Here is a 57,288-nt window from a genome sequence, read left to right on the forward strand (position 1 = left end):
CGCGGTGCGTGGCGGCCAGCCCGCCGGGGATTTCGTGCTGGGGACCATGTACAGCACCGCCGCGACCCATTTGCCGGCGCTGCTGGCGCGTTATCACCAGGCTTACCCTGCTGTGAACCTGCAGGTGCGCGCCGCGCCGAGTGGCGAATTGCTCGAAGGCCTGCTCAACCACAGCCTGGATGCCGCACTGGTGGACGGCCCGCTGAACCTTGCCGGGCTGGATGGCGTGCCACTGTGCGATGAGCAACTGGTGCTGATCACCAGCCCTGAACACCCGACGGTGCACAGCGCGAAGGACGTGGTCGGCAAGGCGGTGTTCACCTTCCGCCAGGGCTGCTCGTACCGCATGCGCCTGGAGGCCTGGTATGCCCATGCACATACGCCTATGGGCCGGGTGATGGAGATCGAGTCGTACCAGAGCATGTTGGTCTGTGTGATTGCCGGCGCAGGGGTGGCGATGATGGCCCAGTCGATGCTCGACAGCCTGCCCGGGCGCGACCGGGTAAGGGTGCATCCGCTGCAGGCGCCGTTCGATCAGGCAGTTACCTGGCTGATGTGGCGCCAAGGGATGCGCGGGGCAAATTTGCAGGCCTGGATCGACTTGCAACAAAGCGAAACGATTGACCAGTCGTCGGAATGCGCCGCCACGGCTTGATCCGGGTCAAAATGGCCCATATCTGTAAGAGCAGAGGCATGCGTAATACAGGACATCAGGCTATGATCTGTATGAAACATCGCAGGATTGATTTGCCGTGAGGCTGACCCGTCAAGGGGGCATTATGAATAAACCACTGTCCAACTGGCTCCACGACCTGGCGGTCGCCTTGGGGCTGATTCCACCACCCTTGCAGCCGGTGCCGATCCCGACTGATGAAGAGCAGCGCAAGCGCCAACCGCGTCGTCGCTAATCCTACTGAAGAGCAAAACGAAGGCCGCAGCACCTGGGTGGGGGCTGCGGCCTTTTTGTGTCTGCCTATTATGTGTTGCCTGTGCGGGCCTCTTCGCGGGTGAACCCGCTCCTACAACGGCATGTGTTCCGTTGTAGGAGCGGGTTTACCCGCGAAGAGGCCAGCACAAGCAACCACGATCTATCAGGCCAGCTTCACCGCCACCACCGATTTACGCGACACCAGGCTCACCACCACAAAGCTCACCAAACCAACCGCCAGGCTGTAGTAGATTGGCGTATTGGCTTCCAGCCCGTCCTTGAACATGAACAGCAGCGCGGTGGCAAAGCCCAGCGACATGCTGGCAATGGCCCCGGCGGTGGTCGCACGCTTCCAGAAGATGGCGCCAATCAGCGGGATCAGCATGCCACCGACCAACAGGTTGTAGGCCAGGGTCAGGGCATTGATCACGTCGTTGACCAGCAGTGCGATACCCAGTACTACCAGGCCGGTCAGCAAAGTGAACAGGCGGCTGGTACCCAGGCTCGACTGCTTGCCGCCACGCAACTTGGGCAGCAGGTCTTCGGTGATGGTGGTCGAGGCCGCCAGCAGGCCAGCGCTGGCGGTGGACATCATCGCCGCCAGGGCAGCCGCCATCAGCAAGCCACGGATGCCATCGGGCAGGGTGCTCTTGATCATCTCGGCGAAGGCATTATTCGGGTTGGCAAGGTCTGGCATCAGCACATGTGCCGCCATGCCGATTGCCGCGCAAGCCAGGCCGTACACCACGCAATACACACCCGCAACCGTACCGGCACGCTGGCAGACCTTTTCGTCACGGGCGGTGAACACCCGCTGCCAGATGTCCTGGCCAATCAGGATGCCGAAGAAGTAGATCAGGAAGTAGGTGATGATAGTGTCCCAGCCAATGGTGGTCAGCTGGAAGCTGGCCGCTGGCAACTTGGCCACCAGGGTGTCCCAACCACCGGCCTTGTACAGGCACACCGGCAGCAGGATGAACATCAGGCCGACGGTCTTGATCACGAACTGGACGATGTCGGTCAGGGTCAGCGACCACATGCCGCCAATGGTCGAGTACAGCACTACCACGCCGCCACCGAGTAGCAGCGATGCCCAGAACGGCAGGTCCAGCAGCACCTGCAGGACGGTGGCCATGGCCAGGGTCGAGGTCACGCCGATCATTAGCGCGTACGCCAGCATGATCACGGCGCTGGCCTGGCGTGCAGTGGGGTTGTAACGCTGCTCCAGCACCTGGGTCACGGTGAAGATGCGCAGGCGCAGCAGCGGCTTGGCCAGGAACAGGTTGATGGCGATGATGCCCAGGCCCAGGGCTGCGCACAGCCAGAAGCCGGAGATGCCGTGGACGTAGCCCAGGCGCACGGTACCGACGGTGGAAGCGCCACCGAGTACGGTGGTGGCCATGGTGCCCATGTATAGCACCGGGCCGAGGTTGCGCCCGGCTACCAGGTAATCTTCATGGGTTTTCGCGCGTCGCATGCCATACCAGCCAAGCCCGAGCATGCCGGCGGTGTAGATCATTACAACAATGATGTCCAAGGCCATTGGGGGTCTCCCGATTATCTTTATTATGGCGAGATCGACCACGCGGGCGTTTACACGGCGCCCGGCGGTCTTGTCTTGTGTTGGCGGGCCTCAGTGGCCCTCCCATATGGCTCCTGCCGGGGTACTACAGATACTGCGGGCGCTGTTTGTAGGCGCGGCCTTGTGTCGCGATCGGGCCGCAAAGCGGCCCCGGCGATTCACGCGTCAAAGCATAAGTCCGGGGGCTGCTGCGCAGCCCGATCGCGACACAAGGCCGCTCCTACAACCGAATGCACCAAATGCCGTTTAGCGGCGCACTACACCCGGCAGCACGCAAAGCATCTCGAACAGCAGGTTGGCACCGAGCAGCGAGGTGTTGCCGGTGGTGTCGTAAGGCGGGGAGACTTCGACAAGGTCACAGCCGATCAGGTCCAGGCCGTGGCAGCCGCGGATGATCTCCATTGCCTGGATGGTGGTCAAGCCGCCAATTTCCGGGGTACCGGTGCCTGGCGCCCAGGCCGGGTCGATGCCGTCGATGTCGAACGACAGGTAAACCGGGCCGCCACCGACCTTTTCCCGGACTTCGGCCATCAACGGTTCCAGCGACTTGTGCCAGCACTCTTCGGCCTGAACCACGCGGAAGCCCTGGCGACGGCTCCAGTTGAAGTCGTCGGCGGTGTAGCCCTGGGCGCGCAGGCCAATCTGCACCACGCGGTCGCAGTCGAGCAGGCCTTCTTCCACCGCGCGGCGGAAGGTGGTGCCGTGGGCGATCTTCTCGCCGAACATGTGGTCGTTGACGTCGGCGTGGGCGTCGATGTGCACCAGGCCGATCTTGCCGTGCTTCTTGTGCAGCGCACGCAGGATCGGCAGGGTGATGGTGTGGTCGCCACCCAGGGTCATGGGGATGACATTGTGCTCGACGATTTCGTCATACGCTTCTTCGATGATGCGCACGGCGTCCAGCAGGTTGAAGGTATTGATCGCCACATCACCGATGTCGGCAACCGACAGCGAGTCGAACGGTGCAGCCCCGGTGGCCATGTTGTACGGGCGGATCATTACCGATTCGGCGCGGATCTGCCGTGGGCCGAAGCGGGTGCCGGAGCGCAGCGAGGTGCCGATGTCCAGTGGCACGCCGATGAAGGCAGCATCCAGGCCTTCGGCGCTTTGCAGGTGGGGCAGACGGAGCATGGTGGCGATGCCGCCGAAACGCGGCATTTCGTTGCCGCCCAGTGGTTGGTGGAGAGTCTTGTCCACGGTGGGCCTCATCAGTCGGTCGATTGTTCTGTTTGTTCGAACCTGTGCCGCCGCGCGCCTTTCAACTGTGTTTGTGCCGGCGGGCAGGGACATTTCGGCCAGTCTGCGCAAGGTAGTGCCCGGGAAGAATCGCTACCGACAAATACTTAGTTCAGGAATTTCTGAACTAAAGCCTGGCGCAACGGTTAGACTGCGCGCAAATACACCAGTGGAACCGTTGCACCATGGCCTCGACATTGCCCGACCTGAAACTGCTGCGCATCTTCATCAGCGTGGTCCGCCACCAGGGCTTTGCCAACGCCCAGCGCGAGCTGAACCTGTCGACCTCGGCCATCAGTACCTACATGAGCCAGCTGGAGGGTGCCTTGGGTATCGTGCTGTGCCACCGGGGCCGGGGCGGTTTCAGCCTGACCAGCAAGGGCGAGCTGTTCCACCAGGAAACCCTGCGCCTGCTGGCCGAACTGGACGGTTTCGAGCAGTATGCCGCGGCCCTCAAGGGCGAGCTGCGCGGCACCCTCAACCTGGGGGTGATCGATTCCACGGTTGGCGACCGCGCGCTGCCGCTGGCCGAAGCCATCGGTGCCTACAGCCAGGAGCACCCGGCAGTGCACCTGCACCTGTCGGTGTCCAGCCCGTACGAGCTGCAACTGGGTGTGCAGGACAACCGCCTGGACCTGGCCATCGGTGCGTTTTCCTCGCGCATGAGCGGCCTGCTGTACCAACCGTTGTACCGCGAACAGCACTGGCTGTACTGCAGCAGCCGGCACCCGCTGTACAACGATCGGCGAATTCCCGAGCAGGTGGTAACCCAGCAGCGCATGGTCGGGCGTGGCTACTGGAGCCAGGCCGAACTGGCCCGGCATGGCTTCAAGCACAGCGCTGCAACGGTAGAGAGCATGGAGGCGCAGCTGATCCTGATTCTCTCGGGTGCGTACATCGGCTATCTGCCCGAACACTACGCACAGGCCTGGGTCGACAAGGGCGACTTGCGTGTGCTGTCGCCGTCGACCTTCGGTTACCAGGCGCCGTTCTCGTTGATCATTCGCCGCGGGCGTAGCCGCGAACCGTTGATCCAGACCTTCCGCGATCTGCTCAAAAGCCAGCTCAACGTGGGTTGAGCTGCGTCACATTCATGCATTCCGTCGGGCGACGTTAAATTCCGGCAAAAGCTGACCGCTAACCTGATAGCGCTCTGCTACATATCAACTTGCGCTGATGATTTCCCCTTATTTCATCCTGCAAGGATCGCCCAAGATGCGCATGAATTTGCCCGTCACTGAGCACGAAAGAACCTTTTCCAGCGAACAACGGCTAATTTCCACTACCGATCTCAATAGCCGCATCACCTACTGCAACGATGCCTTTGTGGCGATCAGCGGGTTCACCTACGACGAGTTGGTGGGGCAACCGCACAACCTGGTGCGTCACCCGGACATGCCGCCCGCGGTATTCGGCCACATGTGGGAAACCATCAAGCAGGGCAAACCGTGGATGGGGGTGGTCAAGAACCGGGCGAAGAACGGTGATTACTACTGGGTCAGCGCCTACGTTACGGCGATCTATGAGCAGGGCCGCATCAGTGGCTACGAGTCGGTACGCTCGGTGCCCACGCGCGAGCAGATTCGCCGCGCCGAGGCCTTGTACGGCCGCTTGCGCGATGGCCGCACGCCGGTGTCGTGGGTGGCCCGCCTGGGACATGGCCTGGGCCATGGCTGGCCATTGATCGGTGCGGGCCTGGTGTCGGCGGCAGGCTACTTGTGGCTGCCACCGTATGCCGCGCTCGGCGTGCTGATGGCCAGCCTGCTGCTGGCCTGGTACCTGGTCGAGCACGGGCAGAACCAGACCATTCGCCGCACGCTGGCCGAGCACCCCAAGGCCTTCACCAGCCCCTTGGTGGCGTTGACCTACAGCGACAATCCAGGCCTGCAGGGCCAACTGGACCTCGCCATCCTCAGTGAGGAAGCCCGCCTGCAAACGGCGTTGACGCGCCTGGTGGACGCCGGGGTCGGGGTGAAATCGCGGGCTGCGCAATCCTCCGACCTGTCCGATGCCCAGGCGCAGATGCTCGACCGCCAGCGCAGCGAGACCGACCAGTCTGCCACCGCCATTGCGCAGATGGCGGCCACCATCCAGGAGGTCACCCACAACGTGCAGAGCACGGCGCATGCGGCGGGTGATGCCGACCAGCTGGCGCAGCACGGTAGTGAGCTGGCGCTGCAGAGCCTGAAAGCCATGGGCAGCATGAGCGATGCGGTCAATGACATTGGCCAGGCGGTGAATGCTTTGGCCGAGCAGACCCAGTCGATAGGCAGCGTGGTCGATGTGATTACCTCGATTGCCGAGCAGACCAACCTGCTGGCGCTCAATGCCGCCATTGAAGCGGCGCGGGCGGGCGAGCAGGGGCGCGGGTTTGCCGTGGTGGCCGATGAGGTGCGCTCGCTGGCCCAACGCACCCGTACGTCGACCCAGGAGATACACCAGATCATCGCCTCGTTGCGCGCCGGGGCGGAGCGCGCAGTCAGTACGGCCAACCGTGGCGAACAGATCTCGCGGGACAGTGTGCACAGTGTCGAGGCGGTGCAGGCGGCGTTGACCGGGATTGCCCAGGCGGTCAGTCGGATTACCGGCATGAGCCAGCAGATGGCGACGGCATCGGAGCAGCAAAGCCACGTGGCCGAGGACATCAACCAGCAGATCGTGAGGATTGCCCAGCTGTGCGACCAGAGTGCCGGGCAAGCGCGGCAGGGTGCTGAGATCAGCCAGGACCTGGAGCGCATGGCGGAGTACCTGCATAGCCTGGCGGAGCGGTTCAACCGCTGAAGGCGCTGGGGCCGCCTTGCGGCCCATTCGCAGGCAAGCCAGCTCCCACAGGATCACCGCAGGCCTGAGCCTTGTGCAGTACCTGTGGGAGCTGGCTTGCCGGCGAATGGCCCGCAAAGCGGGCCCATGATCTGTGGCAAAATTGTCCCCGCCAAGGAGACCCCCATGCCCAGACCCCGCTGCGAACGCTGCCTGCGCCCGCTCGACCATTGCCTCTGCCCTTTGATTCCCGCGCTCGACAGCCGCACCCGCGTGATCCTGCTGCAGCATCCCAGCGAAACCGCCCACGCGCTGAACACCGCACGCCTGGCTGCCCTTGGCCTGAACAACGCCGAGCTGCGGATCGGTGAGGTATTCGATGGCCTGGAGCAACTGCTGGCCACGCCCGATTACCGGGTCGTGCTGTTGTTCCCGGGCGACGACGCTCACGTGCTGACGGCCTATGGCGAAACAGACGGCAAACCGTTGCTGCTGATCGTGCCCGACGGCACCTGGCGCAAGGCGCGCAAGCTGCTTTACCTTAATCCGCTGCTAGAGGCGTTGCCGAGGGTGACTTTGGGGCAGGTGGCTGCTTCGCGCTATCGCTTGCGCAAGGCGCCGGAGGCGGGGGCGTTGTCGACCATCGAAGCTGTGGTGGGGGCGCTGAATGCGCTGGAACAGCCAGCCTGCTTCGATGCGCTGCTGGCACCGTTCGAAGCGTTGATCGAAGGGCAGATCAGGGCCATGGGCGAGGAGACGTTCCAGCGTAACCATGGCACCGAGTGAGGGCAGGGGGCTGCTTCGCAGCCCATCGCGACACAAGGCCGCTCCTACAGATGATCGCACCAGCCATTGGCATACGCGATCTCCTGTAGGAGCGGCCTTGTGTCGCGATGGGCCGCAAAGCGGCCCCGGCTATCTCAACCGCGATCAACGCATCTCGGGCAGACGCGCCTCGGTACGTACCTCGGTAGTCGCCAGCGCCTCTGGCGGCAGCGAAATACGCTGCTTGGTCAGCAGCTCGCCCATGGTTGCCAGTACGCGATAGCGCGAGAACTCTTCGGTGTAACGCACTTCGGTGTAGCGGCGGTCGGCGTTGTACAGCTCGTTCTCACTGTCCAGCACGTCCAGCAGGGTACGTTGGCCCAGGCCGAACTGGTCCTGGTAGGCCGCGCGCACGCGCTTGGTGGTCTCGGCGTATTCACGCGCGGTCGGCAGCTGCTTGCTGGCGTTGTTCATGGCGTTCCACGCCAGGCTCAGGTTCTCGGTCAACTCACGCAGGGCGTTGTTGCGGATGTCCAGGGCCTGGTTGATCTTGTGCGCGTCGGAGTTCAGGCGAGCCTTGTCACTGCCGCCGCGGAACAGGTTGTAGTTCATCTCCACGCCGGCTTGCCAGTCATTATTGTTATGACCCTTCTCGCCACCCGTGTTGTTATTGGCACCGGTGGCAAGGATGGCGTCGAAGCGGGGATAGAAGGTCGATTTGCCGATTTCGTATTGCTTCTCGGCGGCATTCACATCCGCTTGTGCCGACTTGATATAGGGGTTGTTCTGGCGCATGCCTTCGCGCGCTTCTTCCAGATTGACCGGCATCTCCACTTTGATCGACTGCGGGCTCTCCAGCTCGTCTGGCACGCGTCCGACTACGCTGAAGAAGTTGGCCTCGGCATCGGCCAGGTCGACTTCGGCGGTGTCCAGGTTGTTTTCTGCCAGGGCGCGACGGGCGCGGGACTGGTCAAGGTCAGCGGTGCTGCCGACGCCACGCTCGTTGCGTAGGCCGATCTGGTCATTGACCCGCAGGTGGGCTTGCAGGTTGTTCTTGGCCAGGGTCACCAGCTCACGGCGCTTGAGCACTTCCAGGTACACCTCGACCGCACGCAGGGCGACATCCTGGGCAACTGCCTGGGTGTAGTAGGCGCGAGAGGTGGAGACAGCCTCGGTGCGGCCCACTTCATTCGAGGTGTTGAAGCCGTCGAAGATCATCTGCCGCAGGCGCAGCTCGGACTGGGTGTAGTTCAGGGTTTCCTTGTTGTGGTTACCCTCGGCTCGGGTGGTGCTATTGTCCGAGCGCTGACGGCCATAGCCGGCGACCAAGTCTACGGAAGGGTAGTAGCCACCACGCGCGAACTTGACGTCTTCATCAGCCGAGAGCTTGCTGTTACGGTTGGAGCTGACCTGCGGGTGGTAGTCCACGGCGCTTTGGACGGCCTCGGTGATCGACATCGCCTGTACGTTGGCACTCGCCAGGGCCAACAGTAATGCACTGGTGATGGGGTTCAAAACGCGCATGGTACATCTCCCTGATCCTGGAATTGATCCTGCTGTTCGCCAAAAAAATGACGATAATTTATCGCGTATAGTGTTGCAGGTTTTTAACCCCACAGCTAAGTACATTCATTGCGATTGATAAGAAGATTTATTCATATCAAACTGCCATATAAGGTTTTTATTGTCTAACTAACGAGGGTACGCAAATAGCTACTGACAGCATCGAGTGCCCTGAAAGCCAAGGTTTACAAGGCGCGCGTACGGTTCCAGAACTATTTCAGATAAATAGGGGCTTAGTTAGGCTAAATTGATATTTGGCGACAAAATATTGTCACTTCCGCACATGCAAGGTTTTTTGCTTGAGGATGTACAGGCTGACCAGCACGGCACTGGTGAGCATGAAGGTACGCGCCCAGAACAGCGGTACCAGGTAGCACGACAGGCCAATGCTGGCCCACATCAGGCCGATGGCGTAGACCTTGCCCTTGAGGGGGATGCCTTCACCACTGAGGTAGTCGCGGATCCATGGCCCCAGCTTGGGGTGATAGACCAGCCATTGGTGAAAACGCGGCGAGCTGCGGGCAAAGCAGGCTGCCGCCAGAAGCAGGAAGGGGGTGGTGGGCAATACCGGCAGGAATATGCCCAAGACACCCAGCGCGACGCTGAGCCAGCCGATGGCCAGCAGCAGGTAGCGCACCGCAGGTTCAGTGGTGGCGTGGCTTGAGCAGTGCCGGTTTCTCGTCAGGCGCGTGCAGCAGCAGGAACAGCGCGGTCAGCGCTTCGGGGATCTGTACGATCATGTCGTCCTGCAGGTTGGCGTTGCTGGCGATGTCGGCGAACTCTGGCTGCTCGTCGAACAGGCCCGAACCCACCATGATTGGCAGCAGCATCTCGCTGACTTCTTCTTCGTCGCGGTCGAACCAGGCTTCTTCACGCAGGAAAACGCCTTCCATGAAGCCGATGCACCAGCCGCGCAGGTCGGAATCGTCCGGTTCTTCGGTCAGGTCGAGGTCGCACGGCAGGTCGAATTCTTCTTCGCTGGCCAGTTGGCGAGCAATGTGCGCCTTGAGCGCCACCAGGGTGGCCTCGATTTCAGTGCGCTGGGCTTCGCTGGCGTAGTGCGGCTCTTCGGCGAACAGGGCGTCGATCCATTCGCGCTCGGGCACTTCTTCGGCGTTGATCGACAGGGCGGTGAGGTAGCCGTGGGCGGCGACGTAGTCCAACGCCTCTTCGTGCAGTTCGTCGGCGTCGAGGAAGGCTTGCAGGCGGGTCAGTTGCTCGGCGAAGGACATTACAGGGCTACCTTGGAGAATAAACGATAACGAATTCTAGCACCTTGCAGCGGCGCCGGGGTAAAGGGAACGTCTATCGCCGTGGTGCCCTGCGCAGTACAACGCTGCGGTATACTCCGCGGTTTTTCATCCAGGCGCAGGCATTGCCGGCCGCCTGGTAAAAACCGCTTACGCATTCGGCGTGTGCGGGGCGGGTTTTTCGTCCAGCCTGTATCCAGGATGGTACGGCGATTTGTGGAGTTGCACATGCTCGAACAGGCTCAGCGCGTTCTCAAGGACATCTTCGGCTACGACAGTTTCCGAGGGCGCCAGGCAGCGATCATCGAATGCGTGGCCAATGGTGGCGATGCCCTGGTACTGATGCCCACCGGTGGCGGCAAGTCGTTGTGTTTCCAGGTGCCGGGGCTGCTGCGCCCGGGCCTGACCGTGGTAGTTTCGCCACTGATTGCGCTGATGGACGACCAGGTCGCCACCCTTGACGAGCTGGGCGTGGCAGCGGCCGCGCTGAACTCCACGCTGACCGCAGAGCAGCAGCGTGAGCTGGCCGGGCGCCTGCGCCGCGGCGAAGTGAAGATGCTGTACCTGGCGCCGGAACGCCTGGTGCAACCGCGCATGCTCGACTTCCTGCGCGACCTGGATATCTCGCTGTTCGCCATCGACGAGGCGCACTGCGTGTCGCAATGGGGCCACGACTTCCGCCCGGAATACCTGCAACTGGGCCAGCTCGCCGAGCTGTTCCCGCATGTGCCGCGCATCGCGCTGACCGCCACCGCCGACATGCGTACCCGCGAAGAGATCGTCCAGCGCCTGCACCTGCAAGGCGCCGAGCGCTTCCTGTCGAGCTTCGACCGGCCCAACATCTTCTACCGCATCGTGCCCAAGGAGGCGCCGCGCAAGCAGCTGATGGCGTTCCTTGGCGAGCGCCGTGGCAACGCCGGCATTGTCTACTGCCTGTCACGCAAGAAAGTCGACGAAACCGCTGCGTTCCTCTGCGAGCAGGGCTTCCCGGCGCTGCCGTACCATGCCGGCCTGGCCGCCGAGACGCGGTCGGCCAACCAGCACCGCTTCCTCAACGAGGAAGGGTTGATCATGGTCGCGACCATTGCCTTCGGCATGGGCATCGACAAACCCAACGTGCGCTTCGTCGCCCACCTCGACCTGCCCAAGTCGCTTGAGGCCTATTACCAGGAAACCGGCCGCGCCGGCCGTGACGGCCTGCCATCCGATGCCTGGATGGCCTACGGCCTGCAGGACATGGTGATGCTCAAGCAGATGCTGCAGAACTCCGAAGGTGACGAGCGCCACAAGCGCATCGAGCAACACAAGCTCGACGCCATGCTGGCCCTGTGCGAAGAAACCCGCTGCCGCCGTCAGTCGCTGCTGGCCTACTTCGACGAAGTCCTCGAACAACCCTGCGGGCACTGTGACAACTGTGTCGACAACATCCAGACCTGGGACGCCACCGAGCCGGCACGCCAGGCTTTGTCGGCGGTGTTCCGCACGGGTCAGCGCTATGGCGTCGGCCACCTGGTCGATGTACTGCTGGGCAAGGACACTGAGAAGGTGCGCAACTTCGGCCACGAGAAGCTTTCGGTGTTTGGCGTGGGCAAAGGCCTGGCCGAGGTCGAGTGGCGTTCGCTGTTCCGCCAGTTGGTGGCCCGTGGCCTGGTCGACATCGACCTTGAAGGCTATGGCGGCCTGCGCCTGTCCGACAGCTGTCGGCCCCTGTTGCGTGGCGAGGTCACCTTGCAGTTGCGCCGCGACCTCAAGCCGCAAACCACCGCGAAAAGCGCGTCGTCCAGTGGCGGCAGCCCGGCCAGCCAGCTGGTGCGTGCCGAAGAACGCGAGCTGTGGGAAGCACTGCGCACCTTGCGGCGCAAGCTGGCCGAAGAGCACAGCGTACCGCCCTATGTCATCTTCCCCGACTCGACCCTGCTGGAAATGCTACGCAGCCAGCCGGTCAGCCTCAGCGACATGGCCCAGGTCAGCGGCGTGGGGGCGCGCAAGCTGGAGCGCTATGGCCAGGCATTCCTCGAAGTGCTGAACAACGGTGGCGGCACCGACGAGGCGCCAAAGGTGGTGCTCGACCTGCGCCACGAACTGGTCAGCCTGGCCCGCGCCGGCATGACCCCGGCGCAGATCGCCGGGCAGCTCAACTGCAGCGAAAAGAACGTGTACAGCCTGCTGGCCGAGGCATTGGGCCGCCAGGAGCTAAGCCTGGACCAGGCGCTTGACCTGCCGGAAGACCTGATGATGGAGGTGCAAGACGCCTTCCTCGATGGCGAAGGCGAGTTGCCGCCTGTGTCGGCCATTGCCCCGCTGTTTGGCGCGCGCGTACCTGAAGGGGTGTTGTATTGCATCCGTGCTGCGCTGGCCGCGGAGTTTGAGCTGTAACCCTTGGCAGGATCGAAGGCAGATGCGCGATCTGCTGACCTTTGTCATGCTTTTTGACGATTATCGAACACGCAAGTGTGCCCGAGCCTTGCCTCGTGGGGCCGGGCATGGTTAGCTGCCTAATAATTAGATCTACTCAATGAGTTGCTTATGCCCCTGACCGACAACCAACACCGCTTCGGCATGCAGCTGGCCCAGATGTCCCGGGGTTGGCGTGCCGAGCTGGACCGCCGCCTGGCCGGGCTCAACCTGTCCCAGGCGCGCTGGCTGGTGTTGCTGCACCTGGCCCGTTTCGAAGAGGCCCCGACCCAGCGCGAGCTGGCCCAGAGCGTGGGCGTTGAAGGCCCGACCCTGGCGCGCCTGCTCGATAGCCTGGAGGCACAAGGGCTGGTGCGTCGGCAAGCGGTGCTGGAGGATCGGCGGGCGAAGAAAATTGTACTGTGCCCGCCGGCCAAGCCGCTGATCGAGCAGATCGAGACCATCGCCAACCAGCTGCGCATCGAGCTGTTTACCGGGGTGGACGAGGCTGACTTGCAGGTGTGCATGCGCGTGCATGCCAAGATCCTGGCCAACCTGGAGAAATCCTGAGGGCCATTGGGGCCGCTTTGCGGCCCTTTCGCGACACAAGGCCGCTCCTACAGGGGATCGCGTAAACCTGTAGGAGCGGCCTTGTGTCGCGATGGGCTGCAAAGCAGCCCCGGCAATTTAGAAGGTATGCCCCAGGTTCAGATACACCGCCTGCTCATGCGCACTGTTGGCGCCATAAGTAAAGTTCAGTGGCCCCAACGGCGTCTCCAGCCCCAGGAAGATGCTCGCCGCATCGATGTAGCCACTGTCGAACGCGTTGTCGTTGTTCCACGCCCGCCCGCGCTCCAGTGACCCGCCGATGTACAGCGGGAAGTCCAGCGGCACATAGGCCCGTGGCGTCAGGCGGCGGTAGTAGACCACCCGCATCAGGCTCACGTTCTGCCCCGACACCGAGTCCTGGCGGAAGCCTGACAGCTCCCGCGCCCCGCCCATCACGAAGCTCGAGGTGACCACTTCGGTCTCATCCAGCGTGCGCCCGTAGCGCCCGCCCAGCACGAAGGTGTTCGGCCCGCTGCTGATGGCCTTGTCCAGGTTTAACATCCACTGCCGGTAATCCTGGTCGGAGTCCAGCGACTTGTCGTACTTGCGCAAGGTCAGGCCGATGTCCTCGCCGCGGTGCGGGAAGTACACGTTGTCGAGGGTGTCGAACGAGTATTTCAACTCGTAGAAGCCTTCGTTGAAACTGACCTTGGGCAGGTCCTGGTCGCCAATGCGCACCTCCGCCTCGCCCCAGGCCTTGCCCACGCCCAGGCGCACCTCGCCGCTGGTGCCGATCTGCCGGCCCACGTTCAGGCCAAAGCCGTAGCGCTCCAGGCGGTATTCGGCGACCGGGTCGTTGTCGAGGGTGGCTTCGATGTTCTGCGAGCCGAAATCCAGGTAGGGCGCGACGAAGTAGCGCGAGCCCACGTCCAGCGGCTGGTAGAACTCGCTGTACAGTTCTTGCTGGTCGCCGATCTGGCCGCGGGTCAGCCATTCTGCGCCCAGGCTGTTGATGCCGTTGACCCGGTAGCTGGCGCCCAGGTTGAAGGCGCTGTCGCCGCGCAGGTCATCGGACAGGTTCAGGCCCAGGCGCAGGTAGTCGGTGCCACCACGGCGGCCACGGGCATTGATTACCAGCGTGTTGTCGTCACCCTTGTGCACCACGCGGTACTGCACCCGATCGAAGTAGTCCAGGCCGTACAGCGTGCCCATGTCGGTCTGCAGGCGGTCCAGCTCCAGCGGCGCATCGATCGGCTGGCGAATGTAGGAGCGGATCACATCGTCGCTGACCTTGGAGTCGTTCTCGATCCTGATCGCGGTGATCACCGGTGTGCGCTGGCGTGGCGAGCGGGCCACGGCCAGGCTGCTGTCGCCCTCGGGCTGGCGCAGGGCGGCAAGGCGTGGGTCGAGCAGGCGGGTGGCGCGGTAGCCCGCGTCGATCATGTCCCGGGCACGGCCGAAATCGGTCACGCCGAAGGCGGTCAGCGACGGCTGGATGAGGATGTCGTCACGGTGCAGGCTGGCCAGCTGTTCTTCCGAGTTGCGCCGGGTCATCAGGGTGATCGACTGGTTGAGCACATCGACCACGGTCAGCAATTGCTTGCGGTCGCGCAGCGGGGTACCGATGTCGACCACGATGGCCAGGTCCACGCCCATTTCGCGCGCCACGTCGACCGGGATGTTGTCGACCATGCCGCCGTCCACCAGCAGGCGGCCGTCCAGTTCGACCGGGGCGAACACCGCCGGGATCGACATGCTGGCGCGGATTACCTGCGGCAGGTGGCCACGGCGAAACACCACTTTTTCACCACTGGCGATGTCGGTGGCCACCGCGCGGAAGGGGATCGGCAGCTTGTCGAAGTCACGGGTGTCGGCGGTGTGCGCCAGCTTGCTTTCCAGCAGAAGCGACAGGTTCTGGCCCTGGATTACCCCCAGCGGCAGGCCCAGGCTGCCGTCGTCGCGAAAGCTGAGCTTCTGTTTGACCAGGAAATCGCGGTCATCCTGCTTGCGCCGGAACGGCACATCCTTGCGCGGTGGGGCGTCAGACAGCGCCTGCTGCCAGTCGAGGGTGGTGGCCAGTTTTTCCAGCTCTTCGACACTGTAGCCCGACGCATACAGCCCGCCGATCACCGCGCCCATGCTGGTGCCGGCAATTGCATCGATGCGCACGCCCTGTTCCTCCAGGGCCTTGAGCACACCAATGTGGGCCAGGCCACGGGCCGCGCCACCCGACAGCACCAGGCCGACCTTGGGCCTGGCCGGTTCGGCGGCGCTTGCTGTAAGCGAGGTGAGGGCGAGCAGGAAACAGAACAGCAAACGGCGCATCGTGAGTCTCAAACCGTGGGCTAAAGACCGCTAGTATAAGCGGCCCCTCAGCAGGAGATGTTTCACCATGGCCGACAACAAGCCGGAAATCGTCATCACGTATTGCACCCAGTGCCAGTGGCTGCTGCGCGCCGCCTGGCTGGCCCAGGAACTGCTCAGTACCTTTGCCGACGACCTTGGCCGAGTGGCGCTGGAGCCTGGCACCGGCGGTGTCTTCCGCATTACCTGCAACGGCGTGCAGATCTGGGAGCGTAAGGCCGACGGCGGCTTCCCCGAGGCCAAGGTGCTGAAGCAGCGGGTACGTGACCAGATCGACCCGCAGCGCGACCTGGGCCACAACGACCGCTGAATCAGGCGCCCTCGGCCAGTGGCCGTTGCTTGGGCGGCTGCTCGGCAGCCAGGCGGCTGGAGAGCACGATGGCGAAGATGATCAGCGCGCCGCCCAGCAGCATGCGTACGGTGGGGGTTTCGGCAAACACCACCCAGGCCACGGCAATGCCGTAGATAGGCTCCATGCCGAACACCACGGCAGCGGTACGCGCCTTGATCACTGCCAGGCTGGCAACGAACAGGCTGTGCGCCACGCCGGTGCAGAAGATGCCGAGCAGGGCGATCCACAGCCAGTCCATGCTCGCGACACCGGCCAGGCCCGGGGCGGCGAACGGCAGCAGGCACAGGCCCACCACCAGGTTTTGCCACAACGCGGCCTGTACTGCCGGCAAGCGGCCGGAGCCGGCGCGGTTGGTCAGCGACAGCAGCGAGAACAGCAGGCCCGAGAGCAGCGCCCAGAGCAGCCCGCCGGTCGCTTCGCTGGCCAGGTCGAAGGCCGGCGTGACCAGGATCAGGCCGATGCTGACCAGCAGCACCAGCACGGCCTCGTTGCGGCGGATGCGCTCGCGGAACAGCAGGCCTTCGAGAATCACGGTAAAGGCCGGGAAACTGGCGAAACCGAGGGTAGCAATGGCCACGCCACCGACCTTGACGGCAATGAAGAAGCTGACCCAGTGGCCGGCCAGCAGTACGCCGCCCAGCAGCAGGCGGCGGGCGTCCTGGCCGCTGAGGCGCTGCCAGCCGGGGCCGGCAACGCTGGCGAACAGGGCCAGGGCAAGCACGGCGAAGGCCGCGCGGCCGAACACGATGATCGCCGGGCTGGCGCTGGCGGCCAGTTTGCCGAAGACGCCGGTGAGGCCAAAGAACAGCGCGCCAATGTGCAGGGCGCCGAGGGCGGTGCGGTGGTTCATGATGGGTCCTTGCTCAAGATCTCTGCTCACTGTGCCGGCCTCTTCGCGGGTGAACCCGCTCCCACAGGGTTTCGCTGCCCTGAAGGTTGTGCAATACCTGTGGGAGCGGGTTCACCCGCGAAGAGGCCGGTACAGGAAAAGTGTAAAGCCTCAGGCAATCAAGTTCTGTCGCAAGACTGCTGTCAATTGTCGCCAGACTCGCGCCGCAACGCCAAAGGCTTAGAACCAAACGCCCGTAACATCGCCGCCGAAAACGCACTCTGCGAGCTGTACCCCACCTGCGCGGCAATCTCGCCCATCGGCAGCAGGGTCTGCAGCACCAGCCGCCGCGCCTTGAGCAAGCGCCGTTGGCGAATGTAGTCCATCGGCGTCATTGCGCACTCGGCAGTAAAGCGCGCATGTAGCCGGGCACTCGACAACCCGGCGATGCGCGCCAGGTCAGCCACTTGCAGCGGGTAGGCCGCCTGCTGCTCGATATGCGCATCGAAGGCCGCATACGGCAAGCGCTGGCTGGCGCGCACGCTGGCCGCCGCCGTAGGGTTGAGGCTGGCCAGCAGCAGTGCTGCGCCTTGCCGGGCAATCAACGGGTCATCCATGGGGCTGGCTGCCAGCCAGTCCACCAGCTGCTGCTGGCGCTCATCCAGGCCCAGGGCGGCCGGGCGGTCCAGCAGACGGCGGCTGGCGTCGGCATGCTCGCCCAGCTGCTCGTGCAACCAATGCTCGCCCGGCACGTCCAGCACCAGGCAATCGCTGCCGCCGTCGCTGGCACAGGTGTGGTGAGCGCCGGCCGGTACCACGATCAAGCCTTGTCGACCGACCCCGGCACCTTGCCCCTGTACCTCGAACTCCAGGCGACCGCGCAGGCCGAACACCAATTGCGGGTGTTCGTGGCTATGGGCAATCAGGCTGTCGCGGTAATGGCGCAGCGAGAGGATCGGGCCGGCGGTCATGGAGGGTCCTCGCGGGGCAGAGGCCCATTGTGCCTGATTCGCTGCACACCATCACTCGTCACCGTTTTGCCACGGCGCTGTCATGCACGCCTGCCAGTCTCCAGCTAACTGCGCCGGAGCCTGCCCATGACCCATGCCGAACTGTCCCGTCCCTCGCGCAAGCAACGCGTGCGCACCCTGTGGATCTCCGACGTGCACCTGGGCACCCGCGACTGCCAGGCTGAACACCTGTCGCAGTTTCTCAAGGGCTACCAGGCCGACCGTGTCTACCTGGTAGGTGACATCATCGATGGCTGGAAGCTGCGCGGCGGCATCTACTGGCCGCAAGCCCACACCAACGTGATCCGCCGCTTGCTGACCATGAGCAAACGCGGCACCGAGGTGATCTACGTCACCGGCAACCATGACGAATTCCTGCGCCGCTACTCCAAGCTGATCCTCGGCAACATCCAGCTGGTGGATGAGGCCGAACACCTGACCGCCGATGGTCGCCGGTTGCTGGTGATCCATGGCGACCAGTTCGACGTGATCACCCGTTATCACCGCTGGTTGGCGTTTCTGGGCGACCGCGCCTACGAATTTACCCTGGTGCTCAACCGCTGGCTCAACCACTGGCGTGCGCGCTATGGCTATGGCTACTGGTCGCTGTCGGCGTACCTCAAGCACAAGGTAAAAGGGGCGGTGAACTTCATCAGCGACTTTGAGGATGCGATTGCCCACGAGTGCACCCGGCGTGGTTTTCATGGGGTGGTGTGTGGGCATATCCACCATGCCGAGATCCGCAAGGTGGGCGAGGTGGAGTACCTCAATTGCGGGGATTGGGTGGAGTCGTGTACGGCGTTGATCGAGCACTGGGATGGCAGTATTGAGCTGTATCGGTTGGCTGAGGCGCAGGCAGCGGCGGCGGTGCGGGAACTGGCGTAAGGGTTGATGGCCATGGGGCTGCTTTGCAGCCCATCGCGACGCAAGGCCGCTCCTACAGGGGGCCGCGCAAGCATGGGAAAACGCGGTCGGTGTAGGAGCGGCCTTGCGTCGCGATGGGCGCAAAGCGGCCCCAGAATCCTACAGCTTGAGCTTGCCCAGCAGGATATCGCGGAACATCACGAAATCGCCGGCAAGGCTATAGAACGGATAGCTAAAGGTCGCCGGCCGGTTCTTTTCGAAAAAGAAATGCCCGACCCAGGCAAAACCGTAGCCGAACAGCGGCACGGCCAACAACAGCATCCATTTGCCACTGCCAATGGTGTAGGCCAGCAGCGCGATCACCAGGCTGGTGCCGACAAAGTGCAGGCGACGGCAAACGGGGTTGCTGTGCTCCCCCAGGTAGTACGGGTAGAACTCGGCAAAACTGCGAAACTGCGCTGTGCGGTTCATGACAGTGCTCCGGGATTAATACTTCTGGACAAGATGCACGGCGTGGAGCCTGAATCGAGTCTAGAGTGATTGGCAGCACCTACCAGTGACAATAGGCGCCAATTGAGTATCCTTGGGGTTCACCGCAGGAGCGGTCAGGAAGAAGCCTGTCATGAGTGAAAGAACCACGTCAGCCAGCTGGGCATCAGGGATCGTGAAGGCACTCGAACTGGAAGGGCTGGACTGCCAGGCCATGTTCAAGCAGCTGGGGCTGGACTTCGCTGCCCTCGACGACCCCGACGCACGCTTCCCGCAGGACTCCATGACCCGGCTCTGGCAACTGGCCGTTGAGCTGTCCGGCAATGAGGCCATCGGCCTGAACATGGCACGGGTGGTACGCCCGGCGTCGTTCCATGTGGTGGGCTATGCGTTGATGTCCAGCCGCACCCTGGCCGAAGGCTTCGAGCGGCTGGTGCGTTACCAGCGCATCATCGCCGAAAGCTCCGACCTCAGTTTCGTCCTTGGCGCCGAGGGCTACTCGCTGATCCTCACCGTACACGGCGACCACCTGCCGCCGACCCGGCACAGTGCCGAAGCCTCTCTGGCCTGCGCACTGGCGCTGTGCAAATGGTTGAGCGGCCGGCCGGTGCAGCCACGACGGGTGCTGGTGCAGGGGCCACAGCCCCGCAATGTCGAGCCATACAAGGTGGCGTTCCATTCGCCGCTGGTGTTCGGTGCGCCGCACGATGCGCTGGTGTTCGAGCGCGCCGACATGGAGGCGCCTCTGCCGACCGCCAACGAAGCCATGGCGGTGCTGCACGACCGTTTTGCCGGTGAGTACCTGGCGCGCTTCTCCGAAAGCAAGGTTACCCACCGTGTGCGCCAGGTGCTGTGCCGCATCCTGCCGCAGGGTGAGCCCAAGCGTGAAACCCTGGCCCAGGCCCTGCACCTGTCGCAGCGCACTTTGCAGCGGCGGCTGCAAGAGGAGGGCACCAGCTTCCAGACCCTGCTCGACGACACCCGCCGCGAACTGGCCGAGCAGTACCTGGCCCAGCCGGGCATGACCTTGCTGGAGGCGGCTTACCTGCTGGGCTTTGCCGACCCCAGCAACTTCTACCGGGCGTTCCGCCGCTGGTTCGATGCCACGCCCAGCGAGTACCGCGCCCGCCGGGGTGCGGAAGCCGAAGTGCTCAGTGACGCCAGAACGCCGGCATACACAACACAAGCACGGTGATGATTTCCAGGCGACCCAGCAGCATGCCGGCAGCCAGGATCCACTTGGCTGCGTCCGGCAGCGTGGCGTAGTTACCCGAAGGGCCTATCACTTCACCCAAACCTGGACCCACACCGGAAACCGTGCCGGCGGCGCCGGTCAACGCGGTCATCCAGTCCACCCCCAGCAGCGACAGCAGCAGCGCCATGACGCAGATGGTGATGGCGAAGAAGAACGAGAACGTCAGGATCGAGCGCACGATGTCTTCGTCGAGGCGGTGGCCGTTGTACTTCTGTTTGATCACCGCGCGCGGGTGAATCAGCTGGTTGAGGCTGGCCTTGAGCAGGATGTAGGCCACCTGGAAGCGGAAGATCTTGATACCGCCTGCGGTGGAACCGGAGCAGCCGCCCACGAAGCCCAGGTAGAAGAACAGCATCAGCGAGAAATTGCCCCACAGACTGTAGTCGCCCAGGGCGAAGCCCGTGGTGGTGACTACCGAGGTCACGTTCAGCGCCACGTGGCGCAGGGCGTCGAGCCAGTGCAGGTTGGTGCTGTACCAGTACCAGGTGCCCAGCACCAGCCAGGTGACCACCAGCATGCCCAGCAAACCCTGCACCTGCTGGTCGCGGATCAGCGCCTTGCGGTTGCCGCGCAGTGTCGCCACATACAGGGTGAACGGCAGGCTGCCCATGATCATCACCACCACCGCCACCCAGTGCACGGCGGGGATATCCCATTTTGCCAATGACTGGTCAGAGGTGGAGAAACCGCCGGTAGAGATTGCCGACATGGCGTGGTTGATGGCATCGAACGGGCTCATGCCGGCCCACCAGAAGGCCAACGAGCCGAGGATCGAGAAGCCGACGTAGACCCCGACGATCGACTTGGCGACCATGTGCGAGCGCGGCATGACCTTTTCGGAACGGTCGGACGACTCGGTCTGGAACAGGCGCATGCCACCGATGCGCAGCAGCGGCAGGATTGCCACCGCCATGGCGATGAAGCCAATGCCGCCAAGCCAGTGCAGCATCGAGCGCCACATCAGGATGCCGGGTGACATGCTATCCAGCCCGCTGAGCACGGTGGCGCCGGTGGCGGTGATGCCCGACATGCTCTCGAAGAAGGCATCGGTATAGCTGATGTGCTGGGTCAGCAGGAACGGCAGGGCGGCGAACACGCACACCACCAGCCAACTGCACACCGTGAGCAGGTACATGTCGCGCGGTCGCAGGTGCACATGCTCCGGGCGCCCTTGCGCTACCAGGGCCAGGCCGGCAATGAAGGTAATCAGGCTGGACCAGAGGAACGACGGCATGTCGCTGGTGCGCTCGAAGATCACCAGGGTCGCCATGGGCACCGCCATGCCCACGGCCAGGGTAATCAGGAAGATGCCGATGATGAAACCAATGATCCTTAAGGTCGGCAACGCCATGTGATCTGCTCTGACTCGATTCGGAAGGGCGCCATTCTACCTATGGGTTGGTGAGCTGCAAGCTGCGAGCTGCAAGCTGCGAGCTGCAAGCTGCAAGAAAGAGCAGCGTACGCCGGCCAGCTTCTGCTTGAAGCTTGCAGCTTATAGCTAGCAGCTTGAGAATGGCCGCACATTCACCTGCCAGGAGGGTAGCCGATGGAGGCTCTCGACGCATTGCTCAACCGTGTTTCCGTGCCACGCCTGACCGAGCCGGCGCCCAACGCCGCGCAGCGCGAGGCGCTGTTCCAGGCTGCCTTGCGCGCCCCGGACCATGGCCAGCTGCGGCCATGGCGTTTTCTGACCATCGAAGGCCAGGGCCGCGAGAAACTGGGCGAGCTGTTCGCCGAAGCGGTGCAGCACAAGGGTGATGCCACCCCGGCTGCGCTGGACAAGGCCCGCGCCATGCCGCTGCGTGCACCGTTGCTGATCGTGGTGATTGCCAAACTGCAGGACCACTTCAAGGTGCCCAAGTTCGAGCAGCGCCTGGCTGCGGGCTGTGCGGCGCACGGTATCCTGATTGCTGCGCATGCGCAGGGGATCGGCGCGGTGTGGCGCACCGGTGACATGGCATTTGATGCCCATGTGCACAAGGGGCTGGGTCTGGCTGAGAACGAAGAGCTGATTGGCTACCTGTATGTCGGCACGCCGCTGGCCGAACCGCGTACGGCGCCGATTCTGGAGACTGCCGATTTTGTCAGTGGTTGGGGTGAGTAACGGCTGAAAATGCTGGGGCTGCTTTGCAGCCCTTTCGCGACACAAGGCCGCTCCTACAGGGGGGCATAGGCCTCAAGCTTACGCGATCCCTGAGCGGCCTTGTGTCGCGAAAGGGCCGCAAAGCGGCCCCGGCGATCTCAGACTGTACCTGCCTCCACAGGCAACTCCAGCCTCGCCACAAACCCACCCTGCGCATGATTGCCCAGCACCAGGCTGCCGCCATGCCGCTCCGCTGCCTTGCGCGCAATCGCCAGCCCCAACCCATGCCCCGGCGCTTCCTGCCCCGGCGCGCGGAAGAACGGTTCACCCAACTGCGCCAGGTGCTCCGTGGCCGCCCCCGGCCCGTGGTCGCGCACACTGATCACGATCCGCTCCTGCTCGCGCACGGCGCTGACCTCCACCGGCTGCCCCGGCGGGTTGAAGCGCAGGGCATTGCGCAGCAGGTTATCCACGGCCCGCTCGATCAGTGTTGGCCAGCCTTGCAAGGTCAACCCCGGCTGGGCCTCCAGGCGCACGTCTTGTTCAGGCGCGCCGAGCAGGGCGTCTTTGCGCACGCTGCCGAGCAGGGCATTGAGATCGACCGGTTCGGCATGGGCTTGTTCGGCATCCACGCGGGCCAGGGTAAGAATTTCGCTGATCAGGTCTTCCAGCCTGTCGCACTCGCGGGTCAGGCGTGGCCACAGGGTCTGTCGCTGTTCGGGTTCAGCGCGTTCGGCCAACGCCAAGGCGATGCGCAGCCGGGCCAAAGGTGAGCGCAGCTCATGGGACACGTCGCGCAGCAGCTGGCGCTGGCTGCCAAGTGTGCTTTGCAGGCGCGCACCCATCTTGTTGAAGTCCTTGGCCAGCACACCGAACTCGTCGCGTCGTGCCGCCAGGCGCGCCAGGCTGTTCTGCTGGTAGGTGCTCTGGCCCAGGTCGTGCACGGCGCTGCGCAGGCGGCTTAGCGGGCGGGTGATGGACAGCGTCACCAGCAGGCTGAACAGGGTCAGCACCACCAGGGCGATGCCCAGCGCACTGAGTGGCCACATCAGGCTTTCGCGGTGCCAGGCATCCAGTGCCGGGTGGGGGATGCGGTAGATCAGCAGGTAGGTTTCGCCGGTGTCGGGGCTGGTGTATTCCTCGGTCAGCCGGCGCCACGGCAAACGTCGCTCATCATTGTGCTGGCGCGCCTCGAAGGCTGCCGCACGGCGTGGGAAGGTACCGGGCACCAAGGCCTCGCCGCTGTCATCGAGCACCTGCACGTCGATCTTGTAGCGGTCCTTGCGCCGCTCCAGGAAGTGCTGCGCCGCATCCAGGCCTTCTTGTTCGTAATGCTTGGCCCATTTGCTGGCCAGGGTATTCAGGCCCGGGTGGCGGCTGAGGATCCAGGCGTCCTGGTTGAGCATGTGGCCAAGCAGGATCGACAGGCCTGCGACCAGGGTGATGGCCAACCAGAAGCTGGCCAGGATGCGCCAGAACAGTGAACGCAAGTGCACCTCCTAAACAGAAAAAGCCCGGCTCGCGCTGGGGCGGGCCGGGCATGTGGCGGACAGCTTACTGGGCCTTGGTGCCTTTTTCAGCTTTCCAGGCCTGGAACTCCTGCCACTCGGCTTTCTTGGCGGCGCGTTCCTTTTGCAGTTCGTCGAACTTCTTCTGCTGGTCAGGCTTGAGCAGGTTGCGCACTGCGGTGTCGGTCTTGGTGCGGCTGGCCTGCAGTTCGTCCTTCATGGCCTTCTGATCAGCGGCCGGCAGCTTGGCCAGGTAGCGTTCGGTGATGTCGCGGCGCTGCTGCATCTGCTCGCCCATCAGCTTGCCGATCTGCTGGCGCTGGTCACGGCTCAGGTCCAGTTGGTGGAAAGGCGCATCACCGCGATGATGCGGGCCGTCGTGACGCGGGCCGCCGTCAGGCATGGCCATGGCCACGGTCGGCAGGGCGGCGGCGAACATCAGGGCGATAAGGGTCTTGCGCATGGTGTCTCTCCTTTCATAGGCCGGTGGTTACCGGATGAGCACAGTCTAGGGAGATCACCGTCAAGCGCAGTCAGCGGATGGTAAAGGCTCGGTAAAGATGAGTCAGGGCTGCTTCGCGCCCCATCGTCGGCAAGCCAACTCCCACAGTGATTGCATAAGGCTTGAGGGTCGATGCGGTCGGGGTGGGAGCTGGCTTGCCAGCGATGGGGCGCGTAGCGGCCCCGGCGATGTCACAGGCAGTAGTAATAGCCCCGGCTGCGCAGGGCGACGATGCGAGGCCGGCCATCGGCGTGCGGGCCGATCTTCTTGCGCAGGTTGCTGACGTGCATGTCCAGGCTGCGGTCGTACAGGGTCAGCTTGCGGCCCAGGCCGATCTGCGCCAGCTCCTGCTTGTCCAGTGGCTCGCCGGGCTGGCGCAGCAGGGCTTCGAGAATGCGGCTTTCGGACAGGGTCAGGGTCATTTCGCGGCCATCGATGCTGGCCACGCCGCGGGCCGGGCTATACACCAGGTCGCCCAGCTCCACCTGGCTGGTGGTGGCGGTGGGGTGGCTGCGGCGCAGCACTGCGCGCAGGCGGGCGGTGAGCTCGCGCGGGTCGCAGGGTTTGGCCAGGTAGTCGTCGGCGCCCAGCTCCAGGCCGAGAATGCGGTCTAGCGGCTCACCACGTGCCGAGAGCATCAGCACCGGAAGCTCGGCGTGCTCGCTGCGCAACTGTTTGAGCAACTCCAGGCCACTGCCGTCGGGCAGCATCACATCCAGCACCACGGCATCAGGGGCATGCTCGGCCAAGGCCTGGCGTGCGCTCTGGCCATCGTGACAGGCACGTACGGTAAACCCTTCCTGGGTCAGCCAGCTGCCGAGCAGCTCGCACAGTTCCTGGTCATCATCAATCAGTAACAGCTCGCTCATGACTCACTCAATTCAACCATTGACGGCGGTCAAATCGGCCCGCCAGTGGCAAAGATACCGCAGACTGATGGCAAGCGTATAACTGCGGGTACCGCGTGGGCTTCTTCGCGGGTGAACCCGCTCCTACAAGGACCGCGCGGTTCCTGTAGGAGCGGGTTTACCCGCGAAGCAGGCGACGCGGTCTCAGCTCACGGCAACACTTGCTTGAACGGTTTGACCACGACCTTGTCGTACACGCCCGCGGCAATGTAAGGATCGGCATCGGCCCAGGCCTGCGCCGCCGCCAGCGAGTCGAACTCGGCAACGATCAGGCTGCCGCTGAAGCCCGCGTCCCCTGGGTCGTTGCTGTCGATGGCCGGGTGCGGGCCGGCCAGCACCACGCGGCCTTCGGCTTTCAGTTGCTGCAGGCGTTCAATATGCGCCGGGCGTGCGGCCAGGCGCTTTTCCAGGGAGTTCGCGACGTCGCTGGCGATAATGGCGTAGAGCATGTCAATCCTTGGGTTTGGAGGTAGAAGGGTCGTCGTGCAGGTGGCGCGACAGGTACACGCCTTGCGCCACCAGGAAGATCACGGTCATGCCCAGGCTGCCGAACACCTTGAAGTCCACCCAGAAGTCCTGAAAGGTGAAGGCGACGAACAGGTTGGCCGCGCCGCAGAACAGGAAGAACGCGATCCAGGCCACGTTAAGGCGAGCCCAGATGGCATCGGGCAGGGTCAAGGCGTGGCCCATGATGCGCTTGATCAGCACCCGGTCGCCGATGAAGTGGCTGCCGGCAAAGCCCAGGGCGAACAGCCAGTTGACCACCGGTGCCTTCCACTTGAGGAAGGTTTCGCTGTGAAAGGTCAGGGTCAGGCCGCCGAATACCAGGCAGGCAACCAGGGTCAGCCACTGGCCCTTTTCCAGCTTGCGCTGGCGCAGGAACAGCGCGCCGTATACCACCAGTGAGCTGATGATCAGCATGGCCGTGGCGCTGTAGATGCCGCCAAACTCGAAGCTGTGGCCGGCGACTTCCATGGGGCGCGGGTCGAGCTTGTAGACGATGAAGAACAGCAGCAGCGGGATGAAATCGATGAATTGTTTCACAATGGCAGCCAGAATCGGGATGTGACGGCATAATAACAAACATCGAATCCAGCGAAAGCGCTCCTCCATGAATGTTGATCTGCACTGTCACAGCACGGCCTCCGACGGCGCCCTGTCGCCCTCGGTACTGGTTGCCCGGGCCCATGAGCACGGGGTGCAAACGCTGGCCCTGACTGACCATGACACCCTCGAAGGCCTGCCCGAGGCACGCCAGGCCTGCCTTGAGCGGGGCATGCGCTGGGTCAGCGGGGTAGAGCTGTCGTGCACCTGGGGTGGCGCCACCATCCACGTGCTGGGCTATGACTTCCCGCTCGACGCGCCGCCGTTGCTGGCGGCGATCGAAGCATTGCACCGCGGGCGCTGGCTGCGCGCCGAAGAAATTGACAAACGGTTGGCCGCCAAGGGCATGCCCGGCACCCTTGAAGGCGCCCGCGCCGTGCAGCATGAGCTGGGCGACAGCGGCAATGCCCCGGCGCGCCCTCACTTTGCCGAGTACCTGGTGCGCGCCGGGCACGTCAAGGACCGTGGCGAAGCGTTTCGCAAGTGGCTGGGCGCCGGCAAGCTGGGGGACGTGAAACAGCATTGGCCGACCCTCGACGAAACCGTTGCCACGTTGCGGCAGTCCAACGCTTGGGTGAGCCTGGCGCATCCCATGCACTACGACCTGACCCGCAGCAAGCGCAGACGGCTGATTGCCGACTATATTCAGGCAGGTGGGCAGGCACTCGAAGTGGTCAACGGGATGATGCCTGCCGAGCAAGTGGGCACCCTGTCCATCCTCACCCGTGAGTTCGGCCTGCTGGCAAGTGCTGGCAGTGACTTCCACGGCCCCGGCACCTGGGGCGAGATCGGTGCCTACCGGCCATTGCCCGAGGACCTGCCACCTTTGTGGCCTCGATTCAGCCATGAACAGCCTTTGGCGCTATGAACAGGATGACTACGTGAGCCAATTTTTCCAGATTCATGCGGAAAACCCGCAGGCGCGCCTGATCAAACAGGCCGTCGAGATCATCCGCAAGGGTGGCGTGGTGGTGTATCCGACCGACTCGGCTTACGCGCTGGGTTGCCAGATCGGCGACAAGGGCGCAATCGAGCGTGTGCGTACATTGCGCAAGTTGGACAAACAGCACAACTTCACCCTGTTGTGCTGCGATCTGTCGCAAATGGGGCTGTTCGCCAAGATCGATACCTCGACCTTCCGCCTGCTCAAGGCGCACATCCCGGGGCCTTACACCTTCATTCTCAACGCCACCCGCGAAGTGCCGCGCCTGCTGATGCACGAGAAGCGGCGCACCATCGGCCTGCGCGTGCCCTCCAACCCGATCGTGCTGGCGCTGCTCGAAGAGCTGGGCGAGCCGTTGATGAGCGTGAGCCTGATCTTGCCGCCTGAAGAAGAGCCCATGACCGACCCTTACGAGATACGTCAGCGGCTGGAGCACCATGTCGACCTGATCATCGACGGCGGTTACGGCGACCTCAAGGCCTCGACCATCATCGACCTGACAGGTGATGAGCCTGCGCTGATCCGCGAAGGCTGCGGCGACCCGACGCCGTTCCTGGTCGACGCGTGAGCCAGTTGGAAGCGCCCGAGGCGCCGGCCGAGCAGGCCGAGGAACCTCGGCAGTTGCAATTGGCCTTGGTCTACGGCGAAGCCCTGACCGAAATGCCGCTGGACCTGTACATCCCGCCGGACGCCCTGGAAGTCATTCTTGAAGCCTTCGAAGGCCCGCTGGACCTGTTGCTGTACCTGATCCGCAAGCAGAACATCGACATCCTCGACATCCCGGTGGCGGAAATCACCCGCCAGTACATGGGGTACGTGGAACTGATGAAAAGCGTGCGCCTGGAGCTGGCTGCCGAGTACCTGGTGATGGCCGCCATGCTCGCCGAGATCAAGTCGCGTATGCTGCTGCCGCGTTCGGCCGAGGTTGAGGGAGAGGAGGGCGACCCGCGCGCCGAACTGATTCGCCGCCTGCAGGAGTACGAGCGTTTCAAGGCCGCCGCTGAAGGCATCGACGAATTGCCACGCGTTGGCCGAGACGTGGTGGTGCCGCGGCTGGAAGCGCCGCAGGCCAAGGTGCGCAAGCTGTTGCCCCAGGTCAGCCTGGAAGAGCTGCTGGTGTCCATGGCCGAGGTGATGCGCCGCAACGACCTGTTCGAGAGCCACCAGATCACCCGTGAAACGTTGTCCACCCGCGAGCGCATGAGCCAGGTACTGGAGCGCCTCAAGGGCGGCGCTTTTGTGCCGTTTGTCGAGCTGTTCGGCGTCGACGAGGGCAAGCTGGGCGTGGTGGTGACCTTCATGGCGATTCTTGAGCTGGTGAAGGAATCGCTGATCGAACTGGTGCAGAATGAACCTTTCGCCGCCATCCACGTGCGGCTTCGCCCGGCGCTTGTTGAAGAACCCGATGAACCTGAATGAACCCCGCGACCTGGCGTCGCTGATAGAAGCCTTCCTGCTGGCTTCGGGCAAGCCGCAATCCCTGGAGCGTCTGTACGAGTTGTTCGAAGAAGCCGAGCGGCCTGAGCCCAAGGTGTTCAAGCAGGCCCTGGAGGTGCTGGGCAAGTCGTGCAACGGTCGCGCCTTCGAGCTCAAGGAAGTGGCCAGCGGCTACCGCCTGCAGATTCGCGAGGACTATGCCCCCTGGGTCGGACGCCTGTGGGAAGAGCGCCCGCAGCGCTATTCGCGTGCCTTGCTGGAAACGTTGGCATTGATCGCTTACCGCCAGCCCATCACGCGCGGCGAAATCGAGGACGTGCGTGGTGTGGCGGTAAACAGCAACATCATCAAGACCATGATGGAGCGTGAGTGGATTCGCGTGGTTGGCTACCGCGAAGTGCCCGGGCGCCCGGCGATGTTCGCCACCACCAAGGCGTTTCTCGACCACTTCAACCTCAAAAGCCTGGATGAGTTGCCAGCCTTGGCCGAACTGCGTGCGATGGAGCCCGAGCCGTTGCTTGACCCGGACGATGCGCCCGTGCCGGCGCACCTGCAGGCGCTGGCCGATGCCAGCCTGGGTGAGGAAGAAGAAGGGGGTGAGCCGAAGGAAGAGACCAGCTTCCGCAGCCTGCTGGTGGAGCTGGACCAGATGGAAGAAGGGCTGAAGACTGATTTTGATGATTTGCGGGAAGAAGAGCCTGAGGCCTCGGTGGAAGAAGAGGGCAAGTTGCAGCCCTGATTCTTTCGTTGCTTGTGTTGGCCCTATCGCCGGCAAGCCAGCTCCCACAGGTACCGCACCGCTCTCAAGACATGTGTTGCTCCTGTGGGCGCTGGCTTGCCGGCGATAGGGCCAGTGTGGCCCACACACCACCATTAGGCAGAAACCCCTGCCAATGCCCACAAAACCCTCTACGCTCCAGTGCGTTCTACCGCCGAACCGCGTATGATGCGCGGCCTTTTGGCGCGTCCGTCGCCAGAACACCTATTTCATTCCTACACCGGGAGGTGCCCAGATGAGTGAGCAAGACCTGCAAAATACCGAAATCACCCCGCCAGCTGGCGAAAAGCTGCAGAAAGTGCTGGCACGCATTGGCGTGGGCTCGCGCCGTGACGTCGAGGCCTGGATCAGCCAGGGTCGCATCAAGGTCAACGGCGTTGCCGCCACCCTCGGCCAGCGCGTCGATCTGCACGACGCCATCGCCGTGGACGGCAAGCTGATCAAGCGCGAGGAGGCTGCCGAGGCCACCCGCCGCGTGATCATGTACAACAAGCCCGACGGCGAAATCTGCACCCGTGACGACCCGGAAGGCCGCCCGACCGTGTTCGACCGCCTGCCACGGCCAAAAGAAGGCCGCTGGATCAACATCGGCCGCCTCGACATCAACACCACCGGCCTGCTGCTGTTCACCACCGACGGTGAACTGGCCAACCGCCTGATGCACCCGTCCTATGAAATGGACCGTGAGTACGCGGTACGTGTGCGTGGTGAAGTCGACGACGAGATGATCGAGCGCCTGAAGGCCGGCGTAATGCTGGAAGACGGCCCGGCCAAGTTTACCGACATCCAGAAAGCGCCCGGTGGCGAAGGCTTCAACCACTGGTACCACTGCGTGGTGATGGAAGGCCGCAACCGTGAAGTACGCCGCCTGTGGGAATCCCAGGGCATGGTGGTCAGCCGCCTGAAACGCGTGCGTTTCGGCCCGGTGTTCCTCAACTCCGACCTGCCGATGGGCCGCTGGCGTGAAATGTCCCAGGGCGAGATCGACATCCTGGCCGCTGAAGTCGGTTTGCAGCCGGTGGCGCTGCCAACCCTGAACCTCAAGGCCAAGGACAAGATGGAGCGCCTGCAGCGCAAATCGTCCCGCCCGATGGGGCGTGGTGAGCGCGTGCGCAACCTGCGCCCGGCGCATGAAGGGGCTGCCACCGGTGAGCGCCCTGCGCGTCAGCCGCGCGAAGAGGCCCCACGCAAGGGTAGCCGCGGCAGCGCCGTTGCCGAGCGCCCGAGCGAGATGCGCAAGCGCCCTGGCAAGCCTGACGGTGACAAGCCGACCGGCCGTGGTCGCGGAAAGCCGCGTGGCTGATTGGCCAATGTGGTAGTCGAGAAACCAGCCTTCGGGCTGGTTTTTTATGGCTGTGAGAATTTGGGGCTGCTGCGCAGCCCATCGCGACGCAAGGCCGCTCCTACAGGAGATCGCACAAACCTGAAATTGACGCGCTCTGTGTAGGAGCGGCCTTGCGTCGCGATGGGCCGCAAAGCGGCCCCAAGATATTGAACCAAAAGAATTTTTCGGACGACTGGCAAGTTCCCAAACCACTCTGTAAAGATATTTATACAAATATGGCCGATTTCAGTCCACATTTCGGAACAAGGTTAATCCTGTAAACAAACCTTGCCGCTGCCCGGGCGCAAACGCCTCCGCCCCGGCGCCACCCACCCTTGCCCAAACCCCCGCCCCACGGTGTTATAGCCGCCATTGCCGTGTGCAAGAGCCCGTCCACAGAGCCTGGCTGACAAAACAACAAATGGAGGCGCCATGTACGCCGATCACTCCGCCTTCCAAGGCCCACACCACAGGATCGCTGCGTTTTTTCCCGAGGAAACGATGCAACGCGTTGACGCCTGCGCGTTTGCAGGGGTATACAGTGCGCCGCGTTTTACCTGTGACCCTCTTGCGTACCGCGCACTCTTGATTACACCCGGCTGAGCCGCCTGCGGCGATAACCGAGATCAGGAAACCCAAGGTAACCACCTTGCCCATTCCGCTGCGCCACGAGCGCGGTGGGTCCGATTCCGTCACAGATAAAAACAATGCAGGTGACTTCGTTCATGAGTGGACAAAACATGCATTCAGGCGAGCTCAAGCGGGGCCTGAAGAACCGCCACATCCAGTTGATCGCCCTCGGCGGCGCGATTGGTACCGGCCTGTTCCTCGGCTCGGCAGGCGTAATGAAATCCGCCGGCCCGTCGATGATCCTTGGCTATGCCATTTGCGGCTTCATCGCCTTCATGATCATGCGCCAGCTGGGCGAAATGATCGTCGAAGAGCCGGTAGCCGGTTCGTTCAGCCACTTTGCCCACACCTACTGGGGCGGTTTCGCCGGCTTCCTGTCGGGCTGGAACTGCTGGGTGCTGTATATCCTGGTGGGTATGTCGGAACTTTCGGCGGTCGGCAAGTATGTCCACTACTGGTGGCCGGAGATCCCGACCTGGGTCACCGCAGCCGCATTCTTTGTGCTGATCAACGCCATCAACTTGATGAACGTGAAGTTCTTCGGTGAGGCCGAGTTCTGGTTCGCCATCATCAAGGTCGTCGCCATCGTCAGCATGATCGGCCTGGGTGCCTACCTGTTGACCAGCGGCAGCGGCGGCCCAGATGCCACCGTCGCCAACCTGTGGTCGCATGGCGGCTTCTTCCCCAACGGTGTCAGCGGGCTGGTGATGGCCCTGGCCTTCATCATGTTCTCCTTCGGTGGCCTGGAAATGCTCGGCTTCACCGCTGCCGAGGCCGACAAGCCGAAGACCGTGATCCCCAAGGCGATCAACCAGGTCATCTACCGCATCCTGATTTTCTATGTCGGTGCCCTGGTGGTGCTGCTGTCACTGACCCCGTGGGACAACCTGGTCGCCAGCATCGACGCTTCCGGCGGCAGCTACGGCAGCAGCCCGTTCGTGCAGGTGTTCTCGCTGCTGGGCAGTGACGTGGCCGCCCACCTGCTGAACTTCGTGGTCCTGACCGCCGCGCTGTCGGTGTACAACAGCGGTACCTACTGCAACGCCCGCATGTTGCTGGGCATGGCCGAGCAGGGCGATGCCCCGGCGTCGCTGGCCAAGGTCGACAAGCGTGGTGTGCCGGTGCGTTCGATCCTGGTGTCTGCGGCGGTGACCCTGATCGCCGTGCTGCTCAACTACCTGATGCCGCAAAACGCCCTGGAACTGCTGATGTCGCTGGTAGTGGCGACCCTGGTGATCAACTGGGCGATGATCAGCTACTCGCACCTGAAGTTCCGCCAGCACCTGGACCGTACCGGCCAGAAGCCACTGTTCAAGGCCCTGTGGTACCCCTACGGCAACTATGTGGTGCTGGCGTTCGTGGTGCTCATCCTCGGCATCATGCTGATGATTCCGGGCATCCAGGTGTCGGTGTATGCAATTCCGGTTTGGCTGTTCGCCATGTTTGTGGTGTACATGGTCAAGCCACGCCGTCAGGTGCGGGCACCTGGGGTTGCCGGTCAAGCGGCCAAGTAAGCAACTGCAACTGCTGCCACCAACCCGAAGCCAGCTAGCTGGCTTCGGGTTTTTGCGTTAACCGCAGGGACATTGCTCGCCCTCTGCCTGCCAGACGATGCCGGGTGGCAACCGGATACCGCCTGATGCCGTCCGCCGCCGCCGATGCTACTGCCATTTTCGAGCAGGGTTTCAGGCAGACATGGCTACCGACACACATCCCTCCATACACACCGATCTGATTGCACAACTGCAACGCTACCAAGACAGTTTCATTGCCAGCCGGCTTCCTGGCTGGTTGAAAAAACTCAAGCCAGCGCATTTTGCCCTGCTTAGCGAGGCGTTGCAGGCCAGCCTCGTTACGCGCCGGCAGCTCTCTGCAATTTTTGCCAGGTTGCAAAATATTGATGAATTTGCGCGCAAGTGTATTGCCGACCAGTTCGAGCTGAGTGCGGCGCCTGACAAGCTGTTCCTACGGCAGTGGTACACCTATGTATCGCCCTCGGTGCATTGGGCTACGAGTCGGCTACCCACGCTGGATCGTGACTGGTACGACACGTCGTTGTTATGGGCGGCATTACAGAACTTCAGTGATGACCACGTCACGATGGAGGCAGATTGCCTGGTCGATGTGGCCGGCCACAAGGTCGCGCAACCTTCGGCCAAGGCATTCATCCAGGCGTGCCGCAGGCTCGATATCGGCGGGAAATACCAGAAACACTTGCAATCTTTGCTGGAAACGCCCGGCAGTGCGGGCGCGGGCGAGCAGGGTTTCGCTGCGCTGCTGCAGAAGCAGATACGTTCGATGATGCTGGTCGATGCATTCAAGGCACACGCTGATGGCGTTCTCAGCGAAATGCAACTGGACTGGGTAATCGGTATTTATCGGCAAGGTCGTCCTGGCCGACTGGCGGGTGCGCCGGTGGTTGCCAGGAAGCTGCAGGCATTTGGTTGTGAGCTTCAGCAAATTGTAGTGTTCGACGTGGTCGATGAAGGCTTTTTTCGAAACACCAGTAAAGCCGTGCTGGTTTACATACCTGCAGACCCGCAAGGCGCCTGGAGCGTAAGTAACGACTTGGAAACGTTTGCGCGCAGCGTGCTGGGGCGTCGCCTTCGCGACGCACAGTATCGAAAGTTTTTCAGCCGGTATGTACGCAGGCGTGACAGCCAGCATTTCTTTTTCGAATTGCATAAACGAATGGTTGATATTGCAGGCGATGAAACCCCGGCGCTGGACCAACGCATGGTTCGTGACCTGGACTCGCTATTTCAGGGGCTGGCCACCAGGCGCATCAGGCAGATCAAGGATGACGCTGCAATGATTGCCGTCCCGGTAGCCGACATCGATACTGCCGCGCGAGCAGATCATGACCGGCGCATGGCTGCTGAGGGATGGGCGGGTTTGACGCTTGCCAGCCTGTTTGTGCCGCAGTTGGGCGTGATATTGCTGGCGGTGATGGCCTGGGAACTGCTGGATGAGACGTTTCAAGCTGCCGCGGATTGGCGCGAGGGTGACAGCGCTGCGGCGCTGGAGCATCTGCTGAACGTAGGCAAGCGTGTGGCCACTGTCGCTGCGCTTGCTGCAGGCGGTATAGCCGCGCGACATGCTTGGCAACGCGCCGTAATGGTTGATGATATGGTGCCAGCTGTGCTGGAGGACGGCACTGAAAAGCTGTGGAAGCCAGACCTTGCGCCCTACGTGAGCGCGCCGCCACCCGCAACCGCCGTACTCGATGCGCAGGGGATTTACCGCCAGGGCACGCAATGCTGGGTCGAAATGGACGGAGCTTATTACGACGTGTACGAGCAGGCTGACGGTGAGTGGTACCTTCGCCGCTACGCCAACTATTCGCCGCAACTTGAACACAATGGGGCGGGGGCGTGGCGGCTTTGGAGCGAGCGCCCGGAACAATGGAGCGACACGCACCGGATGTTCAGCCGACTGGGCGGACAATGCGGCCGGCTTCCGCGTAGTTTGATCGAGCATGTTCTGGCCGTGCATGGCCTGAGCGCGCCTCAGCTCAGGGCGTTGCATGTGTTTGGCCGAGCGCCCGAGGTTGAACTGGTCGACACGGTGAACCGGTTTGCGATTGCCCATCGAGTGGCCGATTTGCAGCAGCGCTTGCAGGCCGGTGAGGAGGTCGTGGACACGCCACTGCTGCTCAAGGTTCATGAACTTTGCGGTGCAACTGTGGTGGCGGATGAACGCATGGCGCAAATGGTCGCCGATAATCGACGTCGTCTGTTCCAGATGCTCTACGATCAGGACGACGTAATGGAGGATGCCACTCGCCCTCTGCGCCGGGTTTTTCCCAGCCTGCACCGGTTGGCGGCTCAGCAGATTATTGAAGAGGCCACAGCCGCTCAGCGTAACCAGCTCGCCGATTCCGGAAGGGTCCCTTTCGCGATGGCGCTTGCGGCCAGGCAGCGAGTAGTGCGGATAAGGGTGGCGCGAGTGGGGGAGGGGCTGTGGATCGATGCACCTCAAACCCTGGACTTCGCCAGGGCGGTGCTCAAGCTTTTGCAGGGCTTGCCCGGGGTAGCTGCCGACAAAAGCTGGCATTTGATCGACGCACAAGGTCGCTGGGCGTCTTTCCCCGAAACTGGCCAGTCCACTGCGTTTAACGTGCTCTATCAAGACGGTGCGTTCTGGTTGCGGGATGCTCAGGGCAACGATCAAAGCGCCCCCGGCGAGCTGTTCGAAACCCTTGCCGATACGTTCAGTGCGCACGAGCGCGCAGCCATGGCAATCGAGGCGCCATTTGCTGCCAACCTGCGCCATGCGGTAGCGGCGCGCTGGGCTGCACATCGACAGGACATCGCGACGCTGTTCGGCGCTGATCGCCCTGCGCCCACCTTCGTGCTACCTACGCGGCTGGATGATGGCAGAATTGGCTATCCACTTTCAGGTGGCAGGCGCCTATTCGGCGCGCACCCGCCCGCCGCGCTGCCTACCCGGTTACGACAGTTATGCACTGGCGCCAGTGATGAACAGATCGAGCGATGGTTGAATGCGGCGGGACCCGAGCATGGCGCAACTGCAATAGGTGAATTCGAGCGCCAGTTAAAGCGCTTGAAGACCAGCCTCACGCAATGGCAGCGCCGTGGCGCGCTGAAGTTCGAATGGCTTGAACGCTATGGGTTTCGCAAGATACTGATCGCGCGTTGGCGCCACGTGGTGCTCGGTAGATATTTGAACCTGGAGTTACCCAGTGCATTGTGGGATTACGAGCTTGGTATAGCGCAGTTGCCTGACCTGCCTGAAACCATTGTCTTCCCCCATATTACCCAATTGGCGTTCCGAGACTCTGAGTTAACATCGATTTCACCTGGATTTCTCCGGGCATTTCCCAACTTGAAGGGGTTGGAACTCAGCAACGGTGAGCTTCGCAAGATTTCCTTACCCGCCTTTTTACGCCAACAGCTGACGTCGCTGGACCTGTCAGGAAACAGAATCAGGCTCGATGCCGAGCAGGTGGCGGAGCTGGAAAGTTGCTCGGCACTGGTGTACCTGAATTTGTCGGATAACCCTTTGAAAGCGAGCTTTTCCATCAGTCGGATGTCGGAACTGCGTTCATTGATGCTTTGCTCGACGCGTTTGACGACGTTGCCGGACGGCGTGTTGACGCACCCGAAACTGTCCAGGCTAGAGCTGATTGATAGCACCATCACCACCTTCCCCGCAGGTTTTTGGAGCGCGTCCATCGTGCAGGCAGGGAGATTTCGGATAGGCAGGTCGGGTGAGGCTGAGCGGCGCTGGTACGACCCTGAGGATATCCTGAATCCAGTACCCAAACGCTACCTCTGGCAAGACGCTGTGGACTTGCCCGACAGAAGCGATATGGCCACATTGTGGCAAAGCCTCGAGGAAATGCCGGGCTCGCATGATTATTTCAACCTGCTCGCGCGGTTGAGTACCTCTGCTGAGTTTGCCACTGACGTGGGTGCGAATGCGCTTGCCTATCGGGTGTATGAAATGATGGAGGCGATCAAGGAATTTGGCGATTCGCTGGTGATCACTGAAGGCGAGTTGGCAACGGCCATCGAGCAGAAAGTGGCCCAGGCTAGCGCGCGCGGGCTGACAGTGGACAGCGCAAAGCTGCTGGCCGATACCCGGGAGGCCTTCTGCTTCCGGGCGGATTTCTTCAGCGCATCGGAGATCGATGGCTGCGGTGATGATGCGCTCTCTCGCTTTATTGATCTTGAAATGTATATCAAAACCTGGAAGCTCAGCCGTGACCTTGACGCCACTGCCGAGGCCGAGCTGCTCAGAATAGGTGCCCAGTTCTGGCGCTTGCAAAAGCTCGATGAGTTTTCCGAGTTGCATGCGTATCGGAACGGTTTGGGCCGCAAACTGGTGGATGTGCAGCTGATGTATCGCATGGATTTGTTCGACAGCCTGCAACTGCCGATCCGGCGCCCGCTCATGCGGTTCATCGGCACGGTAACCCCGGCCGAGCTGACCGTGGATCAGGACGGGGTGTTGAATTACATCCGTGAGCGTCAGACGGTTGCCGTAATGGCCAGGTGGTACTGTCAGCAGCCCTATTGGATAAAATACCTTGAGCGCTCATCGCCGGCCCGCTTCACGTTAACGCAACAAAAGCTGATCGAGAAGAACAGGTTGCACACCCAGGACGATGTAGCAGGCATGGAGGCGTTCAACCGCTGGGAAGCCGATTGGCTGCGCGATCAGCGTTTGGCGTTGACCGAAGAATGCATGCAGCGCGCAGCGCATATGTGGACTGTCCACATCCCTGAATGAGCAGAGGTGCCCACCAGGATAGTTAGCTAGATCTGCCCCAGTAACCAGCTACGGAACGCTTTCAACGATGGCAGCGCTTCGTTTCTGGCGGGGTAGATAAGGTAGTAACTGCGCTGACTGGCGATGGCGCTCCCGGGGCTGAACAGCTCGCCGTTGATCAGCTCTTCGTCTACCAGAATTCGGGGTACCAGGCCGATCCCTATGCCGGCTCGAACGGCCTGGATCAAGTGCGAGGTCAGTTCGAAACTCGGCCCCAGGCGCATTGCGCGATGCGACAGGCCGTGGTGCGAAAACCACTCACCCCAGGCATGGGGGTTGTTGGCGACGTTCAGCAGCACCTCCTGGCTGATGCGTGCCGGGTCCCAGCCCCGGGTATCGGTGCCGGCCTGCGGCGGCAGAATGACCACCAGCTCTTCGGCGTGCAGGCGATGGCAGATGAGCCCCGGCAGGTCGTGGCTGGCCACGGCGATAGCGGCGTCGATCTCGCTGGTCTCGAAGTTGATGGCTTCGATACGGGAATGAATATGCACCAGCATGCCGGGGTGCGCGCCGTAGAACGCATGCAGCCGCGGTAACAGCCATTTCGAACCGAACGTGGGCAGCGTGGCCAAGCGCAAAGTGCCCACACCCGACTGGTAGGCCAGGGCCTGCAAGGTGGCGCTGCGGATGCGCCCCAATGCCTCGCTGAGCTCGCGCTGGTACAGGCGACCGACATCGGTCAACTGCACCTGCCGGCCCTCGCGGCGGAACAGGGTCAGGCCCAACTGCTGCTCCAGCGCCTGCACCTGGCGGCTGACCGCACTCTGGGTCAGCGACAGCTCGGCTGCAGCACGGGTGTAGCTTTCATGCCGGGCGGCGGCCTCGAATGCCAGCAGCAGCGACATGGACGGTGTCAGGTGGCGGTAATTCATTCATAAAAGTCATTGATAGCGGCAGGATTATCCGTTTGCCCCTGAAGCCAAACTACAGGAACATTGACCCATACGTCATCCCTGCGTGTATCAACCCATGCCGGTACGACAGGAATCCCGTGAACTAGCCAATATCAAGAGGCCATCCTTCGATGATCGCCCAGCTGCCGACCGTTGCACCGAGCGCCAACTACCCCGAATTTCTCGAAGCCCTGCGCAACAGCGGGTTTCGTGGCCAGATCAGTGCCGACTACGCCACCCGTACGGTGCTGGCCACCGACAACTCGATATACCAGCGCCTGCCGCAAGCAGCGGTGTTCCCGCTGGATGCCGACGACGTGGCGCGCGTCGCCACGCTGATGGGCGAGCCGCGCTTCCAGCAGGTCAAGCTGACCCCGCGTGGCGGTGGTACCGGCACTAACGGCCAGTCACTGACCGACGGTATCGTCGTCGACCTGTCGCGGCACATGAACAACATCCTCGAAATCAACGTCGAGGAAAGCTGGGTGCGGGTGCAGGCCGGTACCGTCAAGGACCAGCTCAACGCGGCGCTCAAACCACACGGGCTGTTCTTCGCCCCCGAGCTGTCCACCTCCAACCGCGCCACCGTCGGCGGCATGATCAACACCGATGCCAGCGGCCAGGGCAGCTGCACGTACGGCAAGACCCGAGACCATGTGCTGGAGCTGCACAGCGTGCTGCTCGGTGGTGAGCGCCTGCACAGCCTGCCGATCGACGATGCCGCGCTGGAGCAGGCCTGCGCCGCGCCTGGCCGGGTTGGCGAGGTGTACCGCATGGCACGGGAAATCCAGGAAACCCAGGCCGAACTCATCGAAACCACCTTTCCCAAGCTCAACCGTTGCCTGACCGGCTATGACCTGGCGCACCTGCGCGATGAGCAGGGCCGCTTCAACCTCAACAGCGTGCTGTGCGGTGCCGAGGGTTCGCTGGGTTATGTGGTCGAAGCCAAGCTCAACGTACTGCCGATTCCCAAGTACGCGGTGCTGGTCAACGTGCGCTACACCAGCTTCATGGATGCCCTGCGTGACGCCAATGCGCTGATGGCGCACAAGCCGCTGTCGATCGAGACCGTGGACTCCAAGGTACTGATGCTGGCGATGAAGGATATCGTCTGGCACAGCGTTGCCGAGTACTTCCCGGCCGACCCCGAGCGCCCGACCCTGGGTATCAACCTGGTGGAGTTCTGCGGCGACGAGCCGGCCGAGGTCAATGCCCGGGTGCAGGCCTTCGTCGCCCACCTGCAAGCGGATACCAGCGTCGAGCGCCTTGGGCATACCCTGGCTGAAGGCGCCGAGGCCGTGACCCGTGTCTATGTCATGCGCAAGCGTTCGGTGGGCCTGCTGGGCAACGTCGAGGGCGAAGTGCGCCCGCAGCCGTTCGTTGAAGACACCGCGGTGCCGCCGGAGCAACTGGCCGACTATATCGCCGACTTCCGCGCGCTGCTCGATGGGTATGGCCTGGCCTACGGCATGTTCGGCCACGTCGACGCCGGCGTGCTGCACGTGCGCCCGGCACTGGACATGAAAGACCCAGCCCAGGCCGCGCTGGTCAAGCCGATCTCCGATGCAGTGGCGGCGCTGACCAAGAGTTATGGCGGCCTGCTGTGGGGCGAGCACGGCAAGGGTTTGCGCTCGGAATACGTGCCCGAGTACTTCGGCGAACTGTATCCGGCGCTGCAGCGCCTGAAAGGCGCCTTCGACCCGCATAACCAGCTGAACCCGGGCAAGATCTGCACCCCTCCGGGCAGTGCCGAAGGCCTGACCCCGGTGGATGGCGTGACCCTGCGCGGTGACCTCGACCGCACCATCAACGAGCGCGTGTGGCAGGACTTCCCCAGCGCCGTGCATTGCAACGGCAACGGCGCCTGCTACAACTACGACCCCAACGACGCCATGTGCCCGTCATGGAAGGCCACCCGCGAGCGCCAGCATTCGCCCAAGGGCCGTGCCTCGCTGATGCGTGAATGGCTGCGCCTGCAGGGTGAAGCGAACATCGATGTGCTGGCCGCGGCGCGCAACAAGGTGTCGTGGCTCAAGGGCCTGCCGACACGCCTGCGCAACAACCGCGCGCGCAACCAGGGCCAGGAGGATTTCTCCCATGAAGTGTACGACGCCATGGCCGGCTGCCTGGCGTGCAAGTCGTGCGCCGGGCAGTGCCCGATCAAGGTCAACGTGCCGGACTTCCGCTCGCGCTTCCTCGAGCTGTACCACGGCCGCTACCAGCGCCCGCTGCGCGACTACCTGATCGGCTCGCTGGAATTCACCATTCCGTACCTGGCGCATGCGCCGGGGCTGTACAACGCGGTGATGGGTTCGAAGTGGGTGAGCAAGCTGCTGGCCGACAAGGTCGGCATGGTCGACAGCCCACTGATCAGCCGCTTCAACTTCCAGGCTACCCTCAGCCGCTGCCGTGTTGGCATTGCCACGGTACCGGCCCTGCGCGAACTGACCCCAGCCCAGCGCGAGCGCAGTATCGTGCTGGTGCAGGACGCCTTCACCCGCTACTTTGAAACGCCGCTGCTGTCGGCCTTCATCGACCTGGCGCACCGTCTGGGCCACCGAGTGTTCCTGGCGCCGTACAGTGCCAACGGCAAGCCGCTGCATGTGCAGGGCTTCCTCGGTGCATTCGCCAAAGCGGCGATCCGTAACGCCACCCAGCTCAAGGCCCTGGCCGATTGCGGCGTGCCGCTGGTGGGCCTGGACCCGGCAATGACCCTGGTGTACCGCCAGGAATACCAGAAGGTGCCGGGCCTGGACGGTTGCCCGCAGGTGCTGCTGCCGCAGGAGTGGCTGATGGATGTGCTGCCCGAGCAGGCGCCGACCGCGCCGGGCAACTTCCGTTTGATGGCGCATTGCACCGAGAAGACCAACGTGCCAGCCAGTACCAAGCAGTGGGAGCAGGTGTTTGCCCGTTTGGGGCTGAAGCTGGTGACCGAGGCGACCGGTTGCTGCGGCATGTCCGGTACCTACGGGCACGAGGCGCGCAACCAGGAAACGTCACGGACCCTCTTTGAGCAGAGCTGGGCGACCAAGCTGGACAAGGAAGGCGAGCCGCTGGCGACCGGGTATTCGTGCCGTAGCCAGGTCAAGCGCATGACCGAACGCAAGATGCGCCACCCGCTGGAAGTGGTGTTGCAGTACGCACAGCGCTGAGCTTGAGGGCCCCGGGGGCTGCGTTGCAGCCCTATCGCCGGCAAGCCAGCTCCCACAGGATCACCACAGGCCAGAATATTGTGGTGATCCTGTGGGAGCTGGCTTGCCGGCGATAGGGCCAGTGCAGGCACTGTAAGGGTCAGGGTTCTTGTGTGCGATCTCTACCCCGACGCGCCTGCCGATACAAATACAGGCTCAACACCAACCCGCAAGCCGCCGCCGCAGCCGCAAACAAAAACATCGAAGCAAACCCGAACCCCGCCGCCACCGCGCCCACCAATGGCCCGGTCACCCCCAGCGACAAATCGATGAACAGTGAGTAAGCCCCCACCGCAGCCCCGCGGTTGGCCGCCGACACCTGGTTCACGGCTTCCACACCCAGTGCCGGGAACACCAGCGAGAAACCAAACCCGCTCAACGCAGCCCCCGCCAGTGCCAGTTCGGCACTGGGTGCCAGCCACAGCATCAGCAGCCCCAACGTTTCCACCGACAGGCAAGCGATCGCCACGCGAAACCCGCCAATCCGGTTGATCAGGTTGCCGAACAGCAACCGTGCACTGATGAAGCTGGCACCAAACAGGCTCAGCGTCAGCGCGGCATTGCCCCAGCCACGGCTGGCGTAATACAGGGTGATGAATGTGGCGATGGTGCCAAAACCTATCGAGCCCAGTGCCAGGCCGGAGCCATGCGGAAACACCTTGCCCAGTACCCGCAGAAAGGGCAGGCGCACGCCGCTGACAATGGGCGCGGCCTGCTTGCGCCAGGCCAGCAGCAAGCCGAGTACGCACAGCAGGATGATGCTGACGCCCATGCTCCATAGCCCCAGGCCCTTGACCATCAGTACGCCCAGCGGGGCGCCGATGGCCAGTGCACCGTAACTGGCGATGCCGTTCCAGGAGATGACCTTTGCCGTGTTGGTGGCGCCCACACGGCCAATCCCCCAGCCGATCGCGCCCGAACCCACCAGGCTTTCGGCGCTGCCCAGCACCAGGCGGCCGACCAGCAGGCAGGCCAGGCTCAGCCACGGCAGGTGGGTGAGGAAGGCGCAGGCCAGCATGAATACGCCACTAAGGCCGCAGCCGGCAAGGCCGTACATCACGGCTTTCTTGCTGCCGTGGTTGTCGATGATGCGGCTGGCGGTCGGGCGGCTGAGCAGGGTGGCCAGGTACTGCACGCTGATCACCAGGCCGGCGACCACGGCGCTGAAGCCCAGGTCGTTGTGTACATAGCCAGGCAGTACGGCCAGCGGGATGCCGATGTTCAGGTAGCCGATGAAGGTGAAGAGGACAATGGAGACGACTTGCAGGGTGACCGCAAGGGGGCGCGGTGAGTCGGGCATGGGGGCCTACGTGGGTTCTGGACGGTGTGAAAACGTGATGACGGGGGTGGCCCGCAGGTCAGCCGTTTTCACACAGTCGGGGGTGCGCAGTTATTCCTGGTCAGCGCTGGATTGATCGTCACCATCCTGCTCGGCGGCAACTGCCGGCTCGGCGTGGACGGTAACGGTTGGCTCTTCTGGGTTCAGGCTTGGGAAGGGAAGATTCGGGATCTCATGCATCTCGTCGTTCCTCGCAAGTGTGAGTGAAAAGTCTGCGCCAGGCGCGTTTGGAGCTTCACAAAGCTGGGGCAGGATACACAAGTCTGGATGACAGTTTGAATTTTTTCCCGTTCGTTTGTCGGTTTTGCGGGCGAACAGCGCACAATTTTCACATGAAAAAGGGCCGCTTCGCGCCCCATTCGCGGGACAAGCCCGCTCCCACAGATATCGCGCACAAGCCTGTGCAGGCATGGTCTCTGTGGGAGCGGGCTTGTCCCGCGAATGGGGCGCGAAGCGGCCCTTTCTTGTTACTTACTTACGGCCTTCAGCCGTTTCCGCCACCTTGTCAGTCCGCGCACACATGATGAAATCGTTACGGTGCAGGCCCTTGATCGAGTGGCTCCACCAGGTCACGGTCACCTTGCCCCATTCGGTCAGCAGCCCCGGGTGGTGGCCTTCGGCCTCGGCGATTTCGCCCACGGCATTGGTGAACGCCAGGGCGTGCTTGAAATTCTTGAACAGGAACACGCGCTCCAGCTCCATGTGGCCGTCACGTACTTCGATGTTCCAGTCCGGGATTTCGCGGATCAGTTCGGCCAGCTCTTCGTCGGTGACCTTCGGGGCGTCGGCGCGGCAGGCTTCGCAGTGGGCTTGGTTCAAGGCATTCATGAGGTGTTTTCCGGTTCGAGTTGTTATCGGCAAGGTCGCTCAGGCGGCGACCTTGGGTGGAAATTTCGGGGCGTGCAGGCCCAGCTGCATGGCTTGGTGGACCATGCCCATGATGTCTTCGTGGGCCAGGTCGAACAGGCGCTTCATGTTCGGTAGCACGAAATACACGGGCTGCAGGATGTCGATGCGGTAGGGCGTGCGCATGGCCTCGATCGGGTCGAAGGCCTGGTGCTCAGGCTCGCCAGACAAACTGTAGACGGTCTCCTTCGGCGACGAGAGGATGCCGCCACCGTAGATCTTGCGGCCCTGTGCGGTTTCCATCAGGCCGAACTCGATGGTCATCCAGTACAGGCGCGCCAGGTACACGCGCTGTTCCTTGGTCGCGGCCAGGCCGAGCTTGCCGTAGGTGTGGGTGAATTCGGCGAACCAAGGGTTGGTCAGCAGCGGGCAGTGGCCGAAAATCTCGTGAAAGATATCGGGCTCTTGCAGGTAGTCCAGCTCTTCCGGGGTGCGGATGAAGGTGGCAACCGGGAAACGCTTGCTGGCCAGCAGCTCGAAGAAGGTCTGGAAGGGGATCAGTGCCGGTACCCGGGCAACTTGCCAGCCGGTGGTGGCGCCCAGCACCTTGTTGACTTCGCCCAGTTGCGGAATGCGGTCATGCGGCAGCTTCAGCTGGTCGATGCCGTCCAGGTATTCCTGGCACGCGCGGCCTTCGATCACTTTCAACTGGCGGGTGATCAAGGTGTTCCACACCGCATGCTCTTGCTGCGGGTAATCGATAAAACCATGCGCATCGGGCTCGCGGGCCACGTATTGCGTCTGTTTCATAAGGCTCTCCTGGTGAGGGCTTTTCTTGTTATGTGCAGGGCATGCCTTAGGAATATCCCTTCGCGCGCTGCTTTGCACGAGGGCAAGCAAGTGTGGCCAAGGGTTGATACCTTGTTTTCGTAACGATAATTTTACAAAAATGGCCAGGTGTCGGAAAATCCGAGGCATCTGGCTGATGGTTACCCTGTTTTTGTCAGCTTATCTTTACGACTTTTCTGCGCGGTGTTGAAAAACATTGGCGCCACGAGAGCCTTCATGCGCATCAAAGTGCACTGCCAAAACCGCATCGGCATCCTGCGCGACATCCTCAACTTGCTGGTGGAGTACGGCATCAACGTGCTGCGCGGCGAGGTGGGTGGCGACCATGGCAATGCCATCTACCTGCACTGCCCGAACCTGATCAATCTGCAGTTCCAGGCCTTGCGGCCTAAGTTCGAGGCCATTGCCGGGGTGTTCGGCGTCAAGCGCGTGGGCCTGATGCCCAGCGAGCGCCGGCACATGGAGCTGAATGCACTGTTGGGGGCGTTGGACTTCCCGGTGCTGTCGGTTGACATGGGCGGCAGCATCGTTGCAGCCAACCGCGCTGCCGCACAATTGCTGGGCGTACGCGTGGACGAGGTGCCGGGCATGCCGCTGGCGCGTTACGTAGAAGACTTCGACCTGCCGGAGTTGGTGCGGGCCAACCAGTCGCGCATCAATGGCCTGCGCATCAAGGTCAAGGGGGATGTGTTCCTGGCCGATATTGCGCCACTGCAGTCTGAGCATGACGAGAGCGAAGCGCTGGCCGGTGCCGTGCTTACCCTGCACCGCGCCGACCGTATTGGCGAGCGCATCTATAACGTGCGCAAGCAGGAGCTGCGCGGCTTCGACAGCATCTTCCAGAGTTCGCGGGTGATGGCTGCCGTGGTGCGCGAAGCGCGGCGCATGGCGCCGCTGGATGCGCCATTGCTGATCGAGGGCGAGACCGGCACTGGCAAGGAGTTGCTGGCGCGCGCCTGTCACCTGGCCAGCCCCCGCGGGCAGTCGCCGCTGATGGCGCTGAACTGCGCCGGCTTGCCCGAGTCGATGGCCGAGACCGAATTGTTCGGTTACGGCCCCGGGGCATTCGAAGGGGCGCGGGCCGAGGGCAAGCTCGGGCTGCTGGAGCTGACCGCCGGTGGCACGCTGTTCCTCGACGGGGTAGGGGAAATGAGCCCGCGCCTGCAGGTGAAATTGTTGCGTTTCCTGCAGGACGGCTGCTTCCGCCGGGTTGGCAGCGATGAAGAGGTCTACCTGGACGTGCGGGTGATCTGTGCGACCCAGGTGGATTTGTCCGAGTTGTGTGCCCGGGGTGAGTTCCGCCAGGACCTGTACCACCGCCTCAACGTATTGTCGTTGCACATTCCGCCTTTGCGCGAATGCATGGATGGCCTGGAAGGGCTGGTGCAGCACTTTCTTGACCAGGCCAGCCGGCAGATCGGCTGTGCCCTGCCACGGCTGGCGCCGGCGGCAATGGACAAACTTGGGCAATACCATTGGCCGGGCAATGTAAGGCAGTTGGAAAACGTATTGTTCCAGGCAGTTTCGTTATGCGAGGGCGGCGTGGTCAAGAGCGAGCATATACGGTTGCCGCATTATGGCGTGCGCCAACCGCTGGGTGAGTTTTCGCTGGAAGGGGATCTTTCGCAGATTGTAGGGCGCTTTGAAAAAGCGGTGCTGGAAAGTTTGATGGGCGAGTTTTCCAGTAGCCGGGCGCTGGGGAAAAGATTGGGGGTTTCGCATACCACTATTGCCAACAAGTTAAGGGATTATTCGCTTAACAAGTCTGGAGATTAGTTGTCGGGCCGCAAGCTTGGGACTGCTTCGCAGTCCTATCGCGACACAAGGCCGCTCCTACAGGTATTGCACCTGGTTTGAAACCTGCGCAATACCTGTAGGAGCGGCCTTGTGTCGCGAATGGGGCCCGCAGGGCCCCCAATTCACAAGGTATCAGCCGTTAGAGCAGCCGTTCCCCATCACGCGGTATTCGAGAATGTGCTTCTGGCCCTGGGAGTCCTCGTAGGTCATGCGGGCTGGCACGACTTCGCACACATTGGGCACTTCGCTCATCGAGATGACGCGGGCAATGTCCAGGTGCTGCGAGTAACTGTATTGTTCAACCGGAATCTGCTCGGCATCTTTGGCTTCGCCGGCCATCGCCGCGCCGCAAAGACTGCCAAGTACCAATACCAGTAAAGCTTTCATTTTCTATTTACCTGTCTAAGGTCGTGAGGGGGCACGCGGCGCTTATGGCGCCGCGAGTACAGCAAGTTTTAACTAGCGTGTTTAGAGGGGGGATTAACGCTTGCCTTCGTGGGGGCTGTTACCAGTTGTTAATCGCCTTGCCGTTGCTGGCGAGGTGAATTTTAGGGCGGTGAACAAGGCTGAAACAGTGGGTCTTTTGATAAAGTGTTTTGACAGAATCTGTAACAATCCCCCATCAAGCCCTTTCTTTCCTCGCTGTTCGGGCTGTAATGCGCATGCCAGAGCGCTCTGCCGGAACGGGCGTACCAAATTACTACCAACGTCGAATGGCTTTTGGCGCTCTGGTACAGTTACAAACGGTTCCATACAAAAACAACTATTACACCGAGGTAACACAGATGAGTGCGGCTCCACTGTATCCCGTTCGTCCCGAGGTTGCGGCCACTACCCTGACCGACGAGGCCACCTACAAGGCCATGTACCAGCAATCGGTGATCAACCCGGACGGCTTCTGGCGCGAGCAGGCCCAGCGTATCGACTGGATCAAGCCGTTTACCAAGGTCAAGCAGACCTCCTTCGACGACCACCACGTCGATATCAAATGGTTCGCCGACGGCACTCTGAACGTTTCCTCCAACTGCCTGGACCGCCACCTCGAAGAGCGCGGTGACCAGTTGGCCATCATCTGGGAGGGCGACGACCCTTCCGAGCACCGCAACATCACCTACCGCGAACTGCACGAGCAAGTCTGCAAGTTTGCCAACGCCCTGCGTGGCCAGGACGTGCACCGCGGTGACGTGGTCACCATCTACATGCCGATGATTCCCGAAGCCGTGGTCGCCATGCTGGCCTGCGCCCGTATCGGCGCAATCCATTCGGTGGTGTTCGGCGGTTTCTCGCCCGAGGCGCTGGCCGGCCGTATCATCGACTGCAAGTCCAAGGTGGTGATCACGGCCGACGAAGGCTTGCGTGGTGGGCGTCGTACCCCGCTCAAGGCCAACGTCGACCTGGCGCTGACCAACCCGGAAACCAACAGCGTGCAGAAGATCATCGTGTGCAAGCGCACCGGCGGCGACATTGCCTGGCACCAGCACCGCGACATCTGGTACGAAGACCTGATGAAAGTGGCCTCCAGCCACTGCGCACCGAAGGAAATGGGTGCCGAGGAAGCGCTGTTCATCCTTTACACCTCTGGCTCCACCGGCAAGCCGAAGGGTGTGCTGCACACCACCGGCGGTTACCTGGTGTATGCCGCGCTGACCCATGAGCGCGTGTTCGACTACCGCCCGGGCGAGGTCTACTGGTGCACCGCCGACGTGGGCTGGGTCACCGGTCACAGTTATATCGTCTACGGCCCGCTGGCCAACGGTGCCACCACCCTGCTGTTCGAGGGTGTGCCCAACTACCCGGACATCACCCGTGTGTCGAAGATCGTCGACAAGCACAAGGTCAACATCCTCTATACCGCGCCAACCGCCATCCGCGCCATGATGGCCGAGGGGCAGGCCGCCGTTGAGGGGGCCGATGGCTCCAGCCTGCGCCTGCTGGGCTCGGTGGGTGAGCCGATCAACCCCGAAGCCTGGAACTGGTATTACAAGACGGTAGGCAAGGAGCGTTGCCCGATCGTCGATACCTGGTGGCAGACCGAGACTGGCGGCATCCTGATCAGCCCGCTGCCGGGCGCTACCGGCCTCAAGCCGGGTTCGGCGACCCGCCCGTTCTTCGGCGTGGTGCCGGCGCTGGTCGACAACCTGGGCAACCTGATCGACGGTGCTGCCGAAGGCAACCTGGTGATCCTCGACTCCTGGCCGGGCCAGTCGCGTTCGCTGTACGGCGACCACGACCGCTTCGTCGATACCTACTTCAAGACCTTCCGTGGCATGTACTTCACCGGTGACGGTGCGCGTCGCGACGAGGACGGCTACTACTGGATCACTGGCCGTGTGGACGACGTGCTCAACGTATCCGGGCACCGCATGGGCACTGCCGAGATCGAAAGCGCAATGGTTGCGCATTCGAAGGTGGCCGAGGCTGCGGTGGTCGGTGTGCCGCACGACATCAAGGGGCAGGGCATCTATGTGTATGTCACCCTCAATGCCGGTGTCGAGGCCAACGAACAGCTGCGCCTGGAACTGAAAAACTGGGTGCGCAAGGAAATCGGCCCGATCGCCTCGCCGGATGTGATCCAGTGGGCGCCGGGGCTGCCAAAAACCCGTTCGGGCAAGATCATGCGCCGCATCCTGCGCAAGATTGCCACCGGTGAGTACGACGCGCTGGGCGACATCTCGACCCTGGCCGACCCGGGCGTAGTGCAGCACCTGATCGATACCCACAAGGCGATGAACCTGGCTTCGGCCTGATAGCAGGGCCGCGCCCGCTCCCACAGGTTGGTGCAGCCACCCATAACCCCGCCCGGGCAACCGGCGGGGTTTTTGCTTTACTGTTACCCGACAACCATCGGTAACCGTTCTGTCACCGCTCCCGCACACTATCGGGGCGCCAGGAAACAAAACGGGCTCGTTTCGGTGCATTTGTGCCGTCATTTTGTGCAACACAGCACGCTACACTTGCCGTCGTACAAGGCTTTGCCAATAATAGGCCCAGGAATTGCTAGGTCTATAGGTTCTATTTCTTGCGCTCTTGCATGTTTTGCAATAGCTGTCAACATCGCCCGCGGCGGTTTCAAGCGCTTCTGTAAGTAGTTGTCGCTTTGAAGAAATATCGACTACCGGGCTGTCGTTAAAATGCCACTCACTCGCTCGTGGTATGCGGCCTTGGTCGAACCCTGCGCGGCTCGCGTTGTACCCATTCGCATATCGGGCAGCCGTTACCTGCCTTGTATTGCCCCGTACCGATGGAGTTACCTGATGAAGAAGCTCGCACTGCTTGGCGCCCTGGCGCTGTCCGTGTTTTCCCTGGTATCGCAGGCCGATGAAAAACCGTTGAAAATCGGCATCGAGGCCGCTTACCCACCCTTCGCCTTCAAGCAACCCGACGGCAGCATCGCCGGCTTCGACTACGACATCGGCAACGCCCTGTGCGAAGAGATGAAAGCCAAGTGCACCTGGGTTGAGCAAGAATTCGACGGCCTGATCCCGGCGCTGAAAGTGCGCAAGATCGACGCCATCCTGTCGTCCATGTCGATCACCGACGACCGCAAGAAGTCGGTCGACTTCACCAAGCGCTACTACCTGACCCCGGCGCGCCTGGTCATGAAAGACGGCACCACCGTCAGCGACAGCCTGGATGAACTCAAGGGCAAGAAGATCGGCGTGCAGCGTGGCTCGATCCACGACCGCTTCGCCAAGGAAGTGCTTGGCGCCAAGGGTGCCACCGTCGTGCCTTACGGCACCCAGAACGAAATCTACCTGGACGTGGCAGCCGGTCGCCTCGATGGCACCGTGGCGGACGCCACCCTGCTGGAAGACGGCTTCCTGAAAACCGACGCCGGCAAGGGCTTTGCTTTCGTAGGCCCGGCCTTCACCGACGCCAAGTACTTCGGTGATGGCATCGGCATTGCCGTGCGCAAGGGTGACAAGGCCAACGTCGACCGCATCAACGCGGCCATCGACGCCATCCGTGCCAACGGCAAGTACAAAGAAATCGAGAAGAAGTACTTCAACTTCGACATCTACGGTCCAGACTCGAACTAAGACGTCGGGTTTCACCTGTGCAATGGTGCAAACAGCAGAGGCTCTGAGGTTTGCACCATTTTTCATTCTTTAGGTCGAGGACCTCATCATGTTGAAAGGCTACGGGGCAGTCATCCTCGACGGGGCGTGGCTGACGCTACAGCTCGCCCTGTCGTCGATGGCCCTGGCCATCGTACTCGGCCTGATCGGTGTGGCGCTGCGCTTGTCGCCGGTGCGCTGGCTGGCCTGGCTGGGTGACCTGTATTCCACGGTGATCCGTGGCATTCCGGACCTGGTCCTGATCCTGCTGATTTTCTACGGCGGGCAAGACATCATCAACCGGGTGGCGCCGCTGCTCGGCTACGAAGACTACATCGACCTGAACCCGCTGATCGCCGGTATCGGCACGCTGGGCTTCATCTTTGGCGCCTACCTGTCGGAAACGTTCCGCGGTGCCTTCCTGGGCATTCCCAAGGGCCAGGCCGAGGCCGGCATGGCCTATGGCATGAGCCCGCGCCAGGTGTTCTTCCGCATTCAGGTGCCGCAAATGATTCGCCTGGCAATCCCGGGCTTCACCAACAACTGGCTGGTACTGACCAAGGCCACTGCGCTGATCTCGGTCGTCGGCCTGCAGGACATGATGTTCAAGGCCAAACAGGCGGCCGACGCCACCCGCGAGCCTTTCACCTTCTTCCTGGCGGTGGCGGCGTTGTACCTGGTGCTGACCAGTGTCTCGCTGCTGGCCCTGAAGTATCTGGAACGCCGCTACTCGGTAGGCGTCAAGGTGGCTGAACTATGATCTTCGATTACAACGTCATCTGGGAGGCGCTGCCGATGTACTTCGGCGGCCTGCTGACCACCCTCAAACTGCTGGCGATTTCCCTGTTCTTCGGTCTGCTCGGGGCCGTTCCCCTGGGGCTGATGCGGGTCTCCAAGCAGCCTGTGGTCAACCTTGTTGCGTGGCTTTACACCTACGTGATCCGCGGCACGCCGATGCTGGTGCAGCTGTTCCTGATCTACTACGGCCTGGCCCAGTTCGAGGCGGTGCGCGAGAGTATCTTCTGGCCGCTGCTGTCCAGCGCCACCTTCTGCGCGTGCCTGGCGTTCGGTATCAACACCAGTGCCTACACCGCCGAGATCATCGCCGGCAGCCTCAAGGCTACGCCGCATGGCGAGATCGAAGCGGCCAAGGCGATGGGCATGTCGCGCATGAAAATGTACCGCCGCATCCTGCTGCCATCGGCCCTGCGCCGGGCACTGCCGCAGTACAGCAACGAAGTGATCATGATGCTGCAGACCACCAGCCTGGCGTCGATCGTCACCCTGATCGACATCACCGGTGCGGCACGCACGGTCAATGCCCAGTACTACCTGCCTTTCGAGGCCTATATCACGGCGGGCGTGTTCTACCTGTGCCTGACCTTCATCCTGGTGCGCCTGTTCAAGATGGCCGAACGCCGCTGGCTCGGCTACCTGGCGCCGCGCAAGCACTGACCGCTTTGTGAGAATCGACAGCATGTACAAACTCGAAGTCCAAGACCTGCACAAGCGCTACGGCAGCCATGAAGTGCTCAAGGGTGTGTCGCTGGCGGCCAAGGCCGGCGACGTCATCAGCATCATCGGCTCCAGCGGTTCGGGCAAGTCGACCTTCCTGCGCTGCATCAACCTGCTGGAGCAGCCGCACGCCGGCAAGATCCTGCTCAACAACGAGGAGCTGAAGCTGGTCGCCGGCAAGGACGGCGCGCTGAAGGCTGCCGACCCGCGCCAACTGCAGCGCATGCGCTCGCGCCTGTCGATGGTGTTCCAGCACTTCAATTTGTGGTCACACATGACCGCGCTGGAAAACATCATCGAAGCGCCGGTGCACGTGCTGGGCGTAAACAAGAAGGAAGCCCTGGAAAAGGCCGAGCATTACCTGGCCAAGGTCGGTGTCGCCCACCGCAAGGACGCCTTCCCGGGGCACATGTCCGGTGGTGAGCAACAACGTGTGGCAATTGCCCGTGCGCTGGCCATGGAGCCAGAGGTTATGCTGTTCGACGAGCCGACCTCGGCGCTCGACCCGGAGCTGGTCGGCGACGTGCTGAAGGTGATGCAGGCGCTGGCCCAGGAAGGCCGGACCATGGTGGTGGTCACCCACGAAATGGGTTTTGCCCGTGAGGTGTCCAACCAACTGGTGTTCCTGCACAAAGGCCTGGTGGAAGAAACCGGCTGCCCCCGTGAAGTGCTGGCCAACCCGCAGTCGGAGCGCCTGAAGCAGTTCCTCTCCGGCAGCCTGAAGTAAAAGCTGCATTTTTGCACCAGAATAGGGCATGCTGCGCGGCGAGCGCAGCCTGACCCGGCGCACAGACTCGAACGACATCAGGTTTCGGACCCGTACCCTATGACCACCCAGCGAATCGGTTTTCTCATTTGGCCCAGCACCAGGGCTTTGACCCTGGCGCTGGCCGAGGAAGTGTTGCAGGTGGCGCAGCGGGTGCACCCGGATGTGGTCTATGAACTGGCTTTCCTGCAGGCCGAGCCAGCGCCGGAAGGTGCCTGGCGCTTGCCGGGCGAGCCGTGGAACGGCCGGCTGGAAGGTTGCCACAAGCTGTTCCTGCTGGCTGACGAGCCGCCTGCGGCGTTGGGTGCTGCCTTGTCAACGGCACTCAAGCAACTGGCCCGCAGTGGCTGCATGATCGGTGGCCTGTCTGCCGGGGTGTATCCGTTGGCCATGCTGGGCCTGCTCGAGGGTTACCGGGCGGCGGTGCACTGGCGCTGGCAGGATGATTTTGCCGAACGCTTCCCCAAGGTCATCGCTACCAGTCACCTGTTCGACTGGGACCGCGACCGCCTGACCGCCTGCGGCGGCATGGCTGTGACCGACCTGCTGCTGGCAGTGCTGGCCCGTGACCATGGCGCGGAGCTGGCAGGGGCGGTGTCGGAAGAGCTGGTGGTCGAGCGCATCCGTGAGGGTGGCGAGCGCCAGCGCATTCCGCTGCAGAATCGCCTGGGCTCCAGCCATCCCAAGCTGACCCAGGCGGTGTTGTTGATGGAAGCCAACATCGAAGAGCCGCTGACCACCGACGAAATCGCCCAGCATGTGTGCGTGTCGCGCCGGCAGCTGGAGCGCATCTTCAAGCAGTACCTGAACCGCGTACCGAGCCAGTATTACCTCGAGCTGCGGCTGAACAAGGCGCGGCAGATGCTGATGCAGACCAGCAAATCGATCATCCAGATCGGGCTGTCCTGTGGTTTTTCCTCGGGGCCGCATTTTTCCAGTGCGTACCGCAACTTCTTTGGGGCTACGCCGCGGGAAGACCGCAACCAGCGGCGTAGTAGCAGCCCGTTCGAGCTGAGTTCGGCGCCTGCTGAAAAGGGCTGAGATTTTGATTGGGCCTGGGGTGCATGCCTTGGGTTTGATGGTGGGGCCGAAATCGAGCGCCGCCCGCGCGGCGCTTCGCGGGGCAAGCCCGCTCCCACATTTGTTTCGGGCCAGTCCATCCTGCTAAGTCACCTCTGTCCGCCTTGTTTGTTCCCTTCGATATCGAAGGGGGTGCTGCTGCTCTTCATCAATCTCCAGGCATGCGCCAAGGGGGGGGCGCGCGCCGGTGGGTGCAGGAGGGACTGGCCCGAAACAAATGTGGGAGCGGCCTTGTGCCGCGAAGCGCCGCGCGGGCGGCGCTCGATCTGTCAGGCACCACAAGAATACCGGCGAACATTCCCGTACACTGCGCGATTGCGACAGTGTTTGTCGCATTGCCGAAAGCCTTGTCAAAACTGGGTTTTGCGCTGTAACAAGTTGTCGCTTGGCCGCAAGGACAGGCGCGGATCAGTCCTTACAATCCCCCCATCGCTCGCCACTTCCAGGCCAGCGTTCCTCTTCAGGAGACTCAGATGTCCGTTGAGCAAGCCCCGGTGCAACGTGCCGATTTCGACCAGGTCATGGTCCCCAACTATTCTCCGGCGGCCTTCATTCCTGTGCGAGGCGAGGGTTCCCGTGTCTGGGACCAGTCCGGTCGCGAGCTGATCGACTTTGCCGGCGGTATCGCGGTCAACGCCTTGGGCCATTGCCACCCGGCGCTGGTCAAGGCCCTGACCGAGCAGGCCAACACCCTCTGGCACGTCTCCAACGTTTTCACCAACGAGCCGGCCCTGCGCCTGGCGCACAAGCTGGTGGACGCTACCTTTGCCGACCGTGCGTTCTTCTGCAACTCCGGGGCCGAGTCCAACGAGGCTGCCTTCAAGCTGGCCCGTCGGGTTGCCCATGACCGCTTCGGCCCGGAAAAGCACGAAATCATCGCCACCGTGAACAGCTTCCACGGCCGTACCCTGTTTACCGTCAGCGTCGGCGGCCAGCCGAAGTATTCCGACGGCTTCGGCCCGAAGATCACCGGTATCAGCCACGTGCCTTACAACGACCTGGAAGCGTTGAAGGCACAGATTTCCGACAAGACCTGCGCCGTGGTGATTGAGCCGATCCAGGGCGAGAGCGGCGTGGTACCGGCCGACAAGGCCTACCTGGAAGGCGCGCGCAAGCTGTGTGACGAGCACAACGCCCTGCTGATCTTCGACGAAGTGCAGACGGGCGTGGGCCGTACCGGTTCGCTGTACGCCTACCAGCACTATGGCGTGACCCCGGACATCCTGACCAGCGCCAAGAGCCTGGGCGGCGGTTTCCCGATTGGCGCCATGCTGACCACCACCGAGCTGGCCAAGCACCTGGCCGTTGGCACCCATGGCACCACCTACGGTGGCAACCCGCTGGGCTGCGCCGTTGCCTGCGCCGTGCTGGATGTGGTCAACACACCGGAAACCCTGGCTGGCATCAAGGCCAAGCATGCGCGTTTCAAAACCCGCCTGGAGCAGATCGGCCAGAAGTACAACCTGTTCAGTCAGGTACGTGGTGTTGGCCTGCTGCTGGGTTGCGTGCTGACCGAAGCCTGGCAGGGCAAGGCCAAGGACGTACTCAACGCCGCCGAGAAAGAAGGCGTGATGGTGCTGCAGGCCGGCCCGGATGTGGTTCGCTTTGCGCCAAGCCTGGTGGTTGAAGACGCCGATATCGATGCAGGCCTGGACCGCTTCGAGCGCGCCGTGGCCACCCTGACCCAAGGCTGATCCGCCTGCGGTCCCTTCGCCGGCCCCAGCCAAGGCTGTACCAGGCCGGCGATACCCGATTCCACAGCAGGTGCACATGCGCCTGCCGTTTTTCCGTGCCGCCATGAGCGGCCCGTATTCCAAAGGAGTGACACCATGCTGGTGATGCGCCCCGCGCAAATGGCTGATCTGAACGAAGTGCAGCGCATGGCTGCAGACAGCCCCATTGGTGTCACCTCGCTGCCGGACGACACGGCTCGCCTGGGCGACAAGATTGCCGCCTCCGAGACTTCCTTCGCCGCCGAGGTCAGCTTCAACGGTGAGGAAAGCTACTTCTTCGTGCTCGAAGACAGCGAAACCGGCAAGCTCGCCGGCTGCTCGGCCATCGTTGCTTCAGCGGGCTACTCCGAGCCGTTCTACAGCTTTCGTAACGAGACCTTTGTGCACGCCTCGCGCGAGCTGAAGATCCACAACAAGATTCACGTGCTGTCGCTGTGTCACGATCTGACCGGCAACAGCTTGCTGACCAGCTTCTATGTGTTGCCAGAGCTGGTGAACAGTGGTTGGGCCGAGCTCAATTCGCGCGGCCGCCTGCTGTTCATGGCTGCGCACCCGGAGCGCTTCGCCGACTCGGTGGTGACCGAGATCGTCGGTTACAGCGACGAGCAGGGCGAATCGCCGTTCTGGGATGCCATCGGCCGCAATTTCTTCGACCTCAACTATGCCCATGCCGAGCGCCTGTGCGGCCTGAAGAGCCGTACCTTCCTTGCCGAACTGATGCCGCACTACCCGATCTACGTGCCACTGCTGCCTGACCTGGCGCAGGAAGCCATGGGCCAGGTGCACCCGCGGGCGCAGATCACCTTCGACATCCTCATGCGCGAAGGCTTCGAGACCGAGCACTACATCGACATCTTCGACGGCGGCCCGACCCTGCATGCCCGCACCTCGGGCATCCGCTCGATCGCCCAGAGCCGGGTAGTGCCGGTAAAGATCGAAGAGGCGCCGGCCAAGGGCGGGCGCCCGTATCTGGTATGCAACGGCCAGCTGCAGGACTACCGCGCGGTGCTGCTGGACCTCGACTGGGTGCCTGGCAAGCCGGTCAGCCTGAGCGTGGCAGCAGCCGACGCGCTGGGCGTGGGCGAGGGTGCCAGCGTGCGCCTGGTGGCGGTCTGAGGTCTGGCAACAGACGTTTCGGGATTGATGCGTTAGCAGAGTTTCGCGCCGGCCGATGCCGCCGCACAAGGAGATAGCATGATCGTTCGTCCTGTACGCAGCAGCGATTTGCCTGCGTTGATCGAATTGGCACGCAGCACCGGCACCACCGGGCTGACCACGCTGCCGGCCAACGAAGAGCGCCTGGGGCATCGTGTTGGCTGGGCGGAAAAAAGCTTCCGTGGCGAAGCCGAGCGTGGCGACACCGACTACCTGTTCGTGCTCGAAAACGACGAGGGCATGGTGGTGGGCATCAGTGCCATTGCCGGTGCCGTCGGCCTGCGTGAGCCCTGGTACAACTACCGGGTCGGCCTGACGGTCAGTGCTTCGCAGGAGCTGAAGATCTACCGCGAAATCCCCAC

50 protein-coding genes (2 of these 50 only partly in view) are annotated in these 57,288 nt (G+C 62.6%); 29 read left to right on the forward strand and 21 right to left on the reverse strand.

What is annotated here, in order from left to right; genetic code table 11:
* Positions 1–655: the 3' portion of a LysR substrate-binding domain-containing protein gene (locus ACI2KG_RS13695; protein ID WP_404662272.1), read on the forward strand. Its footprint begins 239 nt before the window's first position; 655 of the gene's 894 nt are visible here — the last part of the coding sequence; the start codon falls outside the window, past its left edge; it ends in the stop codon at positions 653–655.
* 124 nt (positions 656–779) lie between these two features.
* Entirely contained in the window at positions 780–908 is a 129-nt protein-coding gene (locus ACI2KG_RS13700; RefSeq protein ID WP_009683677.1) for a PA1414 family protein, read from the forward strand.
* A gap of 183 nt (positions 909–1,091) precedes the next feature.
* On the opposite strand, the gene ACI2KG_RS13705 is transcribed toward ACI2KG_RS13700, so the two are convergent.
* Together ACI2KG_RS13705 and speB are read right to left on the reverse strand one after the other, a co-directional pair.
* The gene (locus ACI2KG_RS13705; RefSeq protein WP_400613624.1) at positions 1,092–2,471 is read right to left on the reverse strand and encodes a sodium:solute symporter; all 1,380 of its coding nucleotides are present in this window, start codon (positions 2,469–2,471) and stop codon (positions 1,092–1,094) included.
* Between the two features lie 285 nt (positions 2,472–2,756).
* Positions 2,757–3,707 (reverse strand): agmatinase, encoded by a 951-nt coding sequence (speB, locus tag ACI2KG_RS13710; RefSeq protein WP_003254586.1) that lies wholly within the window; start codon positions 3,705–3,707, stop codon positions 2,757–2,759.
* Positions 3,708–3,931: 224 nt separating this feature from the next.
* On the opposite strand from speB, the gene ACI2KG_RS13715 reads away from it, so the two are divergent.
* From ACI2KG_RS13715 to ACI2KG_RS13725, 3 genes are all read left to right on the forward strand, one after another.
* Entirely contained in the window at positions 3,932–4,825 is an 894-nt protein-coding gene (locus tag ACI2KG_RS13715) for a LysR family transcriptional regulator (protein WP_201206170.1), read from the forward strand.
* Positions 4,826–4,961: 136 nt separating this feature from the next.
* Complete coding sequence (locus tag ACI2KG_RS13720; RefSeq protein ID WP_404662273.1) at positions 4,962–6,527, forward strand: methyl-accepting chemotaxis protein; 1,566 nt, start codon at positions 4,962–4,964, stop codon at positions 6,525–6,527.
* Positions 6,528–6,692: 165 nt separating this feature from the next.
* On the forward strand, positions 6,693–7,292 hold the full coding sequence (locus ACI2KG_RS13725; protein WP_404662274.1) for a tRNA-uridine aminocarboxypropyltransferase: 600 nt from the start codon (positions 6,693–6,695) through the stop codon (positions 7,290–7,292).
* 144 nt (positions 7,293–7,436) lie between these two features.
* Here ACI2KG_RS13725 and ACI2KG_RS13730 read toward each other — a convergent pair whose 3' ends face one another.
* The 3 genes from ACI2KG_RS13730 to ACI2KG_RS13740 form a co-directional block, all read right to left on the reverse strand.
* A complete protein-coding gene (locus tag ACI2KG_RS13730) occupies positions 7,437–8,795 on the reverse strand; it encodes a TolC family outer membrane protein (protein WP_400613631.1) in 1,359 nt (452 codons plus the stop codon).
* 310 nt (positions 8,796–9,105) lie between these two features.
* Positions 9,106–9,471: a YbaN family protein gene (locus tag ACI2KG_RS13735; RefSeq protein ID WP_404662275.1), complete on the reverse strand. Its 366-nt coding sequence runs from the start codon at positions 9,469–9,471 to the stop codon at positions 9,106–9,108.
* Positions 9,472–9,478: 7 nt separating this feature from the next.
* Positions 9,479–10,066, reverse strand: coding sequence for a YecA family protein (locus tag ACI2KG_RS13740; protein ID WP_400613636.1), 588 nt, complete (start codon positions 10,064–10,066; stop codon positions 9,479–9,481).
* A 246-nt stretch (positions 10,067–10,312) separates the two neighbouring features.
* On the opposite strand from ACI2KG_RS13740, the gene recQ reads away from it, so the two are divergent.
* Complete coding sequence (recQ, locus tag ACI2KG_RS13745) at positions 10,313–12,460, forward strand: DNA helicase RecQ (protein WP_404662276.1); 2,148 nt, start codon at positions 10,313–10,315, stop codon at positions 12,458–12,460.
* A gap of 150 nt (positions 12,461–12,610) precedes the next feature.
* Positions 12,611–13,048, forward strand: a complete 438-nt coding sequence (locus tag ACI2KG_RS13750; RefSeq protein WP_201206157.1) for a MarR family transcriptional regulator — start codon at positions 12,611–12,613, stop codon at positions 13,046–13,048.
* A gap of 117 nt (positions 13,049–13,165) precedes the next feature.
* On the opposite strand, the gene ACI2KG_RS13755 is transcribed toward ACI2KG_RS13750, so the two are convergent.
* The gene (locus tag ACI2KG_RS13755) at positions 13,166–15,352 is read right to left on the reverse strand and encodes a patatin-like phospholipase family protein (protein WP_404662277.1); all 2,187 of its coding nucleotides are present in this window, start codon (positions 15,350–15,352) and stop codon (positions 13,166–13,168) included.
* 67 nt (positions 15,353–15,419) lie between these two features.
* Here ACI2KG_RS13755 and ACI2KG_RS13760 point away from each other — a divergent pair, with 67 nt between their 5' ends.
* The gene (locus tag ACI2KG_RS13760) at positions 15,420–15,701 is read left to right on the forward strand and encodes a SelT/SelW/SelH family protein (protein WP_338744833.1); all 282 of its coding nucleotides are present in this window, start codon (positions 15,420–15,422) and stop codon (positions 15,699–15,701) included.
* 1 nt (position 15,702) lies between these two features.
* On the opposite strand, the gene ACI2KG_RS13765 is transcribed toward ACI2KG_RS13760, so the two are convergent.
* Both ACI2KG_RS13765 and ACI2KG_RS13770 read right to left on the reverse strand, forming a co-directional pair.
* Positions 15,703–16,593, reverse strand: coding sequence for a DMT family transporter (locus ACI2KG_RS13765; RefSeq protein WP_404662278.1), 891 nt, complete (start codon positions 16,591–16,593; stop codon positions 15,703–15,705).
* Positions 16,594–16,775: 182 nt separating this feature from the next.
* Positions 16,776–17,543, reverse strand: coding sequence for an AraC family transcriptional regulator (locus ACI2KG_RS13770; protein WP_404662279.1), 768 nt, complete (start codon positions 17,541–17,543; stop codon positions 16,776–16,778).
* 126 nt (positions 17,544–17,669) lie between these two features.
* Between ACI2KG_RS13770 and ACI2KG_RS13775 the strand changes: the two genes are divergently transcribed.
* Positions 17,670–18,467 (forward strand): UDP-2,3-diacylglucosamine diphosphatase, encoded by a 798-nt coding sequence (locus ACI2KG_RS13775; RefSeq protein ID WP_404662280.1) that lies wholly within the window; start codon positions 17,670–17,672, stop codon positions 18,465–18,467.
* Between the two features lie 138 nt (positions 18,468–18,605).
* On the opposite strand, the gene ACI2KG_RS13780 is transcribed toward ACI2KG_RS13775, so the two are convergent.
* On the reverse strand, positions 18,606–18,917 hold the full coding sequence (locus ACI2KG_RS13780; RefSeq protein ID WP_404662281.1) for an Mpo1-like protein: 312 nt from the start codon (positions 18,915–18,917) through the stop codon (positions 18,606–18,608).
* 151 nt (positions 18,918–19,068) lie between these two features.
* Between ACI2KG_RS13780 and ACI2KG_RS13785 the strand changes: the two genes are divergently transcribed.
* Positions 19,069–20,130 (forward strand): AraC family transcriptional regulator, encoded by a 1,062-nt coding sequence (locus ACI2KG_RS13785; protein WP_404662282.1) that lies wholly within the window; start codon positions 19,069–19,071, stop codon positions 20,128–20,130.
* On the opposite strand, the gene ACI2KG_RS13790 is transcribed toward ACI2KG_RS13785, so the two are convergent.
* Positions 20,087–21,541: a TrkH family potassium uptake protein gene (locus tag ACI2KG_RS13790; RefSeq protein WP_404662283.1), complete on the reverse strand. Its 1,455-nt coding sequence runs from the start codon at positions 21,539–21,541 to the stop codon at positions 20,087–20,089. The genes ACI2KG_RS13785 and ACI2KG_RS13790 overlap by 44 nt on opposite strands.
* Before the next feature lie 195 nt (positions 21,542–21,736).
* On the opposite strand from ACI2KG_RS13790, the gene ACI2KG_RS13795 reads away from it, so the two are divergent.
* Positions 21,737–22,294: an NAD(P)H nitroreductase gene (locus ACI2KG_RS13795; RefSeq protein WP_404662284.1), complete on the forward strand. Its 558-nt coding sequence runs from the start codon at positions 21,737–21,739 to the stop codon at positions 22,292–22,294.
* 137 nt (positions 22,295–22,431) lie between these two features.
* On the opposite strand, the gene ACI2KG_RS13800 is transcribed toward ACI2KG_RS13795, so the two are convergent.
* From ACI2KG_RS13800 to ACI2KG_RS13820, 5 genes are all read right to left on the reverse strand, one after another.
* Complete coding sequence (locus tag ACI2KG_RS13800) at positions 22,432–23,769, reverse strand: ATP-binding protein (RefSeq protein WP_404662285.1); 1,338 nt, start codon at positions 23,767–23,769, stop codon at positions 22,432–22,434.
* Between the two features lie 58 nt (positions 23,770–23,827).
* Positions 23,828–24,244 (reverse strand): Spy/CpxP family protein refolding chaperone, encoded by a 417-nt coding sequence (locus ACI2KG_RS13805; protein WP_404662286.1) that lies wholly within the window; start codon positions 24,242–24,244, stop codon positions 23,828–23,830.
* A gap of 230 nt (positions 24,245–24,474) precedes the next feature.
* Entirely contained in the window at positions 24,475–25,152 is a 678-nt protein-coding gene (locus ACI2KG_RS13810; protein ID WP_400613659.1) for a response regulator transcription factor, read from the reverse strand.
* A gap of 188 nt (positions 25,153–25,340) precedes the next feature.
* Entirely contained in the window at positions 25,341–25,640 is a 300-nt protein-coding gene (locus tag ACI2KG_RS13815) for a YciI family protein (protein WP_060508399.1), read from the reverse strand.
* 1 nt (position 25,641) lies between these two features.
* The gene (locus tag ACI2KG_RS13820; protein WP_201206133.1) at positions 25,642–26,235 is read right to left on the reverse strand and encodes a septation protein A; all 594 of its coding nucleotides are present in this window, start codon (positions 26,233–26,235) and stop codon (positions 25,642–25,644) included.
* 67 nt (positions 26,236–26,302) lie between these two features.
* On the opposite strand from ACI2KG_RS13820, the gene ACI2KG_RS13825 reads away from it, so the two are divergent.
* From ACI2KG_RS13825 to ACI2KG_RS13855, 7 genes are all read left to right on the forward strand, one after another.
* The gene (locus ACI2KG_RS13825) at positions 26,303–27,163 is read left to right on the forward strand and encodes a PHP domain-containing protein (protein ID WP_404662287.1); all 861 of its coding nucleotides are present in this window, start codon (positions 26,303–26,305) and stop codon (positions 27,161–27,163) included.
* Positions 27,164–27,176: 13 nt separating this feature from the next.
* Entirely contained in the window at positions 27,177–27,806 is a 630-nt protein-coding gene (locus tag ACI2KG_RS13830) for an L-threonylcarbamoyladenylate synthase (protein ID WP_400614143.1), read from the forward strand.
* A gap of 125 nt (positions 27,807–27,931) precedes the next feature.
* Positions 27,932–28,657 (forward strand): segregation and condensation protein A, encoded by a 726-nt coding sequence (locus ACI2KG_RS13835; RefSeq protein WP_404662312.1) that lies wholly within the window; start codon positions 27,932–27,934, stop codon positions 28,655–28,657.
* Complete coding sequence (gene scpB / locus ACI2KG_RS13840) at positions 28,644–29,414, forward strand: SMC-Scp complex subunit ScpB (RefSeq protein ID WP_404662288.1); 771 nt, start codon at positions 28,644–28,646, stop codon at positions 29,412–29,414. Before ACI2KG_RS13835 ends, scpB begins: the two co-directional genes overlap by 14 nt.
* A 274-nt stretch (positions 29,415–29,688) precedes the next feature.
* Entirely contained in the window at positions 29,689–30,756 is a 1,068-nt protein-coding gene (gene rluB, locus ACI2KG_RS13845; RefSeq protein WP_400613666.1) for a 23S rRNA pseudouridine(2605) synthase RluB, read from the forward strand.
* Between the two features lie 746 nt (positions 30,757–31,502).
* On the forward strand, positions 31,503–32,921 hold the full coding sequence (locus ACI2KG_RS13850; protein WP_400613668.1) for an amino acid permease: 1,419 nt from the start codon (positions 31,503–31,505) through the stop codon (positions 32,919–32,921).
* A gap of 181 nt (positions 32,922–33,102) precedes the next feature.
* Entirely contained in the window at positions 33,103–37,665 is a 4,563-nt protein-coding gene (locus tag ACI2KG_RS13855) for a dermonecrotic toxin domain-containing protein (RefSeq protein ID WP_404662289.1), read from the forward strand.
* Between the two features lie 26 nt (positions 37,666–37,691).
* On the opposite strand, the gene ACI2KG_RS13860 is transcribed toward ACI2KG_RS13855, so the two are convergent.
* The gene (locus tag ACI2KG_RS13860) at positions 37,692–38,576 is read right to left on the reverse strand and encodes a LysR substrate-binding domain-containing protein (RefSeq protein ID WP_404662290.1); all 885 of its coding nucleotides are present in this window, start codon (positions 38,574–38,576) and stop codon (positions 37,692–37,694) included.
* 152 nt (positions 38,577–38,728) lie between these two features.
* On the opposite strand from ACI2KG_RS13860, the gene ACI2KG_RS13865 reads away from it, so the two are divergent.
* Positions 38,729–41,749, forward strand: coding sequence for an FAD-binding and (Fe-S)-binding domain-containing protein (locus tag ACI2KG_RS13865; RefSeq protein ID WP_404662291.1), 3,021 nt, complete (start codon positions 38,729–38,731; stop codon positions 41,747–41,749).
* Positions 41,750–41,888: 139 nt separating this feature from the next.
* On the opposite strand, the gene ACI2KG_RS13870 is transcribed toward ACI2KG_RS13865, so the two are convergent.
* From ACI2KG_RS13870 to phhA, 4 genes are all read right to left on the reverse strand, one after another.
* A complete protein-coding gene (locus ACI2KG_RS13870; RefSeq protein ID WP_404662292.1) occupies positions 41,889–43,088 on the reverse strand; it encodes an MFS transporter in 1,200 nt (399 codons plus the stop codon).
* A gap of 90 nt (positions 43,089–43,178) precedes the next feature.
* Positions 43,179–43,307: a hypothetical protein gene (locus ACI2KG_RS13875; RefSeq protein WP_400613678.1), complete on the reverse strand. Its 129-nt coding sequence runs from the start codon at positions 43,305–43,307 to the stop codon at positions 43,179–43,181.
* A gap of 291 nt (positions 43,308–43,598) precedes the next feature.
* A complete protein-coding gene (locus tag ACI2KG_RS13880) occupies positions 43,599–43,955 on the reverse strand; it encodes a 4a-hydroxytetrahydrobiopterin dehydratase (protein ID WP_003254532.1) in 357 nt (118 codons plus the stop codon).
* 39 nt (positions 43,956–43,994) lie between these two features.
* Complete coding sequence (gene phhA / locus ACI2KG_RS13885) at positions 43,995–44,783, reverse strand: phenylalanine 4-monooxygenase (RefSeq protein ID WP_404662293.1); 789 nt, start codon at positions 44,781–44,783, stop codon at positions 43,995–43,997.
* A 255-nt stretch (positions 44,784–45,038) separates the two neighbouring features.
* Between phhA and ACI2KG_RS13890 the strand changes: the two genes are divergently transcribed.
* The gene (locus ACI2KG_RS13890; RefSeq protein ID WP_404662294.1) at positions 45,039–46,598 is read left to right on the forward strand and encodes a sigma-54-dependent transcriptional regulator; all 1,560 of its coding nucleotides are present in this window, start codon (positions 45,039–45,041) and stop codon (positions 46,596–46,598) included.
* Between the two features lie 153 nt (positions 46,599–46,751).
* On the opposite strand, the gene ACI2KG_RS13895 is transcribed toward ACI2KG_RS13890, so the two are convergent.
* A complete protein-coding gene (locus ACI2KG_RS13895; RefSeq protein ID WP_003254526.1) occupies positions 46,752–47,006 on the reverse strand; it encodes a DUF2790 domain-containing protein in 255 nt (84 codons plus the stop codon).
* A 398-nt stretch (positions 47,007–47,404) separates the two neighbouring features.
* Here ACI2KG_RS13895 and acs point away from each other — a divergent pair, with 398 nt between their 5' ends.
* From acs to astA, 9 genes are all read left to right on the forward strand, one after another.
* Positions 47,405–49,366: an acetate--CoA ligase gene (acs, locus tag ACI2KG_RS13900; protein ID WP_400613688.1), complete on the forward strand. Its 1,962-nt coding sequence runs from the start codon at positions 47,405–47,407 to the stop codon at positions 49,364–49,366.
* Between the two features lie 507 nt (positions 49,367–49,873).
* Positions 49,874–50,659 (forward strand): ABC transporter substrate-binding protein, encoded by a 786-nt coding sequence (locus tag ACI2KG_RS13905; protein WP_012273569.1) that lies wholly within the window; start codon positions 49,874–49,876, stop codon positions 50,657–50,659.
* A gap of 88 nt (positions 50,660–50,747) precedes the next feature.
* Positions 50,748–51,437, forward strand: a complete 690-nt coding sequence (locus ACI2KG_RS13910; protein ID WP_400613690.1) for an ABC transporter permease — start codon at positions 50,748–50,750, stop codon at positions 51,435–51,437.
* Entirely contained in the window at positions 51,434–52,132 is a 699-nt protein-coding gene (locus ACI2KG_RS13915) for an ABC transporter permease (RefSeq protein ID WP_400613692.1), read from the forward strand. Before ACI2KG_RS13910 ends, ACI2KG_RS13915 begins: the two co-directional genes overlap by 4 nt.
* Before the next feature lie 22 nt (positions 52,133–52,154).
* Positions 52,155–52,919 (forward strand): ABC transporter ATP-binding protein, encoded by a 765-nt coding sequence (locus ACI2KG_RS13920; RefSeq protein WP_016711851.1) that lies wholly within the window; start codon positions 52,155–52,157, stop codon positions 52,917–52,919.
* Between the two features lie 99 nt (positions 52,920–53,018).
* Positions 53,019–53,999, forward strand: coding sequence for a transcriptional regulator ArgR (argR, locus tag ACI2KG_RS13925; protein ID WP_404662295.1), 981 nt, complete (start codon positions 53,019–53,021; stop codon positions 53,997–53,999).
* 512 nt (positions 54,000–54,511) lie between these two features.
* Positions 54,512–55,732, forward strand: coding sequence for an aspartate aminotransferase family protein (locus ACI2KG_RS13930; protein WP_404662296.1), 1,221 nt, complete (start codon positions 54,512–54,514; stop codon positions 55,730–55,732).
* Positions 55,733–55,867: 135 nt separating this feature from the next.
* On the forward strand, positions 55,868–56,887 hold the full coding sequence (aruF, locus tag ACI2KG_RS13935) for an arginine/ornithine succinyltransferase subunit alpha (RefSeq protein WP_404662297.1): 1,020 nt from the start codon (positions 55,868–55,870) through the stop codon (positions 56,885–56,887).
* A 78-nt stretch (positions 56,888–56,965) separates the two neighbouring features.
* Positions 56,966–57,288: the start of an arginine N-succinyltransferase gene (gene astA, locus ACI2KG_RS13940; RefSeq protein WP_400613703.1), read on the forward strand. The gene runs 706 nt beyond the window's last position; the window shows 323 of its 1,029 coding nt (coding positions 1–323); its start codon is at positions 56,966–56,968; the stop codon falls past the right edge of the window.

The sequence above is a fragment of the Pseudomonas sp. NPDC089407 genome (assembly GCF_044900445.1).
In the GTDB taxonomy this organism is placed as follows: Bacteria; Pseudomonadota; Gammaproteobacteria; order Pseudomonadales; family Pseudomonadaceae; genus Aquipseudomonas.

Bases quoted from the DNA above. Each gene is read 5' to 3' on its own strand.
- acs (WP_400613688.1), top strand. From the start codon at position 47,405: ATGAGTGCGGCTCCACTGTATCCCGTTCGTCCCGAGGTTGCGGCCACT.
- ACI2KG_RS13905 (WP_012273569.1), top strand. From the start codon at position 49,874: ATGAAGAAGCTCGCACTGCTTGGCGCCCTGGCGCTGTCCGTGTTTTCC.
- phhA (WP_404662293.1), bottom strand. From the start codon at position 44,783: ATGAAACAGACGCAATACGTGGCCCGCGAGCCCGATGCGCATGGTTTT.
- ACI2KG_RS13700 (WP_009683677.1), top strand. From the start codon at position 780: ATGAATAAACCACTGTCCAACTGGCTCCACGACCTGGCGGTCGCCTTG.
- ACI2KG_RS13785 (WP_404662282.1), top strand. From the start codon at position 19,069: ATGAGTGAAAGAACCACGTCAGCCAGCTGGGCATCAGGGATCGTGAAG.
- ACI2KG_RS13775 (WP_404662280.1), top strand. From the start codon at position 17,670: ATGACCCATGCCGAACTGTCCCGTCCCTCGCGCAAGCAACGCGTGCGC.
- ACI2KG_RS13750 (WP_201206157.1), top strand. From the start codon at position 12,611: ATGCCCCTGACCGACAACCAACACCGCTTCGGCATGCAGCTGGCCCAG.
- ACI2KG_RS13860 (WP_404662290.1), bottom strand. From the start codon at position 38,576: ATGAATTACCGCCACCTGACACCGTCCATGTCGCTGCTGCTGGCATTC.
- ACI2KG_RS13715 (WP_201206170.1), top strand. From the start codon at position 3,932: ATGGCCTCGACATTGCCCGACCTGAAACTGCTGCGCATCTTCATCAGC.
- scpB (WP_404662288.1), top strand. From the start codon at position 28,644: ATGAACCTGAATGAACCCCGCGACCTGGCGTCGCTGATAGAAGCCTTC.
- ACI2KG_RS13760 (WP_338744833.1), top strand. From the start codon at position 15,420: ATGGCCGACAACAAGCCGGAAATCGTCATCACGTATTGCACCCAGTGC.
- ACI2KG_RS13810 (WP_400613659.1), bottom strand. From the start codon at position 25,152: ATGAGCGAGCTGTTACTGATTGATGATGACCAGGAACTGTGCGAGCTG.
- ACI2KG_RS13720 (WP_404662273.1), top strand. From the start codon at position 4,962: ATGCGCATGAATTTGCCCGTCACTGAGCACGAAAGAACCTTTTCCAGC.
- ACI2KG_RS13910 (WP_400613690.1), top strand. From the start codon at position 50,748: ATGTTGAAAGGCTACGGGGCAGTCATCCTCGACGGGGCGTGGCTGACG.
- ACI2KG_RS13815 (WP_060508399.1), bottom strand. From the start codon at position 25,640: ATGCTCTACGCCATTATCGCCAGCGACGTCGCGAACTCCCTGGAAAAG.
- ACI2KG_RS13725 (WP_404662274.1), top strand. From the start codon at position 6,693: ATGCCCAGACCCCGCTGCGAACGCTGCCTGCGCCCGCTCGACCATTGC.
- aruF (WP_404662297.1), top strand. From the start codon at position 55,868: ATGCTGGTGATGCGCCCCGCGCAAATGGCTGATCTGAACGAAGTGCAG.
- ACI2KG_RS13850 (WP_400613668.1), top strand. From the start codon at position 31,503: ATGAGTGGACAAAACATGCATTCAGGCGAGCTCAAGCGGGGCCTGAAG.
- ACI2KG_RS13795 (WP_404662284.1), top strand. From the start codon at position 21,737: ATGGAGGCTCTCGACGCATTGCTCAACCGTGTTTCCGTGCCACGCCTG.
- ACI2KG_RS13780 (WP_404662281.1), bottom strand. From the start codon at position 18,917: ATGAACCGCACAGCGCAGTTTCGCAGTTTTGCCGAGTTCTACCCGTAC.
- ACI2KG_RS13790 (WP_404662283.1), bottom strand. From the start codon at position 21,541: ATGGCGTTGCCGACCTTAAGGATCATTGGTTTCATCATCGGCATCTTC.
- ACI2KG_RS13930 (WP_404662296.1), top strand. From the start codon at position 54,512: ATGTCCGTTGAGCAAGCCCCGGTGCAACGTGCCGATTTCGACCAGGTC.
- ACI2KG_RS13855 (WP_404662289.1), top strand. From the start codon at position 33,103: ATGGCTACCGACACACATCCCTCCATACACACCGATCTGATTGCACAA.
- ACI2KG_RS13730 (WP_400613631.1), bottom strand. From the start codon at position 8,795: ATGCGCGTTTTGAACCCCATCACCAGTGCATTACTGTTGGCCCTGGCG.
- ACI2KG_RS13825 (WP_404662287.1), top strand. From the start codon at position 26,303: ATGAATGTTGATCTGCACTGTCACAGCACGGCCTCCGACGGCGCCCTG.
- ACI2KG_RS13870 (WP_404662292.1), bottom strand. From the start codon at position 43,088: ATGCCCGACTCACCGCGCCCCCTTGCGGTCACCCTGCAAGTCGTCTCC.
- recQ (WP_404662276.1), top strand. From the start codon at position 10,313: ATGCTCGAACAGGCTCAGCGCGTTCTCAAGGACATCTTCGGCTACGAC.
- ACI2KG_RS13895 (WP_003254526.1), bottom strand. From the start codon at position 47,006: ATGAAAGCTTTACTGGTATTGGTACTTGGCAGTCTTTGCGGCGCGGCG.
- ACI2KG_RS13880 (WP_003254532.1), bottom strand. From the start codon at position 43,955: ATGAATGCCTTGAACCAAGCCCACTGCGAAGCCTGCCGCGCCGACGCC.
- ACI2KG_RS13920 (WP_016711851.1), top strand. From the start codon at position 52,155: ATGTACAAACTCGAAGTCCAAGACCTGCACAAGCGCTACGGCAGCCAT.
- rluB (WP_400613666.1), top strand. From the start codon at position 29,689: ATGAGTGAGCAAGACCTGCAAAATACCGAAATCACCCCGCCAGCTGGC.
- ACI2KG_RS13770 (WP_404662279.1), bottom strand. From the start codon at position 17,543: ATGACCGCCGGCCCGATCCTCTCGCTGCGCCATTACCGCGACAGCCTG.
- ACI2KG_RS13875 (WP_400613678.1), bottom strand. From the start codon at position 43,307: ATGCATGAGATCCCGAATCTTCCCTTCCCAAGCCTGAACCCAGAAGAG.
- ACI2KG_RS13755 (WP_404662277.1), bottom strand. From the start codon at position 15,352: ATGCGCCGTTTGCTGTTCTGTTTCCTGCTCGCCCTCACCTCGCTTACA.
- ACI2KG_RS13705 (WP_400613624.1), bottom strand. From the start codon at position 2,471: ATGGCCTTGGACATCATTGTTGTAATGATCTACACCGCCGGCATGCTC.
- argR (WP_404662295.1), top strand. From the start codon at position 53,019: ATGACCACCCAGCGAATCGGTTTTCTCATTTGGCCCAGCACCAGGGCT.
- ACI2KG_RS13915 (WP_400613692.1), top strand. From the start codon at position 51,434: ATGATCTTCGATTACAACGTCATCTGGGAGGCGCTGCCGATGTACTTC.
- ACI2KG_RS13765 (WP_404662278.1), bottom strand. From the start codon at position 16,593: ATGAACCACCGCACCGCCCTCGGCGCCCTGCACATTGGCGCGCTGTTC.
- ACI2KG_RS13890 (WP_404662294.1), top strand. From the start codon at position 45,039: ATGCGCATCAAAGTGCACTGCCAAAACCGCATCGGCATCCTGCGCGAC.
- ACI2KG_RS13740 (WP_400613636.1), bottom strand. From the start codon at position 10,066: ATGTCCTTCGCCGAGCAACTGACCCGCCTGCAAGCCTTCCTCGACGCC.
- ACI2KG_RS13805 (WP_404662286.1), bottom strand. From the start codon at position 24,244: ATGCGCAAGACCCTTATCGCCCTGATGTTCGCCGCCGCCCTGCCGACC.
- ACI2KG_RS13865 (WP_404662291.1), top strand. From the start codon at position 38,729: ATGATCGCCCAGCTGCCGACCGTTGCACCGAGCGCCAACTACCCCGAA.